Origin of the sequence: Pseudomonas sp. P42 (genome assembly GCF_017973755.1) — a bacterium.
Classification (GTDB): domain Bacteria; phylum Pseudomonadota; class Gammaproteobacteria; order Pseudomonadales; family Pseudomonadaceae; genus Aquipseudomonas; species Aquipseudomonas iridis.
On the sequence record NZ_JACOPU010000002.1, the window covers coordinates 341,454 to 397,835 of the forward strand.

At 59.3% G+C, this 56,382-nt stretch carries 53 protein-coding genes and 2 pseudogenes (2 of these 55 running past the window's edge); 24 read left to right on the forward strand and 31 right to left on the reverse strand.

Going from position 1 to position 56,382, the window contains the following annotated elements; all coding sequences use genetic code 11:
* Positions 1-157 carry the 3' end of an aldehyde dehydrogenase family protein gene (locus H8B20_RS06450; RefSeq protein ID WP_210622958.1) on the forward strand. 1,292 nt of this gene lie to the left of the window's left edge, so 157 of the gene's 1,449 nt are visible here — the last part of the coding sequence; its start codon lies beyond the left edge, outside the window; its stop codon occupies positions 155-157.
* A gap of 78 nt (positions 158-235) precedes the next feature.
* On the opposite strand, the gene H8B20_RS06455 is transcribed toward H8B20_RS06450, so the two are convergent.
* On the reverse strand, positions 236-1,165 hold the full coding sequence (locus H8B20_RS06455; protein ID WP_042560688.1) for an AraC family transcriptional regulator: 930 nt from the start codon (positions 1,163-1,165) through the stop codon (positions 236-238).
* 358 nt (positions 1,166-1,523) lie between these two features.
* On the opposite strand from H8B20_RS06455, the gene H8B20_RS06460 reads away from it, so the two are divergent.
* Positions 1,524-1,877: a putative quinol monooxygenase gene (locus H8B20_RS06460; protein ID WP_042560687.1), complete on the forward strand. Its 354-nt coding sequence runs from the start codon at positions 1,524-1,526 to the stop codon at positions 1,875-1,877.
* A gap of 43 nt (positions 1,878-1,920) precedes the next feature.
* On the forward strand, positions 1,921-2,163 hold the full coding sequence (locus tag H8B20_RS06465) for a hypothetical protein (RefSeq protein WP_210622669.1): 243 nt from the start codon (positions 1,921-1,923) through the stop codon (positions 2,161-2,163).
* A gap of 4 nt (positions 2,164-2,167) precedes the next feature.
* On the opposite strand, the gene H8B20_RS06470 is transcribed toward H8B20_RS06465, so the two are convergent.
* From H8B20_RS06470 to H8B20_RS06505, 10 genes and pseudogenes are all read right to left on the reverse strand, one after another.
* Positions 2,168-2,797 carry a flavin reductase family protein gene (locus H8B20_RS06470; protein ID WP_042560685.1) on the reverse strand — a complete coding sequence of 210 codons (630 nt, stop codon included), beginning with the start codon at positions 2,795-2,797 and terminating at the stop codon, positions 2,168-2,170.
* A 272-nt stretch (positions 2,798-3,069) separates the two neighbouring features.
* Complete coding sequence (locus H8B20_RS06475) at positions 3,070-3,363, reverse strand: hypothetical protein (protein WP_150592824.1); 294 nt, start codon at positions 3,361-3,363, stop codon at positions 3,070-3,072.
* Between the two features lie 310 nt (positions 3,364-3,673).
* The gene (locus H8B20_RS06480) at positions 3,674-4,993 is read right to left on the reverse strand and encodes an MFS transporter (RefSeq protein ID WP_042560683.1); all 1,320 of its coding nucleotides are present in this window, start codon (positions 4,991-4,993) and stop codon (positions 3,674-3,676) included.
* Positions 4,994-5,389: 396 nt separating this feature from the next.
* Positions 5,390-6,718: a sigma-54-dependent transcriptional regulator gene (locus tag H8B20_RS06485; RefSeq protein ID WP_210622670.1), complete on the reverse strand. Its 1,329-nt coding sequence runs from the start codon at positions 6,716-6,718 to the stop codon at positions 5,390-5,392.
* On the reverse strand, positions 6,718-8,478 hold the full coding sequence (locus H8B20_RS06490) for an ATP-binding protein (RefSeq protein ID WP_210622671.1): 1,761 nt from the start codon (positions 8,476-8,478) through the stop codon (positions 6,718-6,720). Before H8B20_RS06490 ends, H8B20_RS06485 begins: the two co-directional genes overlap by 1 nt.
* 86 nt (positions 8,479-8,564) lie before the next feature.
* On the reverse strand, positions 8,565-9,098 hold the full coding sequence (locus tag H8B20_RS27770; protein WP_228732676.1) for a hypothetical protein: 534 nt from the start codon (positions 9,096-9,098) through the stop codon (positions 8,565-8,567).
* Between the two features lie 225 nt (positions 9,099-9,323).
* A pseudogene (locus tag H8B20_RS27775) lies at positions 9,324-9,659 on the reverse strand (RHS repeat-associated core domain-containing protein); the annotation flags it as partial.
* Between the two features lie 6 nt (positions 9,660-9,665).
* Complete coding sequence (locus H8B20_RS06500) at positions 9,666-10,703, reverse strand: SpvB/TcaC N-terminal domain-containing protein (protein WP_342345706.1); 1,038 nt, start codon at positions 10,701-10,703, stop codon at positions 9,666-9,668.
* Entirely contained in the window at positions 10,609-10,809 is a 201-nt protein-coding gene (locus H8B20_RS28210) for a SpvB/TcaC N-terminal domain-containing protein (protein ID WP_228732657.1), read from the reverse strand. The genes H8B20_RS06500 and H8B20_RS28210 overlap by 95 nt, the downstream gene beginning before the upstream one ends.
* A 459-nt stretch (positions 10,810-11,268) precedes the next feature.
* Positions 11,269-12,792 carry a fumarate hydratase gene (locus H8B20_RS06505; protein ID WP_042560679.1) on the reverse strand — a complete coding sequence of 508 codons (1,524 nt, stop codon included), beginning with the start codon at positions 12,790-12,792 and terminating at the stop codon, positions 11,269-11,271.
* A gap of 592 nt (positions 12,793-13,384) precedes the next feature.
* On the opposite strand from H8B20_RS06505, the gene H8B20_RS06510 reads away from it, so the two are divergent.
* From H8B20_RS06510 to H8B20_RS06520, 3 genes are read left to right on the forward strand one after another with little or no spacing between them, the layout of a single operon-like run.
* Entirely contained in the window at positions 13,385-14,491 is a 1,107-nt protein-coding gene (locus H8B20_RS06510; RefSeq protein WP_210622672.1) for a GGDEF domain-containing protein, read from the forward strand.
* Complete coding sequence (locus H8B20_RS06515; protein WP_200612354.1) at positions 14,484-15,419, forward strand: iron-sulfur-binding ferredoxin reductase; 936 nt, start codon at positions 14,484-14,486, stop codon at positions 15,417-15,419. Before H8B20_RS06510 ends, H8B20_RS06515 begins: the two co-directional genes overlap by 8 nt.
* A 27-nt stretch (positions 15,420-15,446) precedes the next feature.
* Positions 15,447-16,196 carry an enoyl-CoA hydratase-related protein gene (locus H8B20_RS06520; protein ID WP_210622673.1) on the forward strand — a complete coding sequence of 250 codons (750 nt, stop codon included), beginning with the start codon at positions 15,447-15,449 and terminating at the stop codon, positions 16,194-16,196.
* Positions 16,197-16,282: 86 nt separating this feature from the next.
* Here H8B20_RS06520 and pyk read toward each other — a convergent pair whose 3' ends face one another.
* Positions 16,283-17,734 (reverse strand): pyruvate kinase, encoded by a 1,452-nt coding sequence (gene pyk / locus H8B20_RS06525; protein WP_210622674.1) that lies wholly within the window; start codon positions 17,732-17,734, stop codon positions 16,283-16,285.
* A 172-nt stretch (positions 17,735-17,906) separates the two neighbouring features.
* Here pyk and H8B20_RS06530 point away from each other — a divergent pair, with 172 nt between their 5' ends.
* Both H8B20_RS06530 and H8B20_RS06535 read left to right on the forward strand, forming a co-directional pair.
* Positions 17,907-18,293 carry a tetratricopeptide repeat protein gene (locus tag H8B20_RS06530; RefSeq protein ID WP_042560673.1) on the forward strand — a complete coding sequence of 129 codons (387 nt, stop codon included), beginning with the start codon at positions 17,907-17,909 and terminating at the stop codon, positions 18,291-18,293.
* A gap of 240 nt (positions 18,294-18,533) precedes the next feature.
* Positions 18,534-18,893 (forward strand): PilZ domain-containing protein, encoded by a 360-nt coding sequence (locus tag H8B20_RS06535; protein ID WP_042562190.1) that lies wholly within the window; start codon positions 18,534-18,536, stop codon positions 18,891-18,893.
* A 91-nt stretch (positions 18,894-18,984) separates the two neighbouring features.
* Here H8B20_RS06535 and H8B20_RS06540 read toward each other — a convergent pair whose 3' ends face one another.
* From H8B20_RS06540 to H8B20_RS06570, 7 genes are all read right to left on the reverse strand, one after another.
* Complete coding sequence (locus H8B20_RS06540; protein WP_047302805.1) at positions 18,985-19,362, reverse strand: DUF6124 family protein; 378 nt, start codon at positions 19,360-19,362, stop codon at positions 18,985-18,987.
* Positions 19,363-20,158: 796 nt separating this feature from the next.
* A complete protein-coding gene (locus H8B20_RS06545) occupies positions 20,159-21,490 on the reverse strand; it encodes a DUF58 domain-containing protein (RefSeq protein ID WP_210622675.1) in 1,332 nt (443 codons plus the stop codon).
* Positions 21,487-22,488 (reverse strand): AAA family ATPase, encoded by a 1,002-nt coding sequence (locus H8B20_RS06550; protein ID WP_210622676.1) that lies wholly within the window; start codon positions 22,486-22,488, stop codon positions 21,487-21,489. Before H8B20_RS06550 ends, H8B20_RS06545 begins: the two co-directional genes overlap by 4 nt.
* Complete coding sequence (locus H8B20_RS06555) at positions 22,485-23,648, reverse strand: DUF4350 domain-containing protein (protein ID WP_210622677.1); 1,164 nt, start codon at positions 23,646-23,648, stop codon at positions 22,485-22,487. Before H8B20_RS06555 ends, H8B20_RS06550 begins: the two co-directional genes overlap by 4 nt.
* Entirely contained in the window at positions 23,645-25,192 is a 1,548-nt protein-coding gene (locus tag H8B20_RS06560) for a DUF4129 domain-containing protein (RefSeq protein ID WP_210622678.1), read from the reverse strand. Before H8B20_RS06560 ends, H8B20_RS06555 begins: the two co-directional genes overlap by 4 nt.
* A complete protein-coding gene (locus H8B20_RS06565; RefSeq protein WP_047302793.1) occupies positions 25,179-26,156 on the reverse strand; it encodes a stage II sporulation protein M in 978 nt (325 codons plus the stop codon). The genes H8B20_RS06560 and H8B20_RS06565 overlap by 14 nt, the downstream gene beginning before the upstream one ends.
* On the reverse strand, positions 26,153-26,866 hold the full coding sequence (locus H8B20_RS06570; protein ID WP_210622679.1) for an RDD family protein: 714 nt from the start codon (positions 26,864-26,866) through the stop codon (positions 26,153-26,155). The genes H8B20_RS06565 and H8B20_RS06570 overlap by 4 nt, the downstream gene beginning before the upstream one ends.
* A gap of 181 nt (positions 26,867-27,047) precedes the next feature.
* Between H8B20_RS06570 and sbcB the strand changes: the two genes are divergently transcribed.
* Positions 27,048-28,478 carry an exodeoxyribonuclease I gene (gene sbcB / locus H8B20_RS06575; protein ID WP_210622680.1) on the forward strand — a complete coding sequence of 477 codons (1,431 nt, stop codon included), beginning with the start codon at positions 27,048-27,050 and terminating at the stop codon, positions 28,476-28,478.
* 97 nt (positions 28,479-28,575) lie between these two features.
* On the opposite strand, the gene mvaT is transcribed toward sbcB, so the two are convergent.
* Positions 28,576-28,953 carry a histone-like nucleoid-structuring protein MvaT gene (gene mvaT, locus H8B20_RS06580; protein ID WP_007933316.1) on the reverse strand — a complete coding sequence of 126 codons (378 nt, stop codon included), beginning with the start codon at positions 28,951-28,953 and terminating at the stop codon, positions 28,576-28,578.
* Positions 28,954-29,290: 337 nt separating this feature from the next.
* Here mvaT and purU point away from each other — a divergent pair, with 337 nt between their 5' ends.
* Positions 29,291-30,139 carry a formyltetrahydrofolate deformylase gene (gene purU, locus H8B20_RS06585; RefSeq protein WP_042560661.1) on the forward strand — a complete coding sequence of 283 codons (849 nt, stop codon included), beginning with the start codon at positions 29,291-29,293 and terminating at the stop codon, positions 30,137-30,139.
* Between the two features lie 102 nt (positions 30,140-30,241).
* Positions 30,242-30,418, forward strand: a complete 177-nt coding sequence (locus H8B20_RS06590; protein ID WP_210622681.1) for a hypothetical protein — start codon at positions 30,242-30,244, stop codon at positions 30,416-30,418.
* On the opposite strand, the gene H8B20_RS06595 is transcribed toward H8B20_RS06590, so the two are convergent.
* The 5 genes and pseudogenes from H8B20_RS06595 to H8B20_RS28220 all read right to left on the reverse strand — a co-directional run.
* A complete protein-coding gene (locus H8B20_RS06595; protein ID WP_042560660.1) occupies positions 30,402-31,400 on the reverse strand; it encodes a glucosaminyl phosphatidylglycerol flippase in 999 nt (332 codons plus the stop codon). The two genes, H8B20_RS06590 and H8B20_RS06595, sit on opposite strands and share 17 nt — an antisense overlap.
* On the reverse strand, positions 31,397-32,173 hold the full coding sequence (locus H8B20_RS06600; RefSeq protein ID WP_210622682.1) for an N-acetylglucosaminyl phosphatidylglycerol deacetylase: 777 nt from the start codon (positions 32,171-32,173) through the stop codon (positions 31,397-31,399). The genes H8B20_RS06595 and H8B20_RS06600 overlap by 4 nt, the downstream gene beginning before the upstream one ends.
* Entirely contained in the window at positions 32,166-33,287 is a 1,122-nt protein-coding gene (locus H8B20_RS06605; RefSeq protein ID WP_196304177.1) for an N-acetylglucosaminyl phosphatidylglycerol synthase, read from the reverse strand. The genes H8B20_RS06600 and H8B20_RS06605 overlap by 8 nt, the downstream gene beginning before the upstream one ends.
* A 331-nt stretch (positions 33,288-33,618) precedes the next feature.
* A complete protein-coding gene (locus tag H8B20_RS28215; RefSeq protein ID WP_390896373.1) occupies positions 33,619-34,383 on the reverse strand; it encodes a methyl-accepting chemotaxis protein in 765 nt (254 codons plus the stop codon).
* 93 nt (positions 34,384-34,476) lie between these two features.
* Positions 34,477-35,508, reverse strand: a pseudogene (locus H8B20_RS28220) (HAMP domain-containing protein); the annotation flags it as partial.
* 188 nt (positions 35,509-35,696) lie between these two features.
* Between H8B20_RS28220 and H8B20_RS06615 the strand changes: the two are divergent.
* Positions 35,697-37,184 (forward strand): helicase HerA-like domain-containing protein, encoded by a 1,488-nt coding sequence (locus H8B20_RS06615; protein ID WP_047303179.1) that lies wholly within the window; start codon positions 35,697-35,699, stop codon positions 37,182-37,184.
* Between the two features lie 159 nt (positions 37,185-37,343).
* Here the strand turns inward: H8B20_RS06615 and H8B20_RS06620 are convergent, their stop codons facing one another.
* Positions 37,344-37,799, reverse strand: a complete 456-nt coding sequence (locus tag H8B20_RS06620) for a DUF721 domain-containing protein (RefSeq protein ID WP_042560657.1) — start codon at positions 37,797-37,799, stop codon at positions 37,344-37,346.
* Positions 37,800-38,106: 307 nt separating this feature from the next.
* Between H8B20_RS06620 and secA the strand changes: the two genes are divergently transcribed.
* The 4 genes from secA to H8B20_RS06640 all read left to right on the forward strand — a co-directional run bounded on the left by secA (position 38,107) and on the right by H8B20_RS06640 (position 43,932).
* Complete coding sequence (gene secA, locus H8B20_RS06625; RefSeq protein ID WP_042560656.1) at positions 38,107-40,842, forward strand: preprotein translocase subunit SecA; 2,736 nt, start codon at positions 38,107-38,109, stop codon at positions 40,840-40,842.
* Positions 40,843-40,964: 122 nt separating this feature from the next.
* On the forward strand, positions 40,965-42,182 hold the full coding sequence (gene argJ, locus H8B20_RS06630) for a bifunctional glutamate N-acetyltransferase/amino-acid acetyltransferase ArgJ (RefSeq protein ID WP_042560655.1): 1,218 nt from the start codon (positions 40,965-40,967) through the stop codon (positions 42,180-42,182).
* A 176-nt stretch (positions 42,183-42,358) separates the two neighbouring features.
* Complete coding sequence (locus H8B20_RS06635; protein ID WP_210622684.1) at positions 42,359-42,991, forward strand: glutathione S-transferase family protein; 633 nt, start codon at positions 42,359-42,361, stop codon at positions 42,989-42,991.
* Positions 42,988-43,932: a Nudix family hydrolase gene (locus H8B20_RS06640; protein WP_210622685.1), complete on the forward strand. Its 945-nt coding sequence runs from the start codon at positions 42,988-42,990 to the stop codon at positions 43,930-43,932. The genes H8B20_RS06635 and H8B20_RS06640 overlap by 4 nt, the downstream gene beginning before the upstream one ends.
* Before the next feature lie 131 nt (positions 43,933-44,063).
* Here H8B20_RS06640 and H8B20_RS06645 read toward each other — a convergent pair whose 3' ends face one another.
* From H8B20_RS06645 to H8B20_RS06655, 3 genes are read right to left on the reverse strand one after another with little or no spacing between them, the layout of a single operon-like run.
* Entirely contained in the window at positions 44,064-44,648 is a 585-nt protein-coding gene (locus tag H8B20_RS06645) for a cob(I)yrinic acid a,c-diamide adenosyltransferase (protein ID WP_042560652.1), read from the reverse strand.
* A gap of 11 nt (positions 44,649-44,659) precedes the next feature.
* Complete coding sequence (locus H8B20_RS06650; RefSeq protein ID WP_115146134.1) at positions 44,660-46,687, reverse strand: HAMP domain-containing sensor histidine kinase; 2,028 nt, start codon at positions 46,685-46,687, stop codon at positions 44,660-44,662.
* 45 nt (positions 46,688-46,732) lie between these two features.
* Positions 46,733-47,650: a putative 2-dehydropantoate 2-reductase gene (locus H8B20_RS06655; RefSeq protein ID WP_210622686.1), complete on the reverse strand. Its 918-nt coding sequence runs from the start codon at positions 47,648-47,650 to the stop codon at positions 46,733-46,735.
* 139 nt (positions 47,651-47,789) lie between these two features.
* Between H8B20_RS06655 and H8B20_RS06660 the strand changes: the two genes are divergently transcribed.
* Positions 47,790-48,275: a YajQ family cyclic di-GMP-binding protein gene (locus H8B20_RS06660; protein ID WP_042560649.1), complete on the forward strand. Its 486-nt coding sequence runs from the start codon at positions 47,790-47,792 to the stop codon at positions 48,273-48,275.
* 152 nt (positions 48,276-48,427) lie between these two features.
* Positions 48,428-49,270: a mechanosensitive ion channel family protein gene (locus H8B20_RS06665; RefSeq protein WP_210622687.1), complete on the forward strand. Its 843-nt coding sequence runs from the start codon at positions 48,428-48,430 to the stop codon at positions 49,268-49,270.
* 227 nt (positions 49,271-49,497) lie between these two features.
* Here H8B20_RS06665 and H8B20_RS06670 read toward each other — a convergent pair whose 3' ends face one another.
* Positions 49,498-50,769 (reverse strand): OprD family porin, encoded by a 1,272-nt coding sequence (locus tag H8B20_RS06670; RefSeq protein ID WP_210622688.1) that lies wholly within the window; start codon positions 50,767-50,769, stop codon positions 49,498-49,500.
* A gap of 896 nt (positions 50,770-51,665) precedes the next feature.
* Here H8B20_RS06670 and H8B20_RS06675 point away from each other — a divergent pair.
* On the forward strand, positions 51,666-52,091 hold the full coding sequence (locus tag H8B20_RS06675; protein WP_210622689.1) for an HIT domain-containing protein: 426 nt from the start codon (positions 51,666-51,668) through the stop codon (positions 52,089-52,091).
* A gap of 3 nt (positions 52,092-52,094) precedes the next feature.
* Positions 52,095-52,301, forward strand: a complete 207-nt coding sequence (locus H8B20_RS06680; protein WP_042560646.1) for a SlyX family protein — start codon at positions 52,095-52,097, stop codon at positions 52,299-52,301.
* 71 nt (positions 52,302-52,372) lie between these two features.
* On the opposite strand, the gene H8B20_RS28060 is transcribed toward H8B20_RS06680, so the two are convergent.
* Entirely contained in the window at positions 52,373-52,975 is a 603-nt protein-coding gene (locus H8B20_RS28060) for a cold-shock protein (RefSeq protein WP_042560645.1), read from the reverse strand.
* A 311-nt stretch (positions 52,976-53,286) separates the two neighbouring features.
* Here H8B20_RS28060 and H8B20_RS06690 point away from each other — a divergent pair, with 311 nt between their 5' ends.
* The 4 genes from H8B20_RS06690 to aspS all read left to right on the forward strand — a co-directional run.
* Complete coding sequence (locus H8B20_RS06690) at positions 53,287-53,757, forward strand: Dps family protein (RefSeq protein WP_042560644.1); 471 nt, start codon at positions 53,287-53,289, stop codon at positions 53,755-53,757.
* A 181-nt stretch (positions 53,758-53,938) separates the two neighbouring features.
* Positions 53,939-54,277: a ribbon-helix-helix domain-containing protein gene (locus H8B20_RS06695; protein ID WP_210622690.1), complete on the forward strand. Its 339-nt coding sequence runs from the start codon at positions 53,939-53,941 to the stop codon at positions 54,275-54,277.
* Positions 54,278-54,408: 131 nt separating this feature from the next.
* On the forward strand, positions 54,409-54,630 hold the full coding sequence (locus H8B20_RS06700) for an FmdB family zinc ribbon protein (RefSeq protein WP_042560642.1): 222 nt from the start codon (positions 54,409-54,411) through the stop codon (positions 54,628-54,630).
* A 107-nt stretch (positions 54,631-54,737) separates the two neighbouring features.
* Positions 54,738-56,382, forward strand: partial view of an aspartate--tRNA ligase gene (gene aspS / locus H8B20_RS06705; protein WP_150592862.1) — the 5' portion only. 131 nt of this gene lie beyond the right edge of the window; only the first 1,645 of its 1,776 coding nucleotides appear in the window; the start codon lies at positions 54,738-54,740; its stop codon lies off the right edge, out of view.

Here is a 56,382-nt window from a genome sequence, read left to right on the forward strand (position 1 = left end):
TGCCTTGGAGGCGGGGATGGTCTGGCTCAATGCACCGCAGGTGATTTTCCCGCAAGCTGCGTGGGGCGGTTACAAACAGAGCAGCATCGGTCGTGAATTGGGGCCTTGGGGGTTGGCTGCGTTTCAGGAGATCAAGCATGTGATTCGGGCGGTTTAACAGCTGGCCCTCATCGGAACGCCGCCCGCCCTAGACCTCTCCCTCCAGGAAGGGGCCAGGGTGAGGGGCTTCCAACGGTCACACCGAAAGCCGCAACCTCGCCAGATCCCGCAACGGTGGCGCCCCAAACAATCGGCTGTATTCACGGCTGAATTGCGACGGGCTTTCATACCCCACCCGATACCCCGCCGCGGAAGCCTCCAGCCCCTCGGCCAGCATCAAGCGCCGCGCCTCTTGCAGGCGCAACTGCTTCTGATATTGCAGCGGACTCATCGCTGTCATCGCTTTAAAACGGTGATGCAAGGTCGAGACGCTGAGGTTCACTTCTTTGGCCAGATCATCAATACGCAGCGGCTGTTCGAAGTTGCCGTTGAGCCACTTGATCGCCTGGCTGATGCGATGGCTCTGGCTGTTGGCAATCGCGATCTCATACAAGCGATGACCCTGCGGGCTGCGCAACAGGCGATAGAGAATCTCCCGGCGAATCAGCGGCGCGAGCATGGCGATGTCTTTCGGTGCATCGAGCAAACGCGCCAGACGCAGCACCGCATCGAGCATCGCACTGTCGATTTTCTCGACATACAAGCCGCGCCCGGTCGGCCGGGTCGGCACGGCCATGGGGCCGGCGTCGGCGATCAGTGCGGTGATTTCTGCCGGGTCGATATCCAGGCGTACGGCCAGGATCGGCTCTTCAGGCGACACGTTAACCACTCGCCCGCTCAACGGCATCGAAACCGAGACCACCAGGTAATTCAGCGGGTCGTAATTGAAGAACTCATCGGCCAGCCGCACCTCTTTACGCCCTTGCGCCATGATGCACAGCGCCGGTTGCGCGAGCACCGGGGCGAAGTCGTGGGATCGGGTGTGGCGCGACATGAACAGCGAACCGACAGCGGTCTGATAGCTGCCATCGTCGGTGGTGTTGCGGCGGATGATCGCCGCCAGTTCCGCACGCTGCTTTTCCATGTCAGCACTGGGTTCGGCTTGAAAACGATCGAATGACGTCATGCACGGCATCCTCGGCAAGGGAGGGGGAATGGAGCAGAGCATATGTTTGTGCAAGCGCCAGCGGTAGACACATCCTGCCAAATGCTTGCCTGATTCTGCACGGGGGCGCGGCGTTGATTTGTCGTCGAACCCTGTAGGAGCTGCCGAAGGCTGCGATCTGTTGATTTTTAAAGGTCAAAGGATCGCAGCCTTCGGCAGCTCCTGCACAAAGCCTGTGTGACGGTGTTGCAAGTACTTTCGCAGGATTGTGCAACAGGGCGGCAGGAATCGACTAACGGCACCTCGCGCCCGCGCCTTAACCTTGGATCCTGTCGCAGCCTCCCCCCGGCTGCCACGCAACTCCCTGGGAGGGTTGAACATGTCCAAGCAGATTCCCGTCAGTCATATGGCCTTCGTACGAGCGCGCACCGGACGCTCGGCCGAACTCGGTGTACGCCTGAGCGCGTTGATCGATCCTTCTCGTGCCGCCCCCGGTTGCCTGAGCTTTGCCTTGCAGCATTCGCAGTGTGACCCCGAGTTGTGGCTGGTCTCCGGCTTCTGGAGCAATCAGCAGATGATGACCGCTTACTTCAACAGTCCGGCGATGGAAATCTTCGCCGAGCTGGTGCAGGAACTGGTGGTCAACAGTCTGGATTTCCACACCTTCAAGGATGTCTCGGCGGCGCAGGCGCTCGGCCAGTGTTCAGCACCGATACACAAACTCGTCGGTTGAGGGTTTAATGTCCGGCTTAATTGACTGAGCCAGGACTTGCGACATGGCACGTAAAGAGTTCGAACACTTCGAAGCAGTATCCGCAGTTGTCCCCGTCGAGCTGGGTGGCAACAAGGGCTATTACGCGGCAATCGCGGTCAAGGCCCTGATCGACGGCGGTGCGCCACGTTTTCATAAACTGCTGGAAGATCAGGTGTTCCCCGGCGCCATCGCGGCCGATGAGGCGGCCATCAATGAGCTGGACCGCCTCAAGGGCGTCACCGAAGACGCCGAGTTGATCTGGTAATTGGTTACTTCGCCGCGCCCGGACGCCACATTTTGAACAGGGCTTCAGGTCCCAACTGGAAATAATCCGCCGGCCCGCCGCCGCGCAGAATCGGTTCTGCCGCGGCGGTGTCGTAGACCCCGTCTTTCAACAGCCACTTGGCGATATGCACGGCGACCACTTCGCCGAGGATCAGCCAGCTCGGTACTGTCTCGCCATCAGCGCGCTGCAATTGAATGATCTGCGTGACCTTGCACTCGAAGGACACCGGGCTTTCGGCGACGCGTGGCACTGAAATCACTTTCGACGCCACGGTCGTCAGGCCTGCCAGTTCAAATTCGTTGACCTCTGGCGCGACCATCGCGCAGCTCTGGTTCATCTGTTCGGCCAGCGGGCGAGTGGCGAGGTTCCAGACGAATTCGCCGGTCTGCTCGATGTTGTTGAGGCTGTCTTTGCGCCCGACGCTTGAGAAGCCAATGATCGGCGGAATGTAGTTGAACGCGTTGAAGAAGCTGTACGGCGCCAGGTTCAACTGGCCGTTGGCATCCTGCGAGGAAATCCAGCCGATGGGACGCGGGCCGACGATGGCGTTGAACGGATCGTGCGGCAGGCCGTGGCCGTTGGCGGGTTCGTAGAAGTGGATGTCATCGGGCATGGCGTGTGTTCCTGAGGGGCTGGGGCTGGCGGCTAATAGTGCAAGCACATTGAGGCAATTTCCAGTCAGCCACAGATATTCCATTTAATGAGCAACCTGTGGGAGCTGGCTTGCCAGCGATGGCATTTTTTCATGCGGCGTTAATGTCGACTGGCAGTCCGCCATCGCTGGCAAGCCAGCTCCCACAGGTTCTCCAGTGATTTCATAAAATTGCCATCCCCCAGAAATGACTAAGCCCGGCCGAAGCCGGGCTGTGCGCTGTACAGCGGCGCTTAACTGATGGAAGCGGATTGAGTCCGGTCATAGCCATCTTCAGCAACAGTGGCGGAACCAGTACGGTCGTAACCGTCAGCAGCAACAGTGGCGGAACCGGTGCGGTCGTAACCGTCAGCAGCGACAGTGGCGGAACCGGTGCGGTCGTAACCGTCAGCAGCAACAGTGGCGGAACCTGTGCGGTCGTAACCATCGGCGGCAACGGCCGAGCCAGTGCGATCAAAACCGTCGGCAGCAAAGGTGTTGGCGGCCAGTACGGACAGGGTCAGGGCGAGGATCAGTTTGGTTTTCATGTTGGTTACTCCAGATTCGTTGGCGGGTGTGTCTTGCATGGGTTTCATGCTACGCCAACTAAATTGATTAAAAAGCGCAAAATAATGCTAAAAACTATCGATTAACTTGATATTAAGGGCGGCGCATTTAATGGCTTCCATCATCAGGAGCGAACGTCGCGCAGGTAATCGATCAGGTAGGCACAGGATGCCGAGGCAGAATTAACCGGTGATTAATCGCCGGAAACAAAAAATCGCAGCCTCCGACAACTCCTGTAGGAGCTGCCGAAGGCTGCGATCTTTTGATCTTGCGTGACGTTCAGTCAGTCAATCAGTCAGTGACGATCCGCGAATGCTTCTGGGTGTCCTTCATGGTGATGTACACCAGCAACGACACAGCGATGCACGCCGTCACATACCAGTAGTAACCGGTTTCCATGCCGATGCTCTTGAACCACAGCGCGATGTATTCGGCGGTGCCGCCGAAGATCGACACGGTCAGTGCGTAGGGCAGGCCGACGCCCAGGGCGCGGATTTCAGTCGGGAACAGCTCGGCTTTGACCACCGCGTTGATCGAGGTGTACCCGCTGACGATGATCAGCGCCGCCATGATCAGGAAGAACGCGCCCCACCAGCTCTGGATGGTGTGCAGAGTCATCAGGATCGGCACGGTGAAAATCGTGCCCAGCACACCGAAGGCGATCAGGATCGGACGACGACCGATCTTGTCCGACAGGCCACCGATGATCGGTTGCAGGCACATGAACAAAAACAGCGTGGCGGCAGAAATGGTTGTCGAATCGGAGATGCTCATCCCGACGGTGTTCACCAGGTACTTCTGCATGTAGGTGGTGTAGGTGTAGAACGCCAGCGTACCGCCCATGGTCAGGCCAACCACGGTGGCCAGTTCCTTGGGGTGACGCATCAAGGTGCGCATTGCGCTTTCCTTGGACTTCTCTTTCTTGGTGAACGACTCGGTTTCTTCCATGCCGCGACGCAGGTACAGCGCGACCACTGCACACAGCGCGCCGATGGCAAACGGAATGCGCCAGCCCCACGCGTACAACTGCTCGGTGGTGAGTGTCTGTTGCAGCACGATCAATACGCCGAGGGCGATGAGCTGGCCGGAAATCAGGGTCACGTACTGGAAGCTGGAGAAGAAGCCGCGACGGTCCTTGGTCGCCATTTCCGACAGGTACGTTGCGGAGGTGCCGTACTCGCCGCCGACCGACAGGCCTTGCAACAGACGGGCGAAGATCAGCAGGATCGGTGCGCCGATGCCGATGGTGGCGTAGTTGGGGCTCAACGCGATGATCAGCGAGCCGAAGCACATCAGGTACACCGAGGCCATCAACGCTTTCTTGCGCCCTACTTTGTCAGCGTACAGGCCCATCAGCCAGCCACCGATCGGGCGCATCAGGAAGCCCACGGCGAAGATCGCAGCGGTGTTCATCAATTGTGCGGTGGAGGAGCCAGCAGGGAAAAAGCTCTTGGCGAAATACAGCGAGAAGGCGGCATAGACGTACCAGTCGTACCACTCGACCATGTTGCCAACGGAACCGCTGAAGATCGATTTGATCCGGCTGGCGGTGGTTCTTTCTTTGGCCGGCGCGGCAGCCGACCCAAGTGGCAGGGCGTTGGAGTTATCCATTGAAGGATCCTTCGTTTAATTGTTTTTGTGGAGCGCGTTAAAACGCAGCCTGCGGGGGCTATAGCAGGAGCTGTGCCAACGGGGAGAGGGGCGGTTTAGAAGGGCTGGCGGGATTGATTGAGCGGATTGTTGCTTATGGTGTGGAGCGCTTGAGCGGATTTCCGCTTACTGCAGCGAAGATCACAAGCCCCTCACCCTAACCCTCCCTAAACGTCGGACCGCCCAGAGGGAGAGGGGACTGACCGAGGTGTTTGTGCGACCAGCGCCGACCTGAAATTTCGAAGGTGAATGCAGATTCCCAATCAACACAAATCGGCTAACTTTCGCCCTCTCCCATTGGGAGAGGGCTGGGGTGAGGGGCCGGGTTTCAGCCACACCGAAAATCCCGGGCCGCATTCACTCCAGCAAAAACATCTCCCGGCTCAACCCATGTCGCTGCATCTTTTCATTGAAAGTGCGCCGCGGCAGTTGCAGCTCTTCAAGCACCGCTTTCACATCACCCTTGTGCCGCGTCAGTGCCGCGCGCAAGCACTGCGCCTCGAAAGCTTCCTGCTGCGCCGCCAGCGACTGCCCCGGATCAATTCCCGGTGCCGGTTCATCCAGGCCCAGCACCTGTCGTTCGGCGACGTTCGCCAGTTCGCGCACATTGCCCGGCCAGTCATGGCAGAGCAGATGACTCAACTGTGCAGCCGTCAACGGTGGGAAGCTGCGGCCCAGGCGCTGCGCCGCACTTTGGGCGAATGATTCGAACAGCAACGGAATGTCTTCGCGGCGTTCGCGCAGCGGCGGCAAACGCAGCTCGGCAACGTTGAGGCGATACGCGAGGTCTTCGCGGAAACGCCCGGCACGCGCCTCGTCGAGCAAGTCGGGTTTGGTCGCCGCGACAATCCGCAAATCCACGCGAATGCTCTGGTTCGACCCCAGTCGCTCAAGCTTCTGCTCTTGCAATACCCGCAACAATTTCACTTGCTGGGCCAGCGGCATACTTTCGATTTCATCGAGAAACAGCGTGCCGCCGTCGGCGTATTCCAGCTTGCCGATGCGCTTGCCGGAGGCACCGGTAAACGCGCCGCTCTCATGGCCGAACAGTTCGGCTTCGAACAGCTGTTCAGGGATCGCCGCGCAGTTGAGTGCCACGAACGGTTTGTCCGCCCGGAGGCCGAAGTCATGCAGGCAACGCGCAACCAGTTCCTTGCCGCTGCCGGTCTCGCCCCGGATCAACACATTGACCGGCAACGCTGCCAGATCCAATACCTGCCGGCGCAACGTCTGCAAGCCACGGGACACGCCGAGCAACGTCGAATCGAGTTTGGCGCGGTTGTCGGCCTGCTCGTGCAGGGCGCGGTTTTCCAGGACCAGTCGGCGTTTCTCCAGCGCCCGGCGCAGGCTGCCTAGCAAGGTCTCCGGGCTGAACGGTTTTTCCAGAAAGTCGTAGGCACCGTCGCGCATCGCTTCGACCGCCATCGGCACATCGCCATGACCGGTGAGCAGAATCACCGGCAGATCGGCGTCGCGGCGCTGCACCTCGGCCAGCAGTTCCAGGCCACTAAGGCCAGGCATGCGCACGTCGCTGAGGATCACCCCGGGAAAGTGCGCGGGCAGGGCGGCGAGGCATTCTTCGGCGCGGCTGAACAGTTGCACCTTGAATCCCGACAGGCTCAGCCACTGTTCGACGGCACTGCGAATGCTGCTTTCGTCATCGACCACCATCACCGAGTTGAGCATCAGTTGTGTGCCTCCAGATCAATCGGCAAAGTCAGGATGAACGTCGCACCGCTGTCGCCATTCTCGACGCTCAGACGACCGCCGGATTCGTGCACGATGGCAAAGGATACCGCCAGCCCCAGGCCGAGGCCGTCCCCTACAGGTTTAGTGGTGAAGAACGGGTCGAACACCTGGCCCAGATGTTCTTCGGCAATGCCGCCGCCATTATCGCTGACGCTCAGACGCCACAATTGCTCGTCGGCTTGCAGACGAATTTCCAGGCGCTTGCACGGTTTGCCCTGCATGGCATCGAGGGCGTTGCGCAGCAGATTGATCAACACCTGTTCGAGACGGATCGCATCACCGCGCACCCACGCCGGGCGGGTCAGGTGCAGCACCAGGCTGACCTGTTCGTCACGCAGGCGCGCGTCGAGCAATTGCAGGGATTGATCGACCACCGTCGCCAGATCCAGACGCTCGCGCAAACCACCGGGGCTCTTGCGTGCGAAGGTTTTCAGGTGACCGGTGAGGGCGGCCATGCGCGTGAGCATCTCGTCCACCGGTTTCAGGGCCTTGTAGGCGTCATCGACGCGGCCATGGTCGAGCAGCAGGCGCAAAGTCGCCAGTTGCATGCGCTGAGCGGTCAGCGGCTGGTTGATTTCATGGGCCAGGGCGGCGGACATCTGGCCGAGAGCGGCGAGTTTTGCTGACTGCACCAGGCCTTCTTGCGCAGTGCGCAGTTCGCGGGTGCGTTCTTCGACCAGTTGCTCGAGTTCTTCGCGGTTGCGTTGACGGACCTTCGACAGGCGCCAGCGCTGATTGAGGAACAGCAACAAAAACACCAGCGCCAGCCATACGCCAGCGGCAGCGAGCCCGGCGTTGCGCAGGTCTTCGAAAGCCACTTGCGGGCGGCGCAGCAGATGCAGGGTCCAGCCTTTGGTGGTCAGTGGCAGCGACTCCCACAGATAGTCCGCCGTCCCTTGCGGGCCTTCGACGCGGCGCAGATCGCTGTTGTCATCGAAACGGCGCAGCGACAGATGAGTCAGTGGCGTCAGCGACTGTTTGTCGTACTGACGCGTTGTCTTGATTTCGGCCTGATCGCTGACACTCAAGGGGCGCAACGAGCGATAGCGCCAGCCAGGCTGGTTGGCGATAAAAATGATTCCGCGCGCATCGCTGACCAGCAAGGTGTCGTTGCCCTGGCTCCATTCCCGCTCAAGTTCGGGAAACTCCAGTTTGACCACCATCGCCCCGAGGAACTGGTCGTTGTCGCCCAGCACCGCACTGGAGAGAAAGTAACCGGGAATTCCGCTGGTCACGCCCACCGCGTAAAAACGCCCGGTGCCCTGGGTGCGGGTCTGGCTGAAGTACGGTCGAAAGCCATAATTGTGGCCGACATAGCTGCTGGGCAGACGCCAGTTGCTGGCGGCGACGGCGAGGCCGGTGTGATCGAGCAGTTCAAGGGTCGAGGACTGCGCCGCGCCGTTGATCTTTTCCAGTTTCAGATTCAGTGCCGTTTGTAACTCGGCATCAACGGGGCCGGCCAGTGCCGAGCGCAATTGCGGGTCCAGGGCCAGGACGGCGGGGAGGGCGCGATAGCGGTCGATCAGGGTGTGCAGCGAATTGGCATAGAGCGCCAGTTGCTGGTTGGCCCGGGCCGCGTCTTCTTCCAGCGCCTGACGTTCGGCGTGGCGGATGGCAAGCGTTGCGGCAAGCGCCGCACCGGCGATGATCAGCAGGGTATACAACGACAGACGCAGGGTACGGGAAGTCGGCGGCATACGGGGGCGAGCAAGGTAGGAGTCGGGCGGGCACCATAGCATGGCGCCAGTCGCAAGAAACAAGATCACTGAAACTTCTGTAGCCCTCAGCGCTTGGCTGATTTGCGCGCTTTCATCGGGACGCGCAAACGTACTTGTCGATCAACGGCTACAGTTTGCGTGGACACGTCGACAGCGCTGTCCAGAGGTCGTAATCGGCCTGTTTTTTCCAGCTGATTCATGGAGTCCCAGGTAATCCCCGTCAGCTCTTCAACTTCCAGCACCTGATCACGCAGTGCGTTTTGCGCCTTCCTGAATACCTGGTCCATCACGCCGTGTTCGGCAATCAGACTGTCGATCCTGTCGATCATTTTGTCTGCCTTGGCGGTCTTTGCTCTTATATTTTGGGTGTCTCTCAAGTCGTCGACATAACCTCCCACTATCGGTCCCATCACCACTCCTGCCAACGTGGCGGCAAGGGTGGCAGCGACGTTGATTTGATTGAACAGTCGGTTGGCATCCTGAGTGACTTCTGCAGGCGGCAAGCCGCCACCGGTTGCCGGATCCCAGCTTCCGGGAGGGGACCAGCCTGGATTAAAGAGTGTGGAATGCACGACGACCTGCCCAACACTGGCAACCATTGCTGTAACCATGGCTCCAGTGGCCGGCGATGATCCACCGGGTGGAAGCAGTGCCAGACCTACTCTCGAATTAGCGGCGTTGCGGGCGGTGTCCCGGGCCCTCAGTTTCCAGGGTTTACTGGGTTCAGGTGGCGGCAGTGGAGGCGGATTGTCGCGAGGATTACTCACTGATTCCGGGGGCGTCGAGGGATCAGGAGTTATTGTAAGGATCACTGTTTGCGCCGCTGTCCTCGTCGTCCCTTGCCTATCGATAAAGTTGATCGGGTCGTTCCCCTTCATGCAGTAAAGGTTCAGGCCGTCTATCGAGCCTGACGGATCGGGATTTATCCAGCGTTGTAACCAGGGCGCTTAATACCGTTCACCGTAGTAATACAAACCGCTGATATCCATTTCCTTACCGCTATAACGCGCGAACTTGTAGCTGACCTCAATCGCCGATTTCGCGGCCAGCCACGCGGTGGCGCCAAACGGGTAGTGGCCTTCGTGGCTGATGGTTTTTGCGCGCTCATCGAGTTCCATCACGGAGGAGCCCAAATGGTCGACAAGGCTATAGCGCAGTTGAATGCGCTACCCTACCTCTTCTGCCGGGGCGAAACCCTGTTCGCGTCGGTTGGCGTAAAGCCGCACCGATTTCGGCCCGATCATGGCAATCGAATTCAGACCATCACCACTCAGGTCGCCCAAGGTCGACAGCGTGTGGAAAAACTCCAGCGGGAAGGCATTGAGGGTGAGGTAGTTGGCGAATTTACCCGTCGCTTCAAGCATGCGGAACCCGGCGCCTCCGGCCTCTGCACGCAGCGGCTCGCGGTAGTACCAGCATTTGTCGTAGCGGCATAAGAAGCCTGGCACGCCTTCGCCGTACAGGTCGACGCACTGATAAAACCGGCCATCCTCGATGCCCGGCTGATGGTCCGTCTCGAACAGGCGAGTGGGGGGCTGATTGATCTCGAAAGCGGAATACTCGAACTCGACCGCTGGTGTGTTTTCCACCGTGCCGCTGGCATCGAAGGCCTGATAGTGCGCGGCGCTGATCTGGCTGAGCGGCCAGTGCGGCGTAGCATCACTGTGTTCCAGCAACAGACGCCGCACCAGCACCGGTTGATCCCCTTGGCTGGGCGGGAAGTGATGAAACATCAGCATTTGCCGACAGAGGCGGCGGGTCCTGACTTCAAAGCCTCGGCCGTAGGTCGAGAAGGGATCTGCCCGCCCGGGCCAGGGCTGCAGCGTTGCGCCGTCGTAGGCCGGAACCTCGATCAGCGAAGTGGTTCGCTCACCGTAGTCGCACAGCAACTGGAAATGCCAATCCAGATCGGCCAGGTTGTCCACCGTCCAGGCGTATAAGTCTTTGCTGGCGGTGAAATTGCCGTAGCACACCCGTTCGAGATAGCGCTGGATGCCGTAATCGATGACCGAGTCGGGGCTCTGGTCGTCAGCCTTGTAGACATAGGCGATGTGTTCGCCGTGTGGGTTCATACTCTCGCAGAGCAACCAGGCGCTAATGCGCAGCGGGTTATCCGGATCGGCACTGGCACGGCGTGATGCCGGGGTTTTGCCGTAGATGAGCAGCGAACCGTCGCTGCCATGCACCAGCCAGAAGGGCGCCACCCTTGTCGGTGCGCCGGCTTATCTGACTCACGCCCAGGCTCCATCCGAACCCGAAGGGTCCATTCCCGTCCTGGCTGCTGTAACGGAAGGACATCTGGGGGGGCATAGCCACGCCCGGCGGAAAGCGGAATTGGCAGCTCGAACGATGCGGCTCCGGTCTGACCGACGCTGCCCCATCTCTTGCCAAGGGTGGCGATTGTCGAGCTTTTGGCGATGGAAGGCGTAACGATGCTGAGCTCTTGGTCGGCCATGATTGCGTCCGGTGCAGTTGCAGTGGCGTAGGTGAATCGCCGCTACCAACAATGGCACGTGGCGTAACCTGTCAGATGTGACAGGTGCACAAGATCGTTTTGTGTGCTTTTCATCGGTTTTTATCGCGATACCACATTCGCAACGTGTAGGAGCTGCCGAAGGCTGCGATCTTTTGACCTGATTTTTTTCAGGCAAGATCAAAAGATCGCAGCCTTCGGCAGCTCCTACAGGGGGGAGGCGGATACAGGCGCGGACACAAAAAAGGCCGGCCCGTCGTATGACGGGCCGGCCTCTCTTTATAGCGGTAAAGCGCTTACTGCACTTCTACTGCCAGGCTCTCGCTGATCTTCTTTTGCCAGATCGCAGGACCGGTGATGTGTACCGATTCACCTTGGCTGTCCACCGCAACGGTGACAGGCATGTCCTTGACCTCGAACTCGTAGATCGCTTCCATGCCCAGCTCGGCGAACGCCAGTACCTTGGATTTCTTGATCGCCTGGGCGACCAGGTAAGCGGCGCCGCCGACAGCCATCAGGTACACGGCTTTGTTGTCCTTGATCGCTTCGATCGCGGTCGGACCACGCTCGGATTTGCCGATCATGCCCAACAGGCCGGTCTGCTCAAGGATCTGACGGGTGAACTTGTCCATCCGCGTTGCAGTGGTCGGGCCAGCCGGGCCAACCACTTCGTCACCGACCGGATCAACCGGGCCGACGTAGTAGATGAAACGACCTTTGAGGTCTACCGGCAGGGTTTCGCCCTTGTTCAGCATCTCGACCATGCGCTTGTGCGCAGCATCGCGACCGGTGAGCATCTTGCCGTTGAGCAGGACGGTTTCGCCCGGCTTCCAGCTCTGCACGTCTTCCGGGGTCAGTGTGTCGAGGTTGACGCGGCGAGCCGAAGGACCGGCTTCCCAGACGATTTCCGGGTAGGCGTCCAGCGGTGGCGCTTCCAGCGAGGCCGGGCCGGAACCGTCGAGCACGAAATGCGCGTGACGGGTGGCGGCGCAGTTCGGGATCATGCACACCGGCAGCGAGGCGGCGTGGGTCGGGTAGTCCATGATCTTCACGTCGAGCACGGTGGTCAGGCCACCAAGGCCCTGGGCGCCGATGCCCAACTGGTTGACCTTCTCGAACAGCTCCAGGCGCATTTCTTCAATGCGGTTGGACGGGCCACGCTTGATCAGCTCGTGAATGTCGATGGACTCCATCAACACTTCCTTGGCCATCACCGCCGCTTTCTCGGCGGTGCCGCCGATACCGATGCCCAGCATGCCCGGTGGGCACCAGCCGGCGCCCATGGTCGGAACGGTCTTCAGTACCCAGTCAACGATCGAATCGGACGGGTTGAGCATGGCCATTTTCGACTTGTTCTCGGAACCGCCACCCTTGGCTGCCACGTCCACTTCCACGGTGTTACCCGGGACGATGGAGTAGTGAATGACGGCCGGGGTGTTGTCCTTGGTGTTTCTGCGAGCGCCCGCCGGGTCGGCGAGGATCGAGGCACGCAGAACGTTTTCCGGCAGATTGTAAGCCTGGCGCACGCCTTGGTTGATCATGTCGTCCAGGCTCATGGTGGCGCCATCCCAGCGCACGTCCATGCCTACACGCACAAACACGGTGACGATACCGGTGTCCTGGCAGATCGGGCGGTGGCCAGTGGCGCACATGCGCGAGTTGATCAGGATCTGCGCCATCGAATCACGGGCCGCTGGCGATTCTTCGCGCAGGTAGGCTTCGTGCATCGCCTGGATGAAATCCACCGGGTGGTAATAGGAAATGAACTGCAGGGCGTCGGCAACGCTCTGAATCAGGTCGTCTTGCTTGATCACGGTCATGAGTCGCGCTCCTCTAAAAGACGGGAACATTCTATGGGGCAGCTACAAGCCTCAGGTTTCAAGCTGCAAGTTCAAAGCAGTACGCGGACTGCTTCAGCTTGCGGCTTGGAGCTTGCAACTTGAAGCTGGCCCTTCGGGCCGGGCACGCCGGGGCTGCTGGCGCGACGCTAAAAAGGCGCGGCAGTATACCGCGCCTCGGTGGGGCATACACGCGCCGGCAGTCATTCGTTGGTCGCATGTGTTGGCGAGTTGATGGGGATTGCATTTGCAACTTGAAATTCCTTCCCCCCTCACCCCAACCCTCTCTCCCAAGAGGGCAATGGGGAAGGGCGCTGATCCTGGTGTTGTTTGAAGCTGGGTTCGGCTCGGCATCTCAGGTCGGTGCAGCTTGTGAAAACAACGCGGTCAGTTCCTTCTCCCTCTGGGAGAGGGCTAGGGTGAGGGGCTTGTGGCGATACATGCGGGCCACACTTTTGACGTCAAATTTCGGGCCCGAAAATCGGTGGTCATTTATCGACTACGCCTCTAAAGTGGCAGCCGGTCTGTAGGGTAGGACACTCGGTCAGCCTCCAATCGCACGGTGAGTCAACGATTGACCCATAACGCCATTCAACGTCTTTTGCTCAAACGCTTCGCCCTCGCTGCAGCCACCTATGGATTGGCTTTACTGCTGCTGTGGCTGGCGTTTTTCACCGGGCATTACGACCAGTCCTTGGGCACCATTGCCGTCGGCAGCGCGCTCGTAGTCATCAGTCAAGCCATCCTGTTCAGCCTGTTCTGGTCGGGTTGCAACCAGCGTTTTGACGATCCAAGCATGACCGAAACGCAAGTGTTGCTCGGACTCGGCTGGCAGACCTGGCTGATCGCTCATCTGGACGAAGCGCGGGGCGCCTTTCTGGTGTTCTACGTGCTGATCCTGCTGTTTGGACTGTTTCACCTTAGCCGGCGGGCGTTCATCCGCTGTGCGTTGCTGGTGTTCTTCAGTTTCTGTGCAATTACCCTGTGGGACGCTTACCACTTGCGCTTGCCGGAGCCTGCGCTCGCTGCATTGCAGGTGTGCATCCTGGCGATGGTGCTGGCGTGGCTGGTGCTTTACGCGCGATTTGTTCAGGTGTCGCGTCAACGCATGCGCCAGCGCCGGTTTGCCTTGCAAGCGCATCAGGACACCCTGCGCGGCATGATGCGTCAGCTCGAAGACCTTGTGGCCACCGACGAACTGACTGGCCTGTTCAACCGTCGGCACTTCCTGCGTCTGGCCTCGCGTGAACTGAATGCGATGGACAATGATGCCGTGCACGGTCTGGCGCTGATCGACCTCGACCACTTCAAACGCATCAACGACTTCCACGGCCACGCCGCTGGCGATCAGGTATTGCAGGCGTTTGCCGGTGTCGCCCAGGCGTGCCTGCGCGATGGCGACGTACTGGCGCGCTATGGGGGCGAGGAATTCGTCGTCTTGCTGCCCGACTGCGATGCCGAGCGTCTGACTGCCTGCTGTGAACGTCTGCGCATTGCATTCACCGATGTTGAACTGGTCGGCCTGAACGTGCGTAATCTTAGTCTGTCGGCTGGCATGACGCTGCTGGCCTTGGGTGATGACCTCGATGACGCCCTGCAACGCGCCGATCAGGCGCTTTATCGGGCCAAGCGTGACGGGCGCAATCGCTGTGCGGCCGCGTGGGAGAACGTTGATGCCTGAACTTCGCGTCGGTGACCGGCAATGGTCGGTGGCGGCGGGCGGCAATTTGCTCGACGCCCTTAATCAGAACGGTGTGGCCGTGCCCTACAGTTGTCGCGCCGGTAGTTGCCATGCGTGTCTGGTGCAGTGCGTGCAAGGCTTGCCGGCGGATAATCGGCCGGACGCCTTGAGCGCAGAGCAGCGTCAGCAGGGTTGGCGTCTGGCGTGCCAGTGTCAGGTAATCGAAGATTTGCAGGTGCACACGTTCGACCCGATCGAGGACGGCCACCCGGCCATCGTCGAAGCGCTGGACTGGCTCAGCGACAGCGTCCTGCGCTTGCGCCTGAGTGTGCAACGGCCGCTGCGCTACAGCGCCGGACAGCATCTGGTGCTGTGGATCAACCACATCGCGCGGCCCTACTCGCTGGCCAGCCTGCCGCAAGAAGACCGTTTTCTGGAATTCCACCTCGATTGTCGCCAACCCGGCGAATTCTGCGATGCGGCGCGACGCCTGCAAATCGGCGACCCGATCCGCCTCGGTGAGTTGCGCGGCGGTGCGTTGCATTACGACCCCGACTGGCACACCCGACCGTTGTGGCTGCTGGCTGCCGGTACGGGGCTTGGCCCGTTGTTTGGTGTGTTGCGCGAAGCCTTGCGCCAGGATCACCAGGGCGCCATCCGCGTCATTCACCTGGCCCATGACGCCAGCGAGCACTATCTGGCCAAACCCCTTGTTGCACTGGCTGCCCAGCGTGAAAACCTCACGATTGACCTGTGGACGGCGGCCGAGTCAGCCGCCGCTTTGGCGCAACTGCGCCTTGTTTCCCGGCAAACCCTGGCCTTAGTCTGCGGCTCAACAGCCAGCGTCGACGCCTTTGCCAAGCGTTTGTACCTGGCCGGACTGCCGCGTAATCAACTGCTGGCCGATGTATTTCTCAGCCGTGGTTGAGCGCTTGTTTTCGTAGCGAGACATGCCATGACCGAAACCATCCTGCTGGAACGCGAACGCGGTCTGCTGACCCTGCGCCTGAACCGTCCTGACAAGAAAAACGCCCTCACCCGTGCGATGTACAGTCGTCTCGCCGAGGCGTTGAAGCAGGCCGACAGTGACCCCGAAATCAACGCCGTGCTGATCACCGGCAGCGCCGAGTGCTTCACTGCCGGCAACGACATCGCTGACTTCATCCAGCAGCCGCCTGGCGACCTCGACAGTCCGGTCTTCCACTTCATGCTCAACCTGCTCGAATGCCGCAAACCGGTGATCGCTGCTGTGGCGGGGGCGGCGGTGGGGATTGGCACGACAATGTTGCTGCATTGCGATCTGGTTTACGTCAGCCGCGATGCGCGACTGCGCATGCCGTTCGTCAACCTTGGTTTATGCCCCGAGTTCGGTTCCAGCCTGATTTTGCCGCGCATGCTTGGGCACGCCAAAGCGTGCGAACTGCTGTTGCTCGGCGAAGGGTTCAGCGGTGAACAGGCCGCCGACTGGGGCATCGCGACAGAGGCGCTGGGCAGTGGCGAGGCTGCACTGACCAAGGCTCTGGAGATGGCGTTGCGCTTCGATGAGCTACCGTCGCAAGCCGTGCGCATCAGCAAGCAATTGATGAAAGCACCGGATCGCGAGTTGATCCGCAAAGTGATCGAGGAGGAGGGCGCCTTGTTCACCCAGCAGCTGCGTTCGCCGGAAGCGTTGGCAGCGTTGACCGGGTTTATCAAACGACACTGAAATTTCGCCACAACACCTGCTGGATCAGAATGTAAAAAGCCCCACCATTCACATGGCGGGGCTTTTGGTTTTCAGCGCCTGAGCACTCAGACCTGCGGGTCGCCCACGTGCAGGATCTTCATGCCGTTGGTGCCGCCGGTGGTGTGGTAGCTGTCGCCCTTGGTCAGGATGACCCAGTCGCCTTTTTCCACAACGCCGCGCTTGACCAGCTCGTCGATCGCCTTCTGGCTCACTTCGTGCGGCTCAAGCGAAGCTGGGTCGAACGGCACGGTGTACACGCCACGGAACATCGCTGCGCGCGCCTGAGTCTCGCGGTGCGGCGAGAACGCGTAGATCGGCACCGACGAACGGATGCGCGACATGATCAGCGGGGTGTAGCCACTTTCGGTCAGCGCGATGATCGCTTTGACGCCCGGGAAGTGGTTGGCGGTGTACATGGTCGCCAGCGCAATGCTCTCGTCGCAGCGGGTGAATTCCTTGCCGATGCGGTGGCTGGAGGTCTTGCCGGTCGGGTGCTTTTCAGCGCCGACGCAGATACGCGCCATTGCTTGCACAGCTTCCAGCGGATACAGACCGGCAGCCGATTCTGCGGACAACATCACGGCGTCGGTGTAGTCGAGCACGGCGTTGGCCACGTCGGACACTTCGGCACGGGTCGGCATCGGGTTCTGGATCATCGACTCCATCATCTGGGTCGCAACGATCACAGCCTTGTTGTGGCGGCGTGCGTGCAGAATGATTTTCTTCTGAATGCCTACCAGCTCGGCGTCGCCGATTTCCACACCCAAGTCACCACGGGCAACCATGACCGCGTCGGACGCCTGAATCAGACCGTCGAGGGTTTCGTCGTCGGCCACGGCTTCGGCGCGTTCGATCTTCGCCACCAGCCAGGCAGTGCCGCCGGCCTCGTCGCGCAGTTGACGGGCGTAGTTCATGTCGGCGGCGTCACGCGGGAAGGACACCGCGAGGTAGTCGACTTCCATTTCAGCGGCGAGCTTGATGTCGGCCTTGTCTTTTTCAGTCAGGGCCGGTGCGGTCAGGCCGCCACCGCGACGGTTGATGCCTTTGTGATCGGACAGCGGGCCGCCAATGGTCACGGTGCAGTGCAGTTCGGTGGCAGTCGCGGTATCAACGCGCATCACCACTCGGCCGTCGTCGAGCAGCAGCTCGTCGCCCACACCGCAGTCCTTGACCAGATCCGGGTAGTCGATACCGACCACTTGCTGGTTGCCTTCGGTCAACGGATGGCTGGTGGAGAAGGTGAACGTGTCACCGATCTTCAGCTCGATTTTTTTGTTGGCGAATTTGGCGATACGGATTTTCGGGCCTTGCAGGTCACCCAGCAGGGCAACGAAGCGGCCGTGCTTGGCAGCGAGGTCACGCACCAGCTTCGCGCGAGCCTTGTGCTCGTCGGGGGTGCCGTGGGAGAAGTTCAGACGGGCGACGTCCAGACCAGCCAGAATCAGCTGTTCGAGAACTTCCGGCGAGTTACTGGCCGGGCCAAGGGTAGCGACGATTTTGGTACGACGGACGGACATGCAAAGACTCCTGAGTTCAAGCGCAGGCAGAGGCTACTATGCTCCGAGGGTGTAGTCATTGTTCGTTTGCACTACTTATTGTTTTCTTTATTGAACCCGGCAACTTTGGGACAAACGCACCTGAAGATTTCCGACCATGGGTCGATACAGAGCTCAAGACAGGAGAACCCCCATGCGATTGTTGCCCATTGCCGCCCTTGCCCTCAGCGTCCTCGCCGTGACGGGCTGCACCCGTTGGTCGATGAACCATCATTTGAACAACGCCTACAGCGCCTATGACCGGGGCAATTGCGAGCAGGTGATGCTCGAGCTGTCCAAGGTCGAACGCGCCAGTCGTGCCCGCCCGTACGTGTGGCCGGAAGTGTCGATGATGCGCGGCCAGTGCCTGGAGCGACAAAAGATGTTTGTCGACGCGGCGCAGACCTATCAATTCATCATCGCTTCGTATCCAAACAGCGAATACGCCTACCGCGCCCGTGCGCGTCTGGAAACCCTGCAGAGCCTGGGCCACTACCCGACGCGCAGTGCGGCAGCCGTGGTGCGTCCAACGCGCTTTTGATGGCAGTTGTCATACAAAATCTGGCCGGTTGTACAGCCTGAGCTATAGTCGAATGATCCGGGTTTAGAGCCGAGTCTCTAATCCGGGGCAACACCTGCGACTGGTCAGTTGTAATGTGGCGGCGAGGTAGCGACCGTCACACCGGAAGCGGGGAGAGCGTGCCTGTGTCGTCTCTGTCGTAAAGCACGTTCCGAAGCAAAAGCGCGGCTCTGTGAAGGAGCCTTGCATGGCGAACTGCGCATGTTTACCGACCGCCGCATCGAACGGCATCAGCTGCCGTATTTCCTGAAAGTATTCAACAGCGTCACCGACAAACCCATCGGCTTTCTCGGCAATGTGTCCGCAGACGGGCTGATGTTGATCAGCCAGTTGCCGATGATGATCGGTGTGGATTTCAATCTGCGCCTGAAAATCCCCGGCGACGATGGCTGTCATCAGGTGATCGACTTCACCGCGTGTTGCCTGTGGTGCCACGAAGACGCGACGCCACTGCATTACGACGCCGGCTTCATCCTGCAACGACCGCCCCCGGAATACGGGCAACTGGTCGAGGCGTTGCGCCAGTACTTCAGTTTTCAGCCGTTGCCGGCCTCTGCCTGAACCTCAACAGCAAAAGATCGCAGCCTGCGGCAGCTCCTACAGGGGATTGATGTTCATCCAGGAGCTGCCACAGGCTGCGATCTTTTGATCTTCAGCCAGAAATACTGATAGCCCGCTCGTTATCCAGCGTCTTCTCCGCCAGCAACAAACCCATCTCGCTCAACTGATAAATCGCCATCGCCAGATGACGCGGTTTGTCTTCAAGGCTGTCTGCCAGATCGAGCAACAGAATGCTCACCGACGAAAACGTCTCGTACGTCTGAATGGCCACGGCTTCGGGATTGAGATCGGGGGCGATCATGAACATCTGCATGCCGCGATCCACGGAATTGCGCGAGGGCGGCGCTGCGGGTTTGAGGTAATGGTCGAGGGCTTTTTCGGCGGCTTCGTGAAGTTTTTTCGAATCGGCTGATTCGTAGGGGGAGACCGAGTCGCCGGTTTCGGGGGGATTTGGAGTGTCTTTGAACATGATCGCGTTTCCTTTAATAGGGCTGCCACCGTCTCGCGACTAAACGAGGGGGGTGGCGGCTGAACGCAGGTTAGTCGACCGGGAGAAACGCGAAAACCGGCGCGCCCGAGGGCGCCCTGCGCACAGCCACCATCGAGTGCGGGGATAGGGAATACCCGACTTGATGACGCTTATGCACCTTCGCGTTACTCCCGGGCGACTAAACCCGACCACTGATTGGTAGCGGCATGGATCAAGTTACGGGGCGTCAGCAAAGCGCACAAGCCGGCGGATTCTGAGGGATGTGTAGGCAAAGGCGCAAGGCAACGTAGCCGCGTGTTGGTAGCTGAAGGACGCGACCGGATTGCGTTGTGGGAATAATTACCGTTGGTGGGGACTGTCAGATTTTACAGGTGTCCAGAAATTGATTGCGCTGTAAATAAGTTTGATCGTTCGAACAACTACAAAAGGAACGCGGTCATGCCCTTGAACACCGTCCAGATCAAAGATCTCGCGGAAGGGCCTGGGTACATTGAGGCGCAGTGGAGTGGGAATACCCTGACAGTATTCTTGCTCCGACCAGAACAGATATCCACGGCGATGTACGGGTCCAATTCAGATTGGCAGGTATGCAACGTGGGGCGCTACAGGGCTCTGTAAAGGGTGGGTTGGCCTGATGGCAAGTTCGGTCGATTGAGTTTGTGCTGGTGCCGAATGTTGACTGACCTTATTGGGGGAAGTCATTCATCTGTTTAGTTAGTTTGCTTTGGCGTTTTACAAGGGAGTTATAAGCATGAGTACTAATGCGATGCCCCGCTTATAAATTACCCGCCTTCTTTAATGCCAGATACCGTGTCACCAATCCAACCCCTAGTTCAAAGGGGCGCGAATCCAAAAACCTGATTTCATGAGCACTCAATCGCTCATGCAGTTCTGCCCGTTCGTTCAAATAGCTCACGGTGCCGCAATAGGCTAATGCTTCGGGCAGGGTTTGCACTGGCGACTTACGCAATATGTCGAGTGTGTCCTCGCGCAGGCTCGCCACCAGCACTCGGTGTTGCTGGCTCAGACGCTTGACTGCATTTAGCAGTTCCTCATCGTCCTCATCGCGCAAATTGGTGACCAGCACCACCAGTGCCCGGCGTTTTTGTCGGGCCAGGAGTTGGTTGATGGCGGCTTGGTAATCGGCTGGGCGTTGCGTGCTGTCGAGGTCATAGACGCTATTGAGCAGTACGTTGAGTTGGCCGTTGCCTTTCACCGGCGCAACGTAGCGCGGTTGATCACTGGCAAAGGTGCTCAAGCCCACCGCATCGCCCTGGCGCAGGGCCACGTAACTGAGCAGCAGGCAGGCATTGAGCGCGTGATCGAAGTGCGACAGTTCATCGTCCTGACTGCGCATGCGTCGGCCACAGTCGAGCATGAAGATGATCTGCTGATCGCGTTCGTCCTGATATTCGCGGGCAATCGGTGTGCGTTGGCGGGCGGTGGCTTTCCAGTCGATCTGACGCAGACTGTCGCCCTCACGAAATTCACGCAACTGGTGAAACTCCAGCCCTTGGCCGCGACGTTGCCGTTGGCGCACGCCGAGCTGGCTGAGCCAGTTGTCTACCGCCAGTAATTGGCCGCCGTAGAGTCGCGCGAAATCCGGATAAACCCGGGTGTTGTCAATAACGCTGAGCAGGCGTTTGCCCGACCATAACCCCAGTGGACTCGGCAGGCTGATTTCGCACTGTTCGAAGCTGAAATGCCCGCGCTTGAGAGGGCGCAGGCGATAGCTGATCTGGCTGTGCTGACCCGGTTGCAGCGCAACATTCAACGGCAGGTTTTCGAAACTCAGGCCATCGGGCACATGGTCGAAAATCTGAATGTTCAATGGCTCGGCAAAATCGTGTTCAACCTTGAGCTGCACCTCACCCCAGCGTCCTAATGCGAGGCTGCCGGGCATCTGTCGTTTGATCTGCACGGTGGGTAAACGCTTGAGGCGCACCGCGTCGAGTGTCGCCAACGCCAACAGTGCCAGCAGCAGTCCCCAGTTGATCGACAGCAGACTGGCCGGGAGCTCGATTTGCAGTGCCTGCAAAGTGCCGAGCACGATGGCGATGGCCAGCAGCACGGCGACCCAGCTCAATAACAGTTTCGAGGGTTTCACAGACGCGGCGCCGGGACTTGGTCGAGCAGTTGCTGCAGCACCTGATCGACTTGCAGGCCTTCGATGTCCAGCTCCGGGGCAATGCGCACGCGATGGCGCAACACCGCCAGCGCGCAGCCCTTGATGTCATCCGGAATCACGAATTCACCGCCGCGCAACAAGGCTCTGGCGCGGGCACACCGCACCAGCGCAATCGTGGCGCGTGGCCCGGCGCCGAGGCTCAGGCCTGGCCAGGTGCGGGTGCTGCGCGCCAGGCGAACGGCGTAATCGAGCACCTGATCATCCAGCGGCAAATCGCTGGCGATGCGTTGCAGCGCCTGCACGTCCTTGGCTTGCAGCACGGTGCGCAACGGCTGCACATCAAGCATGTCGGCTCGGGTCGAGCGACTGACCTGACGCACCATGTTCAGTTCCTGTTCCGCGTCCGGGTAGTCCATGCGCACCTTGAGCATGAAGCGGTCGAGTTCGGCTTCGGGCAGTGGGTAGGTGCCTTCCTGTTCGATCGGGTTCTGCGTCGCCAGTACCATGAATGGCTGAGCGATCGGCAGGGCGCGTCCCTCCAGCGTGACCTGGCGCTCCTGCATCGCTTCGAGCAGCGCCGCCTGGGTTTTCGCCGGGGCGCGGTTGATCTCGTCGGCCAGCAGCAGATTGGTGAACAACGGGCCTTTGCGCAGCTTGAATTGCTCGGTGTGCAGGTCATACACGGCATGGCCGGTGACGTCGCTGGGCATCAGGTCGGGAGTGAATTGAATGCGTGCGAATTCGCCGCCAAAGCAACGCGCCAACGCCCGCACCAGCAAGGTCTTGCCCAGTCCGGGAACGCCTTCGAGCAGCACGTGGCCGCCAGCGATCAACGCCGTCAGGACGTCATCAATCACCGGATCCTGCCCGATGACCGCTTTGCGCAATTCGCTGCGCACCGCTTGCGCCAGTTGACTGGCGCGCTGGCGTTGCTGGGCGGCGTGGGTGGCGCTGCCGGGCTCGATCTGTTCAGTCATAGCGTGTTCCTCAAGGTTTGCAGGTGGGCGACCTGGCGGCAGAAATCGGCGCTGGACATCCGCCGGTTCGGCACCGGGCTCAAGGCCTGGCTGATGGCGCGGGTGGGTTGTCGGGTCAGACGCGACAACGCCAGCCATTGTTCGGCAACATTCAATTGATCAAAACCAGGATGGCGGCGGCGGGCGCGGCGCAACACGTCTTGTTGCAGTGCCTGCAACAGCGCTTGCTGACCGTTGTGCCGAAGCATGAAATCGGCACTGGCGCGCAAGTGTTCCTGCAACTGCCGGCGGCCATTTGGGGCTGGCGCCTGAAGTGGGCCATGGCGCACACCGGCCTGCCAGAGCCACAAACCGATCAGCGCAAGCAGGGCGACGATGGCTTGCGGAAAATAGCGCCAGAGCAGCGTCAGCAAGCCATCGTGTTCGGTGTTGTAGATCAGCGTGACGTCGGTGTCGGCACTCAGATACCAGAGCAGCCAGGCGTTGTCGTACTGGGCGATCGCCGTGGTTTTCCACAACTCGGCATCGGTGACCACTGTGATATAACCGAGGCTGTAGGCCAGTTGCATCATGTGTGTGGCCTTGGCGCTGTTGGCCCAGGCTTGCGCAAGATTCTTCGGGTCGTCGAGGTGGAAGTCGGTGTCGAACCCGGCGTAGGCCGGGGCGTCTTCGTCCTCCAGATACAACTTGGTCAATTTCGGGTACGGATCTTTTTCCTGATCGGAGGGCGAATCCTTCAGATCCTTGCTCAGGGATTGATGCAGTTGCACCCGATCAAGCAACAGGTCGTTGCTCTGTTTTGACTGTTCATCCCACAACGATTCGGCGACGAACACCAGCCGTCCGCCAGCCCGCGTCCAGTTCAATACCTGATCGACCTGACGCGGAGTCATCCGCGAGCGGTCGTTGAACAGCAGCAGAGTGTGCCCGTGCGGTTCGATATCCGGCAGCACAGCAAGGCTTTCGGCATGGCTGACGTTGATGCCGCGCTCACGCAAGAACATTTCCGCCGCCAGATAGGGATTGGCCTGTGCGGCGGGCGATGGGCCGTGATCGATCTGTTCCTGATAAGGCTTGGCCACAAGGTAGAGAAAAATGCCCAGCACACTCAGCAGCGCGACGAGCAATGCGCCGACCCACCAAAGCGTGCGCCGATTCAACGGGACGCTCCATGGCCGAATAACGCGCGCCAGCCATCGCACAATTCCTGTTGCAGGTGCACCGCCGGTACGCGATGTCCGTAGGCCATGTTCTGCCAATGGGCGGTCAGGGTGCGGCTGAAAGCGAGCAGCTCCGGACGCTGGAGTTGTTCGACTCGCGCCAGCACCTGATTTTCGGTGTCGGCGGCTTTCAGGGTCAGATCGAAGTCGTGGAGCAAGTGACTGAGCAGGCCCCGATAGAGCAGGCTCAGGGCCGCGCGTGGCTGACTCTGCCAGAGTTGTTCGGCGTGGGCGGCGATGTCGTCGGGTAAGGTGTCGCGGTTCAGATCCAGGCCGAAGGCTTGCTGCGGCAGGGGCCTTTTTGCCCGGACGCGCAGGGCCGGCCGGCGGCTGACGAACGCTTGCAGAAACTCGCGGTAACGCCAGATCAGCCAGCCCAGCGCAGCGATCAATGTGCCCCACAGCAATACTTCGATGATCGTGGCCAAGGCGTTGAAGTGCTGGCCATTCAGCCAACCCAGCAAGGTTTTGAGCCACTGCGGGGCTTCACCGGGTTGTTCTTCTTTGGCGGTGTTTGCCGGGTCATCGCCAAAGCGGTAACGGGTGACGGATTCCGGGTTCTTGAAGGGTGGTTGTTCGAGCAGTGCCTTGATGCTGTCGCGTGATGCCTGACTGGTCAGTGGCTGATTCAACAGACGTGGAGCGTCCGGTGCATCAACAGGCTCGGCAGCCCAGACCGGTTGCACAGGTGGCAGCAACAGACACACCGCCAGCAGCACGCCGAGCACGCTGCTGCTCAGCCGTTGGCGCAAGCGTCGGAACACCAGTTCAATGTCCCACGCTTCCAGTTGCGTGCGCCGGTTCAGATAAAGGCTGAACCCGCAGGCCACGTAGATCGGCTCCCACACCACCAGCACCAGCGCATAGAAGACATTGGTCAGGTGCTCCAGCCAGCGCCATTCGTGATCCGCCGCGAGAATCAACGACTGCCAGTCCCAATCGGTTTCAATCTGCTGCGGCAACAGCAGGTAGAACAGCACCAACAGGCCGATCCACAGCGCCGTTTCCAGATGCACGCCGATGATGGTCAGCCACTGCGCGGCGCCGGCGTTGCGTTGCAGCAGCACCTGTAGACGTTGTTGCCGTTCACTGCCGTCCAGGCCTTCGAGTTGCACCACGGGCATCAGGAAACTGCGGCTGAAACTCAGCCGTCGCCACGTCAGGCTCGCCAGCAATTGTGGCTTGAGCAGGCGCGGCCACTCGCGCAGGGCTTGCTTGAGCGTCGGGGTTTCGCCGAACAGGGCTTTGGACAGAATGTACAGCGGCAGGCGTTCGTAGGCCGGCTTCAGCCACCAGAAGATAAACACCGCCAGAGATGGCGAGTCCCACAACAATACGCTGAGCAAGGCGAACAGCGGCAGGGTGACGATTGCCCAACTGGTCATCAACAGGCGCCGGTGTTGCTGGCTCATGAGCACGCCCAGGTCCATGGCTTCCCATGTTGTGCGCGGGCGGATTACCACGGTGGCATCACTCAGGCGCATGACGGGTCCTTCCGGCGAACAGCAAATAGCTCGCGACCAATATCCACAGACCGGCGCCGACAAGGTATTTGGTGAGCGGCGCGACGCTGGTTTTCGACGACCAGTACGCTTCGATGAACGCTGCGATCAGCAAGAACAGCATGACCCCACAGATCAGCAGAACGCTCTTGCGGGCGGCGCCTTTCAACGCTTCTGTACGGGTCAGGCGCCCCGGTGCGATCAATGCCCAGCCCAGTTCGAGCCCCGCGGCGCCGGCCAGGGCGATGGCCGTCAGTTCGAAAGCGCCATGGGCGATAACGAATGACCAGAAGGTCTGGCCGAAACCGATTTCGCTCAGGTGCCCGGCCACGGCGCCGATGACCAGACCGTTGTAGAACAGGAAAAATGCGCTGCCCACGCCCATCAGCAACCCGCTGGCGAACGTCTGAAAGGCAATGCCGATGTTGTGCATCACGTAGTAACCGAACATCATCCAGTCTTCGCTGGCAGCCCGCTCGGCCGGGCGCCCGAGGTGGCCGGCCACCGGGTCGTACATGCTTTGCATTTCACGCACTTGATCGGCGGGGATGAGGTTGTAAACCAACTCGGGGAACATGTAGACCAGCACCGCGACACCGATCAGGCTGCCAAAAAATAGCAGGCCGGCGACCAGCACGAAGGGCCATTCGCTGCGCACCAGCCGGGGGAAACCGGCGAGGACGAAGCCGATCAGGTTGGCGCCCAGTCGACTGCGATGCCGGTACAGCTGTTGATGGCCACGAAGTACCTGCTGTTGCAGAGAGTCGATGAGGAAACTGCTGTAGCCGCGTTCCTGCGCCAGCGCCAGGTGTTGGCAAAGGCGTCGATAAGCCTTGGGAAAACCCGCCACTTGCGAGGTTTCCTTGCCCCGTTCGAGGCGTTCAAGGGCCAGCGCAAAACGCTCCCATTCGGCCTTGTGACGACTTTCGAAAAGACTTTGCTTCATGTCGGGCCCAACAAACCGCGCGCGATCCCGTTGAGTTCGGCGACGGCTTTGGGGGCGGAAATATGCAGCGGCTGGGCCAGCAAACCGGCCAGTTCATTGACCCGCGCGGATGACAGTTCACCTTGGCGTTCCGCAAACCCGAGCACAGCACGTTGCTCGCTCAGGGTGAGCGGCACGGGCGCACGGCGGGGTTCGGCGTCGGGTAATTGCGGGCGGGTCAGCGGGCGTTCGCTGTACACCACCAGCGTACCGGCGGCGATATCGCCCAGACGTTTGAAGGTCGGGTGTTGCAGGCTACTGATGGCGCCGAGGAAGTAGCCGAACGGCAGCAGGTCGACAAAACGCAGCAGGTTGCGCAGCAAGGAGGCCGACCAGCCTATGGGGGTGCCGTCGTCGTGCACCACCCGCAATCCCATCCATTGTTTACCCGGCGAGCGTCCCTGACGCAGCACTTCGAACAGCACCATGTACCACCAGCTGATCGCAAACAACAGCAGCGAGCCAAGGCCGATGCCGAGTCTGCCGAGCAACGCCAGCACAATAAACAGCACGCCCATGATCAAACCACGAATCCCCAGATCGATCGCGAAAGCGATGGCCCGCACCATCAACCCGGCAGGACGCAACGGCAAGTCGATACCCTCCGGCGTTTCGACCTGATGCCGCGTATCCAGCGGTGCTTTCCTTGGCGGTGCTGTGGGTTCGAGCATGGGCTACCTGATGTTCGCCTGTTCGGGATGCAAGTGGGGTCGATGCTAGCAGCCTCTCGGGGGAAAACGACATAACTATGTATTGCACATCGTGTGTCGCCCGGTGGTTGAATGACGCGAGGCTGGCCGCGACCGCGGTTGAGCGCCTAGACTTCGCCGATCTTCAGTTCAGGAACCGCCCGTGACTTCCATCTTCTGGTACGACTACGAAACCACCGGCATCAATCCCCGTTGCGACCGGCCGCTGCAGGTTGCCGGGATTCGCACCGATCATGAACTCAACGAAATCGACGAGCCGGTCAATCTCTACTGCCAGCCCAGCGACGACATCCTGCCGCACCCGGCCGCGTGCGCGATCACTGGCATTACCCCGAGCCAGCTCGCCGAAAAGGGTTTGAGCGAAGCCGATTTCATGACCCGGGTACACGCGCAACTGGCCGCTCCCGGCACGTGTGGCGCGGGTTACAACACCTTGCGTTTCGACGACGAGATGACGCGCTACAGTTTGTATCGCAATTTCTTCGACCCGTACGCGCGCGAATGGCAGGGCGGCAACAGTCGCTGGGACTTGATCGACGTGGTGCGTGCCGCGTATGCCTTGCGTCCGGACGGGCTAGTCTGGCCGACCGATGACGAGGGGCGGGTGACCCTCAAGCTCGAGCGCCTGACGGCCGCCAACAACATTGATCACGGGCATGCCCACGAAGCCTTGTCGGACGTGCGTGCGACCATCGCGCTGGCGCGTTTGATCCGTGAAAAGCAGCCAAAGCTGTACGACTGGCTGTTCCAGTTGCGCAGCAAGCAAAAGGTCATGGATCAGATTCGCCTGTTACAGCCGATGGTGCATATCAGCGGACGTTTCTCCGCAGCGCGCAGTTATGTCGGCGTTGTATTGCCGCTGGCCTGGCACCCGAAAAACCGCAACGGCTTGATCGTCTGCGACTTGCACCTCGATCCGCAGGGCTTGCTCGATCTGGATGCGCAAACCCTGCGCCAGCGTTTGTACACCCGCCGTGACGATTTGCTGGAAGGCGAGTTGCCGGTGCCACTCAAGTTGATTCATATAAACCGATGCCCGGTGGTGGCGCCGCTGACGGTATTGCGTGCGCAGGATCAGCAACGGCTGGGCCTGGACATGGCGCTTTATCAGGAACGAACGCTGCGACTAACTGACGCACAACAAGTTTGGAAAGATAAAGTTGCGGCGATTTATGCCAGTGAAGATTTCACCCCGAGCGAGGATCCGGAACAACAGTTGTACGACGGATTTATCGGTGACCGCGACCGGCGTCTATGTGAGCAAGTCAGAGCGGCCGATCCTGCTCAATTGGCGCAAGAGCAATGGCCTTTCGATGATGAACGTTTGCCTGAATTACTCTTTCGATATCGAGCGCGCAACTTTCCAGAGACGTTGAATTCTGAAGAGCAGGAACGCTGGCAAATATTTTCGCGGCAGCGTTTGTCCGAGCCTGAATGGGGTGCACCCAATACCTTGAAATCTTTTACGGAGGCCGCAGAGCAATGGTTGCTAAGTGCGACACCGATGCAGAAAGAGGTGCTCAATGAATGGCAGAATTATGTCCAGGCTTTACGCAAACGTTTGAATCTTTGAAATCGAACATCGCCGGGAGCAAATTCCAGGTATAAAAAAACGCCAGCATTTGCTGGCGTTTCTTTTTTCGCGGATTGCTCTGCGAAGGCGTTGCGGCTTAGCCCAGCAGGGTAGCCCAGCCTTCAACCACGTCACCGCCCCACTTGGCTTTCCACTCTTTCAGAGTTTTGTGGTTGCCACCTTTGGTTTCGATGACTTCGCCATTGTGCGGGTTTTTGTATTGTTTAACTTTGCGAGCACGCTTGGTGCCGGTAGTTTTTACTGCGCCGCCGCGTGGTGCTTTGGTTTTCGATTCCGGATCCAGCAGCGCGATGATGTCACGCAGGGATTTGGAGTATTCGCCCATCAGGGTGCGCAGTTTGCCTTCGAATTCCAGCTCGGTTTGCAGTTTGTCGTCTTGCGACAGGTTCTTCAAACGGGCTTGCAGCTCTTTGATTGCTTCTTCGGTGGCGCGATATTCGTTGATCAAGGACATGATTACTACCTTAGTAGAGTGCTGAATTGCAGGGGACAGTGGCGTAATAATAGTCAGGCTGTTTCATCAAGTAAACATTTAACCGGGTTTTTTATTTAAATTAGTTACAAGAATTAGCAGCAAATTGAATGTCCAGTTAAATAGTGTGATGCAGTCATCACACATATTCACAGTGAACGGCACAAGAGGGGGCATTGGTGGGGGGGCAAGTTGACCGTGGTCCCGTGAAAAACGCCATGCTACGGGGCGGGTCGCGCGTGCGCGTTCATCAATACTGCAGTTTTCCTGCGCAGTCGCTAGAATGGCGGCCTTTGCGAAGTTCTGGAGTTACCCCCTCATGCGCACTTTTCGGCTGGTGATTTCTTGCCCGGACCGCGTTGGCATCGTTGCCAAAGTCAGTAATTTTCTGGCATCCCACAACGGCTGGATCACCGAAGCGAGCCACCACTCCGACAATCAGGTTGGCTGGTTCTTCATGCGTCACGAGATTCGTGCCGATTCGCTGCCGTTCGGTATTGAAGTATTGCGCGAGAAGTTTGCGCCAATCGCCGAAGAGTTCTCGATGGACTGGCGCATCACCGATACCGAGCAGAAGAAACGCGTGGTGTTGATGGCCAGCCGCGAATCCCACTGCCTGGCTGACCTGCTGCACCGCTGGCACAGCGATGAGCTGGATTGCGAAATATCCTGCGTGATTTCCAATCACGACGACCTGCGAAGCATGGTCGAGTGGCACGGCATTCCTTATTACCATGTTCCGGTCAATCCGCAGGACAAGGAGCCGGCCTTCGCCGAGGTGTCGCGTCTGGTCAAACAGCACGACGCCGAAGTTGTAGTGTTGGCGCGCTACATGCAAATCCTGCCGCCGGCGCTGTGCCGCGAATATGCCCACCAGGTCATCAATATTCATCACAGCTTCCTGCCGTCGTTCGTCGGCGCCAAGCCTTATCACCAGGCGTCCCTGCGTGGCGTGAAGCTGATCGGCGCGACCTGCCATTACGTGACCGAAGAGCTGGACGCGGGGCCGATCATCGAGCAGGACGTTGTGCGCGTCAGTCACAGCGACAGCATCGAAGACATGGTGCGTTTCGGTCGTGACGTCGAGAAGATGGTTCTGGCGCGCGGTCTGCGTTATCACCTTGAAGATCGAGTGCTGGTGCACGGCAACAAGACTGTGGTGTTCTGATCGAACTCACGCATGCTTGAAAAAGGAAGGGCCTGGGCGTTCAATCGTCCAGGCCCTTTTTTGTATAAATCCCTTTGCCGTTTTTTTATCCGAGGAAAAGCCATGAGCGATCCACTGGACAAAGCCACTTCCAAAGCACCCGCCACTGTGGGCGAGGGTTGTTTGAGTCGTTATGACCCGGATGACATGAGCCCGGAGGATGGCACCGAGTTTCCCGGTGCGGCCGAGTTGTGGGAACAACTCATAGATGAACAGGATGAGGCTAAGAAGCCTGCCTGACTTTCATCAGTTTTCTCAGCAACGGTCGCCCAAGCATCAGCAGAAACACCGGCCCACCCACCACCAGATAAAAGTAAAACGTCACCACCCGCCATATCAGAATCGCCGCCGCTGCTGTCGATTTGCCGACCATGGGTGCCAGCAGCGCCGCCGAGGTCAACTCCGCAGCGCCCGCGCCACCGGGCAACAGACTGAACTGCCCGGCGCCCAGCGAAAGCATCTGCACCAGAAAACTCCAGGCCCACTGCAAATCCGCTCCCAGGCCGCGCAATGCCAGATACAGCACGCTGTAACGCAGCAGCCAATGCACACAAGTCAGGGCGAAGACTTTGCTCAAGGTTTGCCATGGCAATTTCAGCGTATCGATAAATGCCGCGAGAAAATGCAGCAGCTTGCGTGCCCAACGGCGACGGGTGTTGGGTTGCACGTTCATGCGTGCCAGCACCCGGCCGCTGAGGCGGATCAGTCGGCGATGGTAGCGCGCCAGCAGCACGCAACTGCACAGCCCGCCGAACAGCGACACGGCGCTGATAATCAGCAGCCATTCCATACGGTCGCTGAGGTGTTGAAACAGGGCGTAAATCAGAATTCCGCTCAGGGCGCAGAGAAAAAACAGCAAATCGCTGAGTTGATCCATGGCAAACACCGCACTGCCACGGGCCGGCCGTACGCCGCAGCGGGCCAACAGCGCCATGATCGTCAGTGGCCCGCCGCTGCCGCCGGGTGTCGCGCAATAGGCGAACTCGGCCGCCATGACCACGCCCAGGCTTTTCAGCGGCGTGACGCGGTCGCGTTGATCGCCCAGCAACAACCGCAGGCGCAAGGTGTTGATGCCCCAGCACAGCAGAATCATGCCGAACATGATCAGCAGCCACTTCAGAGGAAAACTTTGCAGGCGCGCCCAGATTTCACTGCCACCGAGCAGCAGCGGAATCAGCACCGCAGCGAGCAGTCCGATCAGCAACACAATGCCGCGGTTCATGCGGCGGGCTCCAGTTGATCGCGCTGTTGGGCCAGCCAGTTGATTTTGGTCATCGGTACTCGTCCATCCGTCAGCAACCGTTCGAGGGTATTGCGCCAATATTCGCGGGAGAACCCGTGGCGCATGTCCACCGGGTGCAATCCTAGCCGAATCACCGGCGCTTGGCGCCAGCGCTGTTCACGTTGCTCGCTGAGAATTTTTGACAGGCCACGACGCCAGGCGCTGCGGGCACTCCAGACCAGGCCCGGTGCGTCGATCGGGGTGAAATCCGGCAGACGATACAGATGCTGCGGATCACTGGTGTAGCGCAACGGCAACTCGCGCAGCGCCAGGCGTGTGCCTTCGCTCATCAACCAGGCCGGGGCAACAAAACCGTGCAGTGGCCAGTCGTAGCGCTGGAACATCTCAATGCCGGCGCGAAGACGGGCGAGAGCAGCCTCGTGGGACAATCGATAGAACTCGCCCTCATGGGTATAGACGCGGCGCATGAACCAGTCTCTTGGTGTGCGCGGTCGAGGCTCCTGGTCATCATGGAAAAAACCGTGAAGGGCCAATTCATCGCCACGGGCGACGCGCTTGCTCAGCAACTGCCGAAAATCCGGGTGCGCATCGAGATTGTCGTGGCGATGAAAGTCCGGCACCACCAGCCAGGTCATCGGCACGTTGCCCAGTGCGTCGACCGCCTCGACAAACGGCTGGTAATCCGCCCAGGTCGATGGCGCCACATCGTGCAACACCAGCAGCACAGCGGGTCGGTTCATGAGATCAGCCATTCGCCACCCGAGGCATCGCGTGGCCAAGGACTGCGTGGTAGTGACTCAGCAGGCTATCGACCACTGTGTCCCAGGCGTAATGGTGTTCGACATGTTGGCGCGCCTGAGCACCGAGTTTGCTAACGCCGCGACTGAACAATTCGCGCACGGCATTGGCCATCGCCTGCGGGTTATTCGGTGCGCAGAGCAGGCCGCAGGAATCGGGGACGATTTCTTCAAACGCCCCGGCCGCCACCGCCACGACCGGAATGCCGCAAGCCATGGCCTCAAGGATCACCAGACCGAAAGTTTCCTGATCCCCGGCGTGCAGCAGCGCATCGGCACTGGCCATCAGTCGTGCAACGGTTGGTGCCGTGCAGAATTCATTGATGACACTGACGTTATCCGGCACCACGGCAGGCATCGACGAACCGACCAACAACAAGTGATAGCGCGGGCCGAGGCGTTGCATGCATTTGAGCAGCACTGGCAGGTTTTTCTCTTTCGAACCACGCCCGGCGAAGATCAGCAGGCGTGTGTCTTCGTCGATCCCCAGTTCGGCCCGCAGGCCTGAATCACGGGCGGCAGGGTTGAAGGTTTGCAGATCGACACCCAGCGGTTGCACAAAGACGTTGCGCACGCCGAGGCCGATAAGTTTGTCAGCCATGACCTGACTGGGCGCGAGAACCCGGTCAAAGTTGCCGTAGAGCTTGGTGACGTAAGCCTCGATGTTCGGCGTGACCCAATGGCCCATGCGGTTACTGACCAATAGCGGCAGGTCGGAATGATAAAAGCCGATCACCGGCACATCCAGTTGTCGCCGGGCATCCAGAGCGGCCCACGCTGTGAGGTACGGATCGCCGACTTCGATCAGATCCGGCTGCAAATCCTGAAGGACATTTCGCCACGGGGCCAAGCGTACCGGAAAGCGATAACCCTTGCCGAAGGGCAGGGCGGGGGCGGGAACCGTGTACACACCATCGTGTTCGCCGAATTTTGCGCCGGGAATCAGCAAGCTGTGGCGAATCCCGGATTTGATGCCCAGCCGACGGTGCTTGGCATCCAGATATGTGCGTACGCCGCCGCTGGCCGGGGCGTAGAACATGGTGATGTCGGCAATGTGCACGGTGATCATCCCTCCGCTGTTGTTCTCCCTTGGTTGACCTTTATGAAGAATAGATGTTCTGTCGGGATTTTTGCGCTGGAACGAAGAGCACCCTAACCCTCTCCCGGGGGGAGAGGGGACTGATCGAGGTGTTTGGGGTTGCTGTGTCGACCTGAAGCTCAGAGTTGAACTCAGGAAGCCCCCTCTCCCGGAGGGAGAGGGGGCTGATCGGGGTGTTTGGGCCTGCTGTGTCGACCTGAACTTCTGAGCCGGATTCAGATTGAAAAGCTTGAAGATCGGCTCCCTTTCCCCTCGCCCCCTCTGGGGGAGAGGGTTGGGGTGAGGGGGTAAGCTCTTGATCTTAAATGCGGAAACTCCCCACCAATTGCGTCAACCGCGAAGCCTGCTGCTCCAGATCCGAACACGCGCGCAGCGTTGCGTGCAGGTTCTCCACGCCTTCCTGGTTCAGCGTGTTGATCTCGGTGATGTCGACATTGATCGACTCGACCACCGCCGTCTGCTCCTCGGTCGCGGTCGCCACCGACTGGTTCATCCCGTCGATCTCGCCAATCCGCTGAGTCACGCTGTTCAGACGCTCACCGGCAAGGTTGGCGATCTCGACGCTGTCCTGGCTGTGACGCTGGCTCTCACTCATGGTGCTCACCGATTCCCGCGCGCCGACTTGCAGCTCTTCGATCATGGTCTGCACTTGCTGCGCCGATTCCTGCGTGCGGTGTGCCAGATTACGCACTTCGTCCGCCACCACGGCAAAACCACGACCGGCCTCACCGGCACGCGCCGCTTCAATGGCCGCGTTGAGCGCCAGCAGGTTGGTTTGCTGGGAAATGCTGGTGATCACTTCGAGAATTTGCCCGATGTTCACGGTTTTGCTGTTGAGCGACTCGATGTTGCTGCTCGACGCACTAAGCATGCTCGACAGTTGATTCATCGCCTTGATGCTGCGATCCACCACTTGTTGGCCGTCTTCGGCGAGGCCGCGGGCGTCGCTGGCCTGATTCGAGGCCTGGGCGGCATTGCGGGCGATCTCCTGCGCGGCGGCGCCAAGCTGATTGATCGCGGCGGCGACACTGCTGGTGCGCGAAGCCTGCTGGTCGGAATTGTACATCGACGAATTAGACGCAGCGACCACGCGCAGGGCGACTTCGTTGACTTGGCCGGTGGCCGACGAGACTTCGCGAATCGAGCCGTGGATCCGCTCGACGAAGCGGTTGAACGCCGTACCCAGTACGCCAAATTCATCGTTATTGACGATGGTCAGGCGCTTGGTCAGGTCACCTTCGCCATCGGCGATGTCTTCCATGGCGCGGGTCATGACGTGCAAAGGCTGAATCAGGATGCGGATCAACATGCCGAGCAGAGCAAGGATGATGCCGACGGCGATGATGGTCGCAATGACGGCAGAGGTGCGGAATTCGCTGAGCATCGCGAAGGCCTGGTCCTTGTCCACCGACAGGCCGATGTACCAGTTCACCGACGGCAAGCCTTTGATCGGCGCGAAGGTAACGATGCGGGTTTTGCCATCGACGGTGACTTCACTGAAATCGCTGCTGATGCGCGGGGTGTCCTGTGGATACGCTTCCTTGAGTGATTTCATCACCAGGGCTTTGTCCGGGTGCACCAAAATCTTGCCGTCGGCGCTGACCAGGAACACATAACCCATGCCGTCAAAATCCCGGGCGGCGAGGGTGTCGACCAGTGATTGCAGGCTCAGGTCGCCGCCGACCACGCCGACGCTCTGGCCGGATTTTTTCGAGGCGGTGGCGACGGAGATGATCAACTGACCGGTGGCTGCGTCGATGTACGGTTCGGTCAAGGTCGAGGTGCTGCTGCTCTCGGCACCTTTATACCAAGGGCGAACCCGCGGATCGAAACCGTCGGGCATCTTCACGTCCGGGCGAATGGTGAAGTGGCCAGTGGCATCGCCCAGGTAGGTGGCCATAAACGTCGACGTCAGGCTTTTCTGTTCCAGCAGACTGGCGACGTTGGCGGGTTCGGGGTTGATGGCAATGTTCTGGGCGGCGTTCTCGACCAGCATAATGCGGCCGTTGAGCCAGGTCTGGATGCTGCCGGCAGTGACTTCGCCCATCTCGTTTAGATAGTTGTCCAGATCTTCACGAATCGCGTTGCGCTGTAGCCAGTCGTTATAAAGCGTAAACGAGGCAAAAGCGGCGATGACGATGAGGGCGGCGGCAAGCAAAATTTTATGGCTGAAGCGCAGATTTTTGTTCATGGCTTGGGGTTCCGCTAAGGTCTTAATGTCCTGGGCGTGCTTTTATAAAGACGCGCAATATGGGCAAAGGTGAATAAAAGCTGATATTTCCGTCTCTCCTTAGGGAAATGTCCTACCGACTTTTCAGTCAGGTCTACGCCTTTATCTATCGGCCATCGCGAATTAAAGATTAACCATTGGGTGACAAAATGCCTGACTCATCGCAACTCGTAATCGGCGCCGATCTCGCGGGGCAACCGATCGCACAGGCCCTGCGCCTGGCAAACCGTCACGGTCTCATCGCCGGCGCCACCGGTACCGGTAAAACCGTGACCTTGCAGCGCCTGGCCGAAGCCTTCAGCGACGCCGGCGTCGCTGTATTTGCTGCCGACATCAAGGGCGACCTGTGCGGCCTCGGTGCTGCCGGCAACCCTCAGGGCAAGGTCGCCGAACGCATCGCCGGCATGCCTTGGCTCAATCACCAGCCGCAGGCTTATCCGGTGACGTTGTGGGATATTCACGGCGAGTCCGGTCATCCATTGCGCACCACGTTGAGCGAAATGGGCCCGCTGTTGATCGGCAGTCTGTTGGAACTCACCGACAGTCAGCAGTCGGCGTTGTATGCCGCATTCAAGGTCGCGGATCGCGAAGGGCTGCTGCTGCTGGATCTGAAGGATCTGAAAGCGCTGCTCAACCACCTCAAGGACAACCCGCAGTTGTTGGGCGAAGACGCGGCGCTGATGACCACCGGTTCCAGTCAGGCGCTGTTGCGCCGCCTGGCAACCCTGGAACAGCAGGGCGCCGAGGCCCTGTTCGGCGAGCCGGCGCTGCAACTCGAAGACATCCTGCAACCGGCCGCCGATGGCCGTGGGCGTATTCATCTGCTGGATGCAAGTCGTTTGGTGCACGAGGCGCCGAAGGTGTACGCCACGTTCCTGTTGTGGCTGCTGGCCGAATTGTTCGAGCAGTTGCCAGAGCGCGGCGATGCCGACAAACCGCTGCTGGCGCTGTTTTTCGATGAGGCGCATTTGCTGTTCGGCGACACTCCCAAGGCGTTGCAGGAGCGGCTGGAGCAAGTGGTACGGTTGATCCGTTCCAAGGGCGTGGGTGTGTATTTCGTCACTCAATCGCCAGCCGACTTGCCGGACGACGTGCTGGCGCAGTTGGGCCTGCGCGTTCAGCACGGCTTGCGCGCGTTCACCGCCAAAGAGCAGAAATCCCTGCGCGCGGTGGCTGACGGCTTCCGGCCCAATCCGGCATTCGACAGTCTGTCGGTGCTGACTGAACTGGGGATCGGCGAGGCGCTGGTCGGCACGCTGACGGAAAAAGGCACGCCGGAAATGGTTCAGCGCGTGCTGGTGGCGCCACCGCAGTCGCGGATCGGGCCGCTGACGGAAACCGAGCGCACGGTGCTGATTGCCGGGTCACCGTTCAAAGGGCGCTATGACAAACCGATCGATCGCGAGTCGGCGTATGAAATCCTGATGGGGCGTAAAGGCCTGGCACCGGAGGCAGAGGCGCCGGTGGGCAAACCTGCGGCCGAGGAACCGAGCCTGGCTGATCGTGCCGGGGAATTTCTCGGCACGGCGGCGGGCCAGGCCTTGAAGTCAGCCATGCGCCAGGCAGCCAATAATCTGGGCAAACAATTGGTGCGCGGCCTGATGGGCTCCCTGCTCGGCGGCAGCAAGCGCCGCTGATCCCAACGGTGTGGCTGCAGGACTGGATGGATGCAGATCCAAATGTGGGAGCGAGCCTGCTCGCGAAAGCGGTGTGTCATTCAGCTCTAGGGCGTCTGACACGACCTCTTCGCGAGCAGGCTCGCGCCCACATTGAATTGGAATCAGCTTTGGAAAATGTCAGGTTTTGTCTTTTGCGTGTGCCGCCAACCGCTCCAATGCCGCGCGCAACCCCGGGTCACTGATCCCGTCTGCCGTGGCCTGAATGGTTGCCGCCGCGTTCGTCGACAGATCCATCGTGTGCCCGGTCGCCCCGCGCTGAACCGTCGGCGGCTGCACCTTGAACAGAATCCGCGTCAGGCTGGCGAACTCATCGAACATCTGCAATTGCCGTTGCAGGCGTTTTTGCTGATAACGCAGGCGCGTGGCCCAGTGGCCATCGGTCACGATCAACAGCAGATTGCCTTCACGCCACGACGCTACATGGCAATGTTCGCGGGCAGCGGGTTGCAGTTGGCTTTCGAGCAGGCGTTGCAGATGACCCAGTCGATGGGCATGGCCGAGGATGGCTTTGAGCGGCTTGGCTTCGCGTAGCAAAACGGCGGGTGCTTTGGCCGTAAGAGGGCGAAATGCCATGATCGAACACCTGAAGTAACAGAAGCGCCATGGTAGCAGAAAGCACCGAAATCACTCGCCCATTGCTTTTGACCCTGCTTTACCCATTAAATCAACGACTAACTTCTTTCCCGTGTGGGTTGAAGTTGAGCAAAACGCCCCTATTTTAAGTGAGCCCCGTCAAAGCGCAGTGCCAGCATCGTGGAACATCGCCACTTTCCTCACCACCGTTTCCGGGTAGAATGCTCGTTCGCATGCGGCCATGAGGGCTGCTCGGGCGACTCACGGGGCCGCCCTCCATCCCTTTAGTGTGGAAGATCCTGCCGATATGTTTGCGCCTTTGTTAAAGAAACTTTTTGGAAGCAAGAACGAGCGTGAAGTCAAACGCATGCTCAAGACGGTACAGAACGTCAATGCCTTCGAAGAGCAAATGGTAGCCCTTTCGGACGATCAATTGCGCGCCAAGACTGAAGAGTTCAAGGCCCGCATCGCCAAAGGGGAAACCCTCGACAAGCTGTTGCCAGAAGCCTTTGCGGTTGCCCGCGAAGCCGGCAAGCGCGTCATGGGTATGCGCCACTTCGACGTGCAACTCGTCGGTGGCATGACCTTGCACGAAGGCAAGATTGCCGAAATGCGTACCGGTGAGGGTAAAACCCTCGTGGCGACCCTGGGTGTTTACCTCAACGCACTGTCCGGCAAGGGCGTGCACGTTGTGACGGTGAACGACTACCTGGCGCGTCGTGACGCCAACTGGATGCGCCCGCTGTATGAATTCCTCGGCCTGACTGTCGGCGTCGTGACGCCGTTCCAGCCGCCGGAAGAGAAGCGCCAGGCTTACGCTGCGGACATCACCTACGGCACCAACAACGAATTCGGTTTCGACTACCTGCGCGACAACATGGCGTTCAGCATGGAAGAAAAATTCCAGCGCGAACTCAATTTTGCCGTGATCGACGAAGTCGACTCCATCCTCATCGACGAAGCACGTACTCCGCTGATCATTTCCGGTCAGGCCGAGGACAGCTCCAAGCTGTACACCGAGATCAACAAACTGATCCCGCAGCTGGAACTGCACGTTGAAGAAGTCGAAGGGGAAGTCACCAAGGCTGGCCACTACACCGTTGACGAGAAGACCCGTCAGGTCGAACTCAACGAAGCCGGTCACCAGTTCATCGAAGACATGCTCACCCGCGTCGGCCTGCTGGCTGAAGGCGAGAGCCTTTACTCGGCACATAACCTGGGCCTGTTGACCCACGTTTATGCCGGTCTGCGTGCGCACAAGCTGTTCAATCGCAACATTGAATACATCGTGCAGGACGGTCAGGTCGTACTGGTCGACGAACACACCGGTCGTACCATGCCGGGCCGTCGTTTGTCCGAAGGTCTGCACCAGGCTATCGAAGCCAAAGAAGGCTTGAACATTCAGGCCGAGAGCCAGACCCTGGCATCGACCACGTTCCAGAACTACTTCCGTCTTTATACCAAGCTGTCCGGCATGACCGGTACCGCTGACACCGAAGCGTTCGAATTCCACCAGATCTATGGTCTGGAAGTGATGGTCATTCCGCCGAACAAGCCGTTGGCGCGTAAGGACTTCAACGACCTGGTGTTCCTGACTGCCGAAGAGAAGTACGCGGCAATCGTTACCGACATCAAGGAAAGCATGGCTGCCGGTCGTCCGGTGCTGGTGGGTACTGCCACCATCGAAACTTCGGAGCACATGTCCGCATTGCTCGTGAAGGAAGGCATCGAACACAAGGTTCTGAACGCCAAGTTCCACGAAAAAGAAGCCGAGATCATCGCGCAGGCCGGTCGTCCGGGCGCACTGACCATCGCGACCAACATGGCCGGTCGTGGTACCGACATCCTGTTGGGCGGCAACTGGGAAGTTGAAGTGGCGTCGCTGGAAGATCCGACGCCTGAGCAGATCGCCCAGATCAAGGCCGACTGGCAGAAGCGTCACCAACAAGTGCTGGAATCCGGCGGCTTGCAGGTGATCGCGTCCGAGCGTCACGAATCCCGTCGTATCGACAACCAGCTGCGCGGCCGTGCCGGTCGTCAGGGTGATGCCGGTTCCAGCCGCTTCTACCTGTCGCTGGAAGACAGCCTGATGCGCATCTTCGCCTCTGACCGGGTGAAGAACTTCATGAAAGCCCTGGGCATGCAGCCGGGCGAAGCGATCGAGCACCGCATGGTGACCAACGCGATCGAGAAGGCGCAGCGCAAGGTTGAAGGCCGTAACTTCGACATTCGCAAGCAACTGCTCGAGTTCGATGACGTCAACAACGAACAGCGTAAAGTGATCTATCACATGCGTAACACGTTGCTGGCCGCTGACAACATTGGCGAGACCATCGCTGACTTCCGTCAGGACGTACTCAACGCCACCGTCAGCGCGCACATTCCGCCGCAATCGCTGCCAGAGCAGTGGGACGTCGCCGGTCTGGAAGCTTCGCTGCAGAGCGATTTCGGTGTGGCGCTGCCGATCCAGCAGTGGCTCGACGAAGACGATCACCTGTACGAAGAAACCCTGCGCGAGAAGCTCATGACCGAGCTGATGGCTGCGTACAACGAGAAAGAAGATCAGGCCGGTGCCGAGGCACTGCGCTCCTTCGAGAAGCAAATCGTTCTGCGCGTGCTGGATGATCTGTGGAAAGACCACCTGTCGACCATGGATCACCTGCGTCACGGCATCCACCTGCGTGGCTATGCCCAGAAAAACCCGAAGCAGGAATACAAGCGCGAGTCGTTCACGCTGTTCTCCGAGCTGCTCGATTCGATCAAGCGCGACTCGATCCGTGTGCTGTCGCACGTTCAGGTCCGCCGCGAAGATCCGGAAGCCGAAGAGCAACGTCTGCGTCAGGAAGCCGAAGCATTGGCCGCCCGCATGCAGTTCGAACACGCCGAAGCGCCAGGTCTTGAGCAACCGGAATTGCTCGGTGAAGAGGTCGATGTGGCCCTCGCCACCGCCCCGGTTCGCAACGAGCAGAAGCTGGGCCGCAACGAACTGTGCTACTGCGGTTCGGGCAAGAAATTCAAGCATTGCCACGGGCAGATCCAGTAAAACCCGTTTCAACCGCTGAAATACCCCGCGCCGCGACCGGCTCCTGCCGTCGCGGCGTTTTGCCATTCAAACCACTGCCTGCAAATGGGCGGTGCAGACATCATTGAGTAAGGAGCGCATTCATGGCTGTTGGTCTTGGTCCTTTGCCAACGTTGCACCCGGTTGCCGGTTTTGAACTCGGTATTGCCTCGGCCGGCATCAAGCGCCCCGGGCGCAAAGATGTCGTGGTGATGCGCTGCGCCGAAGGTTCGACGGTGGCGGGCGTGTTTACGTTGAACGCCTTTTGTGCAGCGCCGGTGATCCTGGCGAAGAAGCGCGTTCAAAACGATGTGCGCTACTTGCTGACCAACACCGGTAACGCCAACGCCGGTACTGGTGAGCCGGGCCTGGCCGCCGCCGAGCGCACCTGCGCGAAGCTCGCTGAGCTGACCGGCGTCGATGCAAACCAGATTCTGCCTTACTCCACCGGTGTCATCGGCGAGCCACTGCCGGTCGAGAAGATCGAAGGTGCACTGCAAGCCGCACTGGACGATCTGTCGGAAAACAACTGGGAAGCGGCCGCCACCGGGATCATGACCACCGATACGTTGCCCAAGGGCGCCAGCCGCCAGTTCCAGCATGACGGCGTGACCATCACCGTTACTGGCATCAGCAAAGGCGCGGGCATGATCCGCCCGAACATGGCAACCATGCTGGGCTACATCGCTACCGACGCCAAAGTCTCCCGTGACGTCTTGCAGAACCTGATGCTCGACGGTGCCAACAAGTCGTTCAACCGCATCACTATCGACGGCGACACCTCGACCAACGACTGCTGCATGCTGATTGCTACCGGCAAGGCTGCACTGCCGCAAATCACCCGTGCCGAAGGCGAACTGTTCGCCAAGTTGAAGCAGGCAGTCTTTGAAGTGTGCATGGACGTGGCCCAGGCCATCGTGCGTGATGGCGAAGGCGCGACTAAGTTCGTGACCGTTGAAGTGAACGGCGGCGGCAATCACCAGGAATGCCTGGACGTTGGCTACACTGTGGCGCACTCGCCGCTGATCAAGACCGCGCTGTTCGCCTCCGACCCGAACTGGGGCCGTATTCTGGCGGCTGTCGGTCGTGCCGGCGTCCCGGATCTGGACGTGAGCAAGATCGACGTGTTCCTCGGCGAAGTGTGCATCGCCAGCCGTGGCGCCCGCGCCGCGACCTACACTGAAGCGCAGGGTTCGGCGGTGATGCAGCAGGAAGAGATCACCATCCGCATCGAACTGGGTCGCGGCGATTGCAGCGAAACCATCTGGACCACCGACCTGTCGCACGAATATGTGAAGATCAACGCCGAGTACCGGACCTGATCCAGTCTGAGACCGAGTCGCTCCATTCTCGAGCAGGCGTGCTCCGACACTGATCTCGGGTGCTCACAAAAGTTGTGTGCACCGGTGAACTCTGTGGGAGCGCGCCGGCTCGCGAAGGTGGCGGTCCAGACGCAACTGATCCCAAGGTTTTTCCACTGACGAAAAGGCGCCACACCATGTCCCTGCACCTGATCATCGGCGACAAACTGCTTTCCTCCTGGTCGTTACGCGCCGCGTTGGCGCTTGAACTGACCGGCGCCCCCTACACCGAAGAGTTGATCAAACTCGGCAAGCCTGACACCCGTGCGCTTTTGCTCAAGCATTCGCCGACCGCCAAGGTACCGCTGCTGAAAACCGCCCTCGGCACTGTTGCCGATTCGCTGGCGATTGCCGAATACCTGGCCGAGCAGTTTTCTTCCGAGCAACTCTGGCCAACCGATATCGCCGCCCGGGCCCAAGCCCGATCAGCCTGTGCGCAGATGCACAGCGGCTTTTTCGCCATGCGCAATCACATGCCGTTCAACCTGAGCCACGACGCGCCGCTGAATCCGGTGCCGCCCGAGGTTAAGGTCGATATCGAGCGCATGCTCGCGTTGTGGGCAGAATGCCGTGCCGCCGCCACCGAGTCCGGGCCGTACCTGTTTGGCCGGGTGAGCCTGGCCGATGCGTTTTTTGCGCCGATCGCCGTGCGCCTGCGCACCTATCAGGTGAAACTGCCGGACGCCGACGAAGCCTATGTTGAAACCGTCTACCAATGGCCCGCCTTTAAGGCGTGGCAAAAGGCTGGACTGGAGGAATTGAATCCGTGAAACGCGTACACGTCGCCGCCGCCGTCATTCGTGACAGCAGTGGCAAAATCCTTATCGCCCGCCGTGCCGACACCCAGCATCAGGGTGGTTTGTGGGAGTTTCCCGGCGGCAAGGTCGAGGCCGACGAATCGGTCGAAACCGCGCTGGCCCGAGAGCTGCAAGAAGAATTGGGCATCACCGTGGGTGCCGCTCGGCCGTTGATCAAGGTGCGTCACGATTACCCGGACAAGCAGGTGTTGCTGGATGTCTGGGAAGTGTCGAGTTTCAGCGGCGAGCCGCACGGTGCCGAAGGCCAGCCATTGGCCTGGGTGACGGCGAAGGAGCTGGTGAACTACGAGTTCCCTGCCGCCAACCAGCCGATCGTCGCAGCGGCACGCTTGCCTGCCGAATACCTGATCACACCGGAAGATCTGGAAACCCCAGCCTTGCTGCGTGGGATTCAGAAAGCGATTGCCGGCGGGATCAAATTGATCCAGCTGCGCGCCCCCAATGGCTATGACCCGAAGTACCGCGATCTGGCGGTGGACGCCGCGGGGCTGTGTGCGGGCAAGGCGCAGTTGATGATCAAGGGGCCATTTGAATGGCTCGGTGATTTTCCGTCTGCCGGGTGGCACATCACGTCTGCGCAGTTGCGTAAATACGCGGCGGCGGGGCGTCCGTTACCGGCGCAGCGCTGGCTCGCGGCGTCTTGCCATAACGCCGAAGAACTGGCGCTGGCCGAGCAGATGGGTGTGGATTTTGTAACCTTGTCGCCGGTGCAGCCGACCCTGACGCATCCTGATGCGCAGCCCTTGGGCTGGGAGCAGGCTTCGACGTTGATCGAGGGCTTCACCAAACCCGTGTTTTTGTTGGGGGGAGTTGGCCCGGCGGAGCGCGAAAAGGCCTGGGGTGTGGGCGCGCAGGGTGTGGCAGGGATTCGGGCGTTCTGGCCTGAGGCTTGATTATGTAGAGCGGCCACCGGCCTCATCGCTGGCAAGCCAGCTCCCACAGAGATTTTTGTCGTTCACTGATGATGTGCACACCAATGGAACCTGTGGGAGATGGCTTGCAAGCGATGGCGTACAGACAGGCCCTAATCCTTTGTCGGTTTAGCTGCCGGCTGCCACAAAATCTCCGCAATCCCCTGTCGCCGCGCAATCACCCGCGCCGCGACAAACAACAAATCCGACAATCGATTGATATAAGCCAACCCAACCCCGGCCAAGGGTTCTTCAGCATTCAAATGCTGACACCGCCGCTCGGCACTCCTTGCCAGACTCCGGCACACATGTGCCTGAGCGATCAGCATCGAACCGCCCGGTAAGATGAAATTCTCCAGCGGCCCCAACTCTTCGTTCCAGACATCAATCGCCGCTTCCAGCCGTTCGATTTCCGCCTCGTTCAGTGCCTGATACTGCGGCATCGCCAACTCGCCCCCGAGGTCGAATAGCCGATGCTGACAAGGTGCCAACACCTCGACCAGCTCGTTCAAGCCTGGATACGTCTCACGCTCGGCAATCAAACCGGCCAGCAATACGCCGACCTGACTGTTCAGCGTATCGACCTCGCCAATGGCCTCGATGCGTGGGTGATCCTTGGGCACGCGGCGGCCATCGCCCAGGCCGGTTTCGCCTTTGTCGCCGGTGCGGGTGTAGATTTTCGACAGGCGAAAGCCCATGGGTTACCTCGTTAATTGATTGGTTGAGCAGCGATAGGCAGCGGTTGGGCCAGCGGCAGACGCAAAGTGAAACACGTTCCTTGCCCCGGCGCCGACTGCACCTCCATCTGCCCTTTGTGGTTGTTGGTGATGATGAAATACGACACCGACAAGCCGAGCCCTGTGCCCTGGCCGATTTCCTTGGTGGTGAAAAACGGTTCGAAGGTGCGCTTGCGCACGTTCTCGCTCATGCCGATGCCGTTGTCCTCGACCTGAATCTCGGCCCACGGCGGATTGAGCCGCGTGCGCAAGATGATCCGCCCTGGCTCGCTGTCCTCTTCGCGCTGATGAATGGCTTGCGCGGCGTTTTTCAACAGGTTGAGCAGCACTTGCTCCAGCTCGTTGGCGGTACCCGGCACCGGGCCGAGCGCCGGGTCGAACTGGCGGATGATCGCCTGACCCTTGAAGTCAAAACCGATGGCCAGGTCGAAGTCGTTACCGGCGATTTCCACCGCTTGATCAATCAGTGCTGGCAAATCGCACGGCGCCATCTGGCGAGTGCTGCGGCGACTGAAGCTGAGCATGTGGGTGACGATTTTCGCTGCCCGCGCCCCCGCCTGTTGAATACCATCGAGCAGTTTCGGGACTTCCCGGCCTTGCAGGTAGCGGTTGACCGTGTCCAGCTCAATGCCCAGTTGCTCGGCAGTTTCGAGATTCTTTGGCAGGTCTGCGGACAGGCGCCGACGGATGTTCTGCACGTTGTGCAGGATCGCACCGAGCGGGTTGTTGATTTCATGGGCCATGCCCGCCGCGAGGCCGCCGACCGAGAGCATTTTTTCTGATTGCACCATCATTTCTTCCAGCGACAGGCGCTGGGTGATGTCGTCGATACGGATCACCACGCCACGCCCGGTACCGCCCATCAGCGGGTAGAAGGTCAGCGCGTAATGTTTGGGCTCATCGTCCTTGAACCATGTCACCCGTTCGATCTTCGCCACGGTGTGCTGCTCGACCGTCTGCTTGAGCTGCGGCAAAAACGGTTTCAGCGGTTCGAACGCGAGGAAGATCGGCTGGTTCAGCGCTTCGTCCAGACGCGTGCCGGAGAGGGCGCTGGCTTCCTGGTTCCATTGGGTGACGTAGAGCTGCTCATCGAGCGCGATCAGCGCCGAAGGCATCGAGTCGATGATGCTGTTGAGGTAATTCTGGAAACCGGTGAGTTTCTTTTCGATCTTGCTGCGCACCTGAACTTCCAGCTCAAGCTTGCGGTTGGTGTGGCGGGTTTCCTCGGCCAGCCCCTGCGCCTGATCGTAAGCGGCTTGCGAGTCATCGCGGGCGCGTTTGAGCTGCTGTTCGCGGGCTTCGATACGCGACAGCATGGTGTTGAACGCCTCGGCGAGACTGCCGATTTCGTCATGGTTGCCGCGTGAGGCGCGCAACGCGTAATTCTCTTCGCGGGTGACCTGACGCGACAGCTCTTCGAGCTGATGGATAGGGCGGGTGATCAGCCGTTTGATCTGCCGGGCAATCACCAGCCACAACAGCACGCTGAAAATCAGGATGCCGAGGCTGGCCGTGAGCGTGCCGGTGTAGAACGCCATCGGCAGTTCGCTGCTGGCTACCAGCAGCAGATGACCCGGCTCGGTGCCGGGGCGGGGCAGGGTAATCACCTGGTTGGTGCGAAATTCGGTGAGTTGCCAGGCTTCGATGTGCCGGTAACGTTCCGGCAGGTGGAGTTTGTCGCCGTGTTGCAATTGCGCCAGCCGTTCGCCTTTGCCGTCATACAGGGCGGCAGCGCGCAGTGGTGAATAACTGTCGAGTTCCTTGAGCAGGCGTTCGGCGCTTTGCGGTGATTGCAGGGCTTCACTCACCAGGCTCGGGTTGGCGATCAGACGGCCGATGGTCTGCAAGGCCTGCGGGGCCATGCTCTCTTGGGAAATGTAATAGGCGGCGCTGATAAAAGTCAGGTTGGCGACCAGCAACACAGTGGTCAACAGCACCAGCAGGGCGGCCAGGAGTTTCTGGCCGACCGGCAGGTTTTCGAGGCGCTGGCGCAATGGCATCGGGTTTTTCGCAGCAAAGGAACAAGTCGCCAGCGTAGCCGCTGCTCAGTCGCTGGGCAATCCGAGGCTGCGCAGATGAGCGATCAGGCGTTGCTGCAGTTGATTGAGGTGCGGCAGGTTCAGTTGGTGGCGTGCGGCGACTTTGCAGGCGTGGCCCAATAGATAGCTGATCTCCGTACGGCGCTCATTGGCGACATCTTGATACATCGATGAGTAATTGGCCGCGGTGGCCTGGATCACCCGTTCGACTTCCTGTTGCAGGTTTTCCGCCGCCGCAGGTTGGCCACAGCGCTGCAGCAGTTCGGCGAGCTCGGCGCAGAGCGTAGCGACTTCGCAATGATGCGCCTGTAAGCCACCGTTGCGGCAGTTGTGCAACACCGTCAGCGGATTGATCGCACAGTTGAGCGCCAGTTTGCGCCACAGCCGTGTGAGGATGTCGGTGCTCCATTCGTGGGGGATTTTCGCCGCCTCAAGATCATCCAGCCAGATCGGCGCCACCGGATGAGCGACATCACCGAGCCAGGTAAAACCGTGGCCGGCGAACACCACACGCCAGTCGCCATCGCGGAACGCGCCTTCGGTACTTGAAGCGCTGATGCAGCGTGCATGCGGTACTCGCGCGGCGACGGCGTCCTGACTGCCGAGGCCGTTTTGCAGCAGAATAATTTCCGCATCGGGCGTTAAGCGTGGGGCGAGGCGGGCCACTGCGTTTTCGGCGTCGTAGGCCTTGCAGGCCACCAGCAGGCGACGGATCGGTTCGGGATTGTCCGGGGTTTCGCCGGGAACTGCATAAGTGTTGGCTTGTCCGTTTTCTACGAGGGTCAACCCGTCGGCTGCGTTATAGCTGTGCAAACGTGTCACGTCGCGCACGATCAGCCTCACCGGCAGGCCGGCCCGAGCCAGCCGCGTAGCCCAGAGTGTGCCGAGACAGCCGGCGCCGAGAATGTGCCAAGGGGTAGACATCAGTTTTTTGCTCGATTGGGTACAGGCATGCGCGGCTCGCGTGTCGACAGGAAAAGACCCGTTATAATGAGCCCGATTTTAACCGCAAGCCAAGCGCGCTCCATCCACATAGAGCGCGCCTTTTTATTGGAGAAATTACATGCCGTCGTTCGACGTGGTATCCGAACTGGACAAACACGAACTCACCAACGCGGTCGAGAACGCCGTGAAGGAACTCGATCGTCGTTATGACCTGAAAGGTAAAGGCAGTTTCGAATTCAAGGAAAAGGACCTGACTGTCAGTCTGACCGCTGAAGCCGGATTCCAGCTGGAAGCGATGATCGAAATCCTCAAGTTGGCCCTGGTCAAGCGCAAGATCGACGTGCAGTGCCTTGAAGTCAAGGATGAGTACGCCTCGGGCAAGCTGATGAAGCAGGACGCCGTGCTCAAGGAAGGCATCGACAAGGAACTGGCGAAGAAGATCGTCGGCCACATCAAGGACGCCAAACTCAAGGTACAGGCTGCCATTCAGGGCGAGCAGGTGCGTGTGACCGGCAAGAAGCGCGACGACCTGCAAGAAGCCATCGCGGCCTTGCGTGCCAAGGAATTCGGCATGCCGCTGCAGTTCAACAACTTCCGCGACTAAGCGTTATCCGTGGAAACGGTGGGAGCCAGCCTGCTCGCGAAAGCCGCTGTGTCAGTCAATTCATTGCTGAATGACACAGCGCTTTCGCGAGCAGGCTCGCTCCCACATTTATTTGTGCACATCCCGGGTAGCCGGAAATCAGGAGATAGAACATGGATTTGAATGCTGAAGTAGACCACCTGGTCAAGGCATCCCAGGCGTGGATCCCGATGATCATGGAATACGGCAGCCGCGTGCTGCTGGCAGTGATTACCCTGGGGATCGGCTGGTGGCTGATCAACAAGGTCACGCAAAAACTCGGTGGTTTGCTGGCCCTGCGTAACGCTGACCTGGCACTGCAAGGCTTCATCAGCAGCCTGGCCAACATCATTCTCAAGGTGCTGCTGATCGTCAGCGTGGCCTCGATGATCGGTGTCGAAACCACCTCGTTCGTTGCCGCGATCGGTGCTGCGGGTCTGGCCATTGGTCTGGCGTTGCAGGGCAGTCTGGCGAACTTCGCCGGCGGCGTGCTGATTCTGCTGTTCCGTCCGTTCCGCATCGGCGACTGGATCGAAGCGCAAGGCGTGGCGGGTACCGTCGACAGCATCCAGATTTTCCATACCGTCCTGCGTACCGGCGACAACAAGACCGTCATCATGCCAAACGGCAACCTGTCGAATGGCATCATCACCAATACCAACCGTCAGCCAACCCGCAAGGTTGTGTTCGATGTGGGCGTGGATTACGAAGCCGATCTGCAAAAGGCCCGTCAGGTACTGCTGGATCTGGCCAAGGATGAACGTGTTATGCAGGACCCGGCGCCGCAGGCAGTGATTTCGACACTGGGCGACAGTTCGATCACGGTGTCCCTGCGTGTGTGGGTTAAAACTGCAGACTATTGGGATGTGATGTTCATGTTAAATGAACTGTCCCGCGATCGTTTAAAAGCTGCAGGCATTGATATTCCGTTTCCGCAGCGAGTTATTCGTGTGGTTCAGGAAGGGGCACCGCAGTAAGCGGTCGATTATTTGCCCTGACGGTCAAGTAAGGCGATTAAACCCAAGAGCTGCAAAGTCTCTTGGGTTTTTTATTGTTCGCAGTAAGCCCGCTTCGGTCGACATAATTAGCTTGCTATTCAAATATGCTTAGGCCGCTATTGAATAAGCAAAAAAACCGCCCACCTGTCAGGGTGAGCGGTTCTAATTAGAGCAGAGCTCTACAGTACTGCTGAACTACATCCGGATTACAAGATGCTCAGCGGATACTCAACGATCAGACGCAGATCGTTGTTGTCACCGCCGTTATAAGCGGTGTTGGAGCGGTACCAGGCGCTACGCAGGCGGAAGGACAGGTCTTTTGCCGGGCCATTCTGCATGACGTACTTGGTTTCGAAGTCCAGCTCGTGTTCCTTGCCTTCTTCAGCACCGGTAGAGATGTTGTCGCCTTTGATGTAACGGGTCATGAAGCTCAGGCCCGGTACGCCGTAGGTTTTCATGTTCAGGTCGTAGCGACCCTGCCACGAACGCTCGTCTGCACCGTTGAAGTCGGAGTACTGCACGGAGTTGGCGAGGAAAATGGTGCCGCCGCCGTCTACGCCGTATACGTAACCGGTATCACCGGTCGAACGCTGGTGAGCGAGGGTGAATTTGTGGGCGCCGATGCTGTAAGCGGCAGCCAGGGACCAGATGCGGTTGTCGATATCACCCGACAGTTCCTGACCTTGGCTCTTGCTCTTGTAGCCGTTGAAGTCGAAGTTCAACGACTGTTCATCGTTGATCGGCAGGGTGTAGTTGGCGTTGAGGTACTGCTTCTTGAAGTGGTCATCCACGTCGGAAGCCGCAACACCGGCGACGAAGTTGTCGGTGAACTGGTAGGTGGCGCCACCGATATTGGCAGACGGCAGGCCGCCGTCAACGATGGTGTCATGGCCCATGCCGGTCTGGGAGCTCATCGCGGTGAAGCGACCAGCGCTCAGCTCAAGGCCAGGGATTTCCTTGGATACGAGCAAGGTACCGGTGGTGGCTTCAGGCAGCAAACGGCTGTCGTCAGTGGAGAATACCGGGCTGGCGACGAATTGGTCGCCATACTTCAAGACAGTATTGGACAGGCGGAATTTAACTGCGCCACCCGCTTTGGACTGAGTGTCCTCAGGTGTGCCATCGCTATCGGCAGCGAACAGGCCGTTGCCTGTACGACCGCGGCCGCTGTCGAGTTTGATCGAGCCCAGACCGAAAGCGTCAACACCAACACCGATGGTGCCTTGAGTGAAGCCGGATTCGAAGATGGCGTGCATGCCAATACCGGTTTCTTCGCGGTAGCCTTGGCGCTCACCCGATGGGCTGGTTTTCAAGTTTTCATTCTTGAAATCACGATTCATATACAGCATGCGGGTCTTTACATTGAAGGTACTGTCTTCAACGAAGCCTTTGGAATCATCCTGGGCGGACGCCATTGCGAACTGCGAGGTGCCTGCTGAAACAGCCAGTGCGATCATGCTCCACTTCATCACGCGCATCGTGATTTGCTCCTTTGGTTTTTAGAAGAGTACTGCCGTCCCACCTGTTTTATTATCTGGGCGGCTCTTTCTTTTTGTGTCGGCGCAAACTTATATCACGCCGACATTGTTGGCGATACTTGCTAATCGAACCTTTCGCCTTCTTTACGACGCTGTCGCAGATGGCTTGGTAGATGTCGCAAATTCACAGTACCGATGCAATCGGACCGACAACTTTTTCGCTGTTTTTCTAGCCTTTTGCATCGCTAAAAAAGAGTCCCTGGCAAAACACTTGAATCTCCATCGGGCAACCCTGCCACTGTTTTTATCGGGCTTAAGGCTCCCACATCCCGTGGTGCGCTTATAGTCCATATGAGTACGCTTGCAACAAGCGTGCACAAACTGCAATTTCGGTGCGGTTATTTTTCAACACGCTTGTCTTTACCTGTAAAAGCCTCATAAATACGGGGCGCCAAGCCGCTTTTTGTAAGGGCTTGACGCGATTGTTCGTATGGTGTTGCCACGCCGTAATTGGCGCGCGACAACCAAAAACGTTACCGGTTCACCCCGCCAGTGAGTATTCGGCGGATGCCCGACGCACTGAGCGTAGACCCACTGTGCGGTTTTGGTGCAAAAAATTTACGCGCTGTACCGTATTCATACAGATCTGTCTGCGAGCGATCGTGAGCACCTCACGGTTTTTCGGTCATTTCAGCGGATTGGTCATCTGGTCGGGTTCCGTGCTGGTGCATCAAATCAAAAAATGTCACATGTCGGGGCGTCCGCAGAAATGGCCAGGGCACAGTCCTCGTGAAGGCGAACGCATTCGCAGGTATGCTGCGGTTCTGTCGCTTGGTGCACTACCTGTCGGGTGGGTCGCCAAGCTGAATTATGTAGATCAGCCGGGAGTGCGCGCAGTGTTTGCTTTAGATTCACGACTACAACAGGACACACTGACCATCGGCGACTTTCCGCTCTGCCGTCTGTTGCTGTCCAACGACGCCAACTACCCGTGGTTCATCCTGGTGCCACGCCGCAACGATATCAGCGAGTTGTTTCAGTTGGATGTCGCCGATCAGCAACAGCTCTGGCTGGAAACCACCGCGCTGGCCGAGTTGCTCAAAGACTTGTTCGATGCCGACAAAATGAACGTCGCTACGCTGGGTAACGTGGTCAGCCAGATGCACATGCATGTGATCGTGCGCAAACGTGACGACGCGGCGTGGCCTGCGCCGGTCTGGGGCAAGCATCCGGCAAAGCCTTATGACAGCGAACAGGTGGCCGCCATTCGCGCGCAGTTGCGTGTGGTGCTGACCCAAGATTTCACCTTTTTGGAGGGCTGAGTCATGACCCTGGAAGAACGCGTTAACGATCTGGAAAGCCGTCTGGCGTTTCAGGACGACACTATCCAGACGTTGAACGACATCCTGGTGGCGCAGCAGCGGGTGGTCGAGCGCCTGCAATTGCAAATGGCTGCGTTGCTCAAGCGTCAGGAAGAAATGGTCGGGCAGTTCGAATCCTTCGAGGAAGAAGCACCTCCGCCACATTATTAAGGTGCGGTTTTTTCATCAGGCGTAAAAAAACCGCGAACAGCACGCTGCTCGCGGTTTTTTTATGCCTTGGATCAGCGGCGCGGCAGCGCGGCGATCACGTCCTCGGCTTGCAGGCCTTTGTCCCGGTTCATCACCGAGAATTCCACACGCTGGCCTTCGACCAGAACGCGGTGGCCTTCGCCACGGATCGCGCGAAAGTGCACGAAAATGTCATCACCGGAATCCCGGGAGATAAAGCCGAAGCCTTTGGAAGTGTTGAACCACTTGACGGTGCCGGTATCGCGGTTGGTCATGTCGTAGGTGGTTGGCGTGGCTGCCGGTGAAGATCGATAAAAGCTGACGGCCAGGTGCAGGACCACGGCAACCAGGGCAATCACCAGGCTGAACAACACGGCTGGCTGGCCGGCGATGACAGGCATCGGCGCGATCAGAGTCAAGGTTTGGAGGACGACAGTCAGCACCAGAAGAGCGCTGACCAGATTTTGCAGATGCTGGCGCGGGCCTTTGTTCCAGTAAGGAATCACCGGGGCAATGACCAGGTTCAGCAGGCCGAAAAAGGCCAGGTAAAGTGCATCGGGTTGTTGCAGGTAGGGAACGGCTTCGGATTTCAAGCTAGGTATGAACGACAGCAGCAGTGCCGCTGCGCCCATTAGCAGGTGGACGATTTTCAACATTTTGATTGGCTCACGTTATTAACGGCTCACAAGGAAGAGCTGGAGGCGCACGGTTCGCTTCGGGACAAAATAAGAGGCGGTGGACACGGACGCAGCATCAGCCTATGCGCAAATCCCCGGAAAATGGGGCATAGCGACACACTGCCTATTTAACAGCAAAGCCTGCAGCTACTCAAATCAGGCCGGCCAGCGGCAGCAAAGTGGTCGATTTGTCGCAGTGCGAGTGTCGATTCGGGGCTGCGAGGGATCGACAGCCTTGCTAGAGTGGGGCGGTACCTTGGATGAATTCAAATCGCCGTTAGGGGGTAAACATGGCAATCGATATCGGTATCAGTGAAGAAGACCGCAAGTCCATCGTCGAGGGGCTGTCGCGTCTGCTGTCGGACACCTACGTGCTGTATCTGAAAACCCATAACTTCCACTGGAACGTCACAGGCCCGATGTTCCGTACGCTGCACTTGATGTTTGAAGAGCAATACAACGAGCTGGCACTGGCCGTCGATTCAATCGCCGAGCGCATTCGCGCCCTTGGTTTCCCGGCCCCAGGCGCTTATGCCACGTATGCGCGGCTTTCTTCTATCAAGGAGGAGGAGGGGGTGCCCAGCGCCGAGGACATGATCAAGCAACTGGTCGCCGGTCAGGAAGCCGTGACCCGCACCGCGCGCGGCATTTTCCCGCTGCTCGACAAGGTCAGTGACGAGCCGACGGCCGACCTGCTGACCCAGCGCATGCAGGTTCATGAAAAAACCGCGTGGATGTTGCGCGCATTGCTCGAAGCCTGACCCAAGTGCGCGGGCAGGCCTTGGGGATGCCCGCGCTGTCCACAGTCTTACTTCTATCGTTGGCTTATCCTACGGGGATGGTCAATTAGTCATCTGGATATAACTTTGCGTCTGCGCTTTTATGAAGTCACAGGATGTGACTTTGAAAAACACGCAGAGATGGCAAAGGAGTGTCACCGATATGATAGAGGGAGACAGGCGAGGCGACAGGAATGTCGGCTTGCAACATGAATTGAAGTTCGATCCGTTCGTCAACGAATTCGACATGTCATTGGTACAGCCGTTGTCCCGATCCGTGCGTTTGAACGGATACGCGACGTGCCTGCGGCTGGAGCAGGTGTACTGGAACATCCTCGGCGCCATGGCCAAAGACAACTGCTGTTCGATCAGCTCACTGTTATCCCACGTTGACCGTGAGGTGCATCTGCGTCACGGCGGGGTGAAAAATTTCAGTGCGCTGGTACGAGTGGTGTGTGTCATGAGTGGGATCAAAGTCGCTGAGTCAGCGAAATCGCTCTGAAACAGCGGTTGCAAAGGAGGTTGCGGCCTGTGCAGTCTTACGGCTGCACAGGCCGCATTTAATGGATATAATCCCGCTCTTTCGCCGCAAAGCCCTGCGCGCGGTGGCAATCTGATCGCCGAGACACCTCCATGCCGATGTACGATTATCAATGTGCTTCCTGTGGTCATCAGTTGGAAGCCATTCAAAAGATCAGCGATGCACCGCTGGTCGACTGCCCTGCCTGCCAGGCGCCAGAGCTCAAGAAACAGCTGTCGATGCCCGGCTTTCGCCTCAGCGGCAGCGGTTGGTACGAAACCGATTTCAAGACCGGAACCAAGAAGAACCTGGCCGGTAGCGACAAATCTGACTAGGGTTCAGGCCCAGGTCGAACGACACGCGTGAGTTTCCCCACGTCGCACAAGCTTGAGCGCGGCGGGATCTCCACCGAATTTCGAATTACGAGAAGCGAACCACTACCATGATGCGCAGCCACTATTGCGGCCAACTGAACGAAAGCCTGGAAGGTCAGGAAATTACCCTTTGCGGATGGGTTCACCGTCGCCGCGACCACGGCGGGGTGATTTTCCTCGATATCCGTGATCGTGACGGTCTGGCCCAGGTGGTGTTCGATCCGGATCGCGCCGAGAGCTTCGCCGCCGCCGATCGCGTGCGCAGCGAGTACGTCGTGAAGATCACCGGTAAGGTGCGTCTGCGTCCGGCCGGTGCAACCAACGCCAACATGGCGTCGGGCATGATCGAAGTGCTGGGTTACGAACTGGAAGTGCTGAACGAGTCGGAAACCCCGCCGTTCCCGCTCAACGAATACTCCGACGTTGGCGAAGAAACCCGCCTGCGCTACCGCTTCCTCGACCTGCGTCGTCCGGAAATGGCCGAGAAGCTGCGTCTGCGTTCGCGCATGACCACCAGCATCCGTCGCTTCCTCGACGAAAACGGCTTCCTCGACGTTGAAACGCCGATCCTGACCCGTGCAACTCCGGAAGGCGCACGCGACTACCTCGTGCCAAGCCGTACTCACGCCGGTTCGTTCTTCGCGCTGCCGCAATCGCCGCAGCTGTTCAAGCAACTGCTGATGGTGGCCGGCTTCGACCGTTACTACCAGATCGCCAAGTGCTTCCGCGACGAAGACCTGCGTGCCGACCGTCAGCCGGAATTCACCCAGATCGACATCGAGACCAGCTTCCTCGATGAAAAAGAGATCATGGGCCTCACCGAGCAAATGATCCGCAACCTGTTCAAGGAAGTGCTGGGTCTGGAATTCGGCGAATTCCCGCACATGACTTTCGAAGAAGCCATGCGCCGCTACGGTTCCGACAAACCAGACCTGCGTAACCCGCTGGAACTGGTCGACGTTGCCGATCAACTCAAAGAAGTCGATTTCAAGGTCTTCAGCGGCCCGGCCAACGATCCGAAATGCCGTATCGCCGCACTGCGCGTTCCAGGCGGGGCGAGCATGCCGCGCAAGCAGATCGACGATTACACCAAGTTCGTCGGCATCTACGGTGCCAAGGGCCTGGCGTACATCAAGGTCAACGAGCGCGCTGCCGGTGTTGAAGGCCTGCAATCGCCGATCGTGAAAAACATCCCGGAAGACAAGCTGAACGTGATCCTCGATCGCGTTGGCGCAGTCGATGGCGACATCGTGTTCTTCGGCGCCGACAAGGCCAAGATCGTCAGCGAAGCCTTGGGCGCACTGCGCATCAAGCTCGGTCACGACTTGAAGCTGCTGACCTGCGAGTGGGCGCCAATGTGGGTCGTCGACTTCCCGATGTTCGAAGAAAACGACGACGGCAGCTTCTCTGCGCTGCACCACCCGTTCACTGCACCGAAGTGCACGCCGCAAGAGCTCGAAGCCAACCCGGCCGCTGCTCTGTCCCGCGCGTACGACATGGTGCTGAACGGTACTGAGCTGGGTGGCGGTTCGATCCGTATCCACCGCAAGGAAATGCAGCAGTCGGTGTTCCGTCTGTTGGGCATCAACGAAGCGGAGCAGGAAGAGAAGTTCGGCTTCCTGCTCGACGCCCTGAAGTACGGCGCACCGCCGCACGGTGGCCTGGCCTTCGGTCTGGACCGTCTGGTGATGCTGATGACCGGCGCCCAGTCGA

Bases quoted from the DNA above. Each gene is read 5' to 3' on its own strand.
- H8B20_RS06455 (WP_042560688.1), bottom strand. From the start codon at position 1,165: ATGACGTCATTCGATCGTTTTCAAGCCGAACCCAGTGCTGACATGGAA.
- H8B20_RS06460 (WP_042560687.1), top strand. From the start codon at position 1,524: ATGTCCAAGCAGATTCCCGTCAGTCATATGGCCTTCGTACGAGCGCGC.
- H8B20_RS06465 (WP_210622669.1), top strand. From the start codon at position 1,921: ATGGCACGTAAAGAGTTCGAACACTTCGAAGCAGTATCCGCAGTTGTC.
- H8B20_RS06470 (WP_042560685.1), bottom strand. From the start codon at position 2,797: ATGCCCGATGACATCCACTTCTACGAACCCGCCAACGGCCACGGCCTG.
- H8B20_RS06475 (WP_150592824.1), bottom strand. From the start codon at position 3,363: ATGAAAACCAAACTGATCCTCGCCCTGACCCTGTCCGTACTGGCCGCC.
- H8B20_RS06480 (WP_042560683.1), bottom strand. From the start codon at position 4,993: ATGGATAACTCCAACGCCCTGCCACTTGGGTCGGCTGCCGCGCCGGCC.
- H8B20_RS06485 (WP_210622670.1), bottom strand. From the start codon at position 6,718: ATGCTCAACTCGGTGATGGTGGTCGATGACGAAAGCAGCATTCGCAGT.
- H8B20_RS06490 (WP_210622671.1), bottom strand. From the start codon at position 8,478: ATGCCGCCGACTTCCCGTACCCTGCGTCTGTCGTTGTATACCCTGCTG.
- H8B20_RS27770 (WP_228732676.1), bottom strand. From the start codon at position 9,098: ATGGTTGCCAGTGTTGGGCAGGTCGTCGTGCATTCCACACTCTTTAAT.
- H8B20_RS28210 (WP_228732657.1), bottom strand. From the start codon at position 10,809: ATGCCCCCCCAGATGTCCTTCCGTTACAGCAGCCAGGACGGGAATGGA.
- H8B20_RS06505 (WP_042560679.1), bottom strand. From the start codon at position 12,792: ATGACCGTGATCAAGCAAGACGACCTGATTCAGAGCGTTGCCGACGCC.
- H8B20_RS06515 (WP_200612354.1), top strand. From the start codon at position 14,484: ATGCCTGAACTTCGCGTCGGTGACCGGCAATGGTCGGTGGCGGCGGGC.
- H8B20_RS06520 (WP_210622673.1), top strand. From the start codon at position 15,447: ATGACCGAAACCATCCTGCTGGAACGCGAACGCGGTCTGCTGACCCTG.
- pyk (WP_210622674.1), bottom strand. From the start codon at position 17,734: ATGTCCGTCCGTCGTACCAAAATCGTCGCTACCCTTGGCCCGGCCAGT.
- H8B20_RS06530 (WP_042560673.1), top strand. From the start codon at position 17,907: ATGCGATTGTTGCCCATTGCCGCCCTTGCCCTCAGCGTCCTCGCCGTG.
- H8B20_RS06535 (WP_042562190.1), top strand. From the start codon at position 18,534: ATGTTTACCGACCGCCGCATCGAACGGCATCAGCTGCCGTATTTCCTG.
- H8B20_RS06540 (WP_047302805.1), bottom strand. From the start codon at position 19,362: ATGTTCAAAGACACTCCAAATCCCCCCGAAACCGGCGACTCGGTCTCC.
- H8B20_RS06550 (WP_210622676.1), bottom strand. From the start codon at position 22,488: ATGACTGAACAGATCGAGCCCGGCAGCGCCACCCACGCCGCCCAGCAA.
- H8B20_RS06560 (WP_210622678.1), bottom strand. From the start codon at position 25,192: ATGCGCCTGAGTGATGCCACCGTGGTAATCCGCCCGCGCACAACATGG.
- H8B20_RS06565 (WP_047302793.1), bottom strand. From the start codon at position 26,156: ATGAAGCAAAGTCTTTTCGAAAGTCGTCACAAGGCCGAATGGGAGCGT.
- H8B20_RS06570 (WP_210622679.1), bottom strand. From the start codon at position 26,866: ATGCTCGAACCCACAGCACCGCCAAGGAAAGCACCGCTGGATACGCGG.
- mvaT (WP_007933316.1), bottom strand. From the start codon at position 28,953: ATGTCCTTGATCAACGAATATCGCGCCACCGAAGAAGCAATCAAAGAG.
- purU (WP_042560661.1), top strand. From the start codon at position 29,291: ATGCGCACTTTTCGGCTGGTGATTTCTTGCCCGGACCGCGTTGGCATC.
- H8B20_RS06590 (WP_210622681.1), top strand. From the start codon at position 30,242: ATGAGCGATCCACTGGACAAAGCCACTTCCAAAGCACCCGCCACTGTG.
- H8B20_RS06595 (WP_042560660.1), bottom strand. From the start codon at position 31,400: ATGAACCGCGGCATTGTGTTGCTGATCGGACTGCTCGCTGCGGTGCTG.
- H8B20_RS06600 (WP_210622682.1), bottom strand. From the start codon at position 32,173: ATGGCTGATCTCATGAACCGACCCGCTGTGCTGCTGGTGTTGCACGAT.
- H8B20_RS06605 (WP_196304177.1), bottom strand. From the start codon at position 33,287: ATGATCACCGTGCACATTGCCGACATCACCATGTTCTACGCCCCGGCC.
- H8B20_RS28215 (WP_390896373.1), bottom strand. From the start codon at position 34,383: ATGTACAATTCCGACCAGCAGGCTTCGCGCACCAGCAGTGTCGCCGCC.
- H8B20_RS06615 (WP_047303179.1), top strand. From the start codon at position 35,697: ATGCCTGACTCATCGCAACTCGTAATCGGCGCCGATCTCGCGGGGCAA.
- H8B20_RS06620 (WP_042560657.1), bottom strand. From the start codon at position 37,799: ATGGCATTTCGCCCTCTTACGGCCAAAGCACCCGCCGTTTTGCTACGC.
- secA (WP_042560656.1), top strand. From the start codon at position 38,107: ATGTTTGCGCCTTTGTTAAAGAAACTTTTTGGAAGCAAGAACGAGCGT.
- argJ (WP_042560655.1), top strand. From the start codon at position 40,965: ATGGCTGTTGGTCTTGGTCCTTTGCCAACGTTGCACCCGGTTGCCGGT.
- H8B20_RS06635 (WP_210622684.1), top strand. From the start codon at position 42,359: ATGTCCCTGCACCTGATCATCGGCGACAAACTGCTTTCCTCCTGGTCG.
- H8B20_RS06645 (WP_042560652.1), bottom strand. From the start codon at position 44,648: ATGGGCTTTCGCCTGTCGAAAATCTACACCCGCACCGGCGACAAAGGC.
- H8B20_RS06650 (WP_115146134.1), bottom strand. From the start codon at position 46,687: ATGCCATTGCGCCAGCGCCTCGAAAACCTGCCGGTCGGCCAGAAACTC.
- H8B20_RS06655 (WP_210622686.1), bottom strand. From the start codon at position 47,650: ATGTCTACCCCTTGGCACATTCTCGGCGCCGGCTGTCTCGGCACACTC.
- H8B20_RS06660 (WP_042560649.1), top strand. From the start codon at position 47,790: ATGCCGTCGTTCGACGTGGTATCCGAACTGGACAAACACGAACTCACC.
- H8B20_RS06665 (WP_210622687.1), top strand. From the start codon at position 48,428: ATGGATTTGAATGCTGAAGTAGACCACCTGGTCAAGGCATCCCAGGCG.
- H8B20_RS06670 (WP_210622688.1), bottom strand. From the start codon at position 50,769: ATGCGCGTGATGAAGTGGAGCATGATCGCACTGGCTGTTTCAGCAGGC.
- H8B20_RS06680 (WP_042560646.1), top strand. From the start codon at position 52,095: ATGACCCTGGAAGAACGCGTTAACGATCTGGAAAGCCGTCTGGCGTTT.
- H8B20_RS28060 (WP_042560645.1), bottom strand. From the start codon at position 52,975: ATGTTGAAAATCGTCCACCTGCTAATGGGCGCAGCGGCACTGCTGCTG.
- H8B20_RS06690 (WP_042560644.1), top strand. From the start codon at position 53,287: ATGGCAATCGATATCGGTATCAGTGAAGAAGACCGCAAGTCCATCGTC.
- H8B20_RS06695 (WP_210622690.1), top strand. From the start codon at position 53,939: ATGATAGAGGGAGACAGGCGAGGCGACAGGAATGTCGGCTTGCAACAT.
- H8B20_RS06700 (WP_042560642.1), top strand. From the start codon at position 54,409: ATGCCGATGTACGATTATCAATGTGCTTCCTGTGGTCATCAGTTGGAA.